Consider the following 57,671-nt stretch of genomic DNA (forward strand, 5'->3'; position numbering starts at 1 on the left):
ATTATTTTTTAAAATATTATAGAGAGTCGTTATCAAATGATTTATACATAATATATTCTTGCTAGAAAACCAGTTGTTTCATGATAAATATCTTATGGGAAAGGATTTTTTAAATCATTATATTGAAAATAAGAATTGTTTTCATTAGTATTGTTTTTTATATTTTAAGTTTTTCTTAATATTTGTCTGTTTTTTGTTTGGAATTTTTATGACATCTCGATATGTTACGCTCTCTCACAAGCCTATTTTTAGATTTAGTGCATTAAGCTTAATGCTCTTACAAGCGCAGTACCTATTTGCCAACGAGAACAATACTCAGACTGCGGTTATGCCAACGATTAAAATTGAAGCAATGAGCGAGCTTGATCCAATTAAAAGCTATATTGATTATGAACAAGCTAGTGTGACTCGGAATGGGCTAAAGAAAAAAGATATTCCTCAAACGATTGATACGATTGATGTTCAGAAATATAAAATCTATGGTGCAAATGATTTAAGTGTGATGTTGCAGGGAACACCTGGGGTATCAACGAGCTATGACATGCGTGGTGATGGCATCAACTTGCGGGGATTTAATGCGGATACAGGTGATATTTATCGTGATGGTGTGCGTGAAAGTGGTCAAGTTCGCCGTAGCACTGCCAATATTGAGCGTATTGAAATATTGAAGGGTCCAGCATCTGTTCTTTACGGACGTAGTTCAGGCGGTGGGGTGATCAATATGGTGAGTAAATTTGCCAACTTTGATTCCAAAAGTTCAGTTGGTCTTTATACAGGCTCTTATGACAATTACGGTACGACAGCTGATTTAAACCAAGTGCTTACAGATAATCTAGCTGTACGTTTGATTGGTGAATATGGAGAGTCAAATAGTTTTCGTTCTGGGATCGAAAATAAAATTGAAATGCTCTCGCCAAGCTTTACTTATAAAAATGATGATGGTCTAACGTGGACGATGCAATATACCTACGACAAACTACATCGTGTGCCTGATCGTGGTCCATCATTTTCTGCACTTCCACAGGGAACTTCAATCAAAACAGGTTTTGCGCAAGAAGGTGACTACGTAAATGATGTTTTACAAGTTGCTCGTTCTGATTTGAATTATGAATTTGCGCCAAAATGGAATTTTCACTGGGCTGTGAGCTACCGAGAGGCTCAACAAAACTTTGATCATTTCTATTTAGGAGGGCTTTGCACTACTGAAAATACAGTGATTTCAAATGCGGGTTCATGTAAAGGACATGTCGGTGAAATTTCGCAGATTTATTATTGGCAGCAAACCAATAACAAAACCACCAGTAACACTTTTGATATACGTGGAGAATTTGATACAGGACGGTTAAAACATAATGTATTGATTGGTGCTGATTGGACATATGAGCAGCGAGAACCACTTTTAGCGAATCAGAATAAAAATGGCTCAGCTATATATGGCTATGTTAATCCAATTACAGGAGAACGTAGTAGTTCTCGAGGTACAGGTGATTTAACAATTAGAACTCACAACTATAACCAAAATGAAGCTTATGGTTTATTTGTTCAAGACCTCATTAGTTTTAATGATTATTTTAAAGTGATGTTAGGTGGTCGCTATGATTATTTTCAATCTGAAACAACCAATCGTCTGAAGGCTAGTGATGCTTTAGACTATCATCGTAGTATCGATGGCGAAAGCTTCAGTCCGAATGTTGGTTTTATTTGGCAACCGATAGAGAGCCAAAGTTTTTATGCTTCCTATAGCAAAAGCTTCGCACCTTTTGGTGGGCGTGTCAGTGTTAATGTGGTCTCAGGAGATAGCAAGTTAAATGCTTTTGATGCGAAACCACAATATAACGAACAATACGAAATTGGGGTAAAAAGTGATTGGCTTGATGATCGTTTAAATACTCAGCTTTCTATTTATGATATCCGTAAAAATAATATTCGTTACCAGCCTGATTCAGTAAATAAACCAGAAGAATGGGTTGTGGGAGGACAGCATCAGTCTAAAGGGGTAGAGTTTAGCTTTATTGGACGTGCTTTAGATAACTTGTTTGTACGGGGAGGCTATAGCTATATGGATACAGAGATTTCTAAAGACAATAAAGCGGCCAATGTTGGTAAAGTACTCAATAATACTCCACGCCATACTGGAAACTTATTTATACGCTATTTACCAGTCGAGAAGATCTATGGTGAAATTGGCGCAACTTACGTTGGTGATGCGAAGATATATTCAAATGGCAATTTAGATAATACGCCTATCGATTTTCAAGGATTCACGCGTTTAGATGCTGCAATTGGCTATAGTGCTCATCCATGGAATGTCACGATTGCTGTAAATAACCTAACCAATAAAGACTATTGGCGCTCAGAGTCAATGCCTGGAACGCCACGTAATGTTCTAGTTCGATTGAATTATCAGTTTTAAACTTGTTTAGATCGCATATGAGTAAAAGCATCTTTAGTTAAACTAAAGATGCTTTTTTATTTGATTTTTTGATAATAATCCATCTTTAATTTTACCAAATGTTATAAAAAATGCTTAAATTTCAAGCTATCTTATTGAATTATATAAAATGCAATTGCATTAAGAATATAAATAATTTAAGATTTATTTGGATGAAAAATGTACAAAATTAATTCATAAATAATCATATAATTGTGACTTATTTTTAATTTGTGATTATTTAATGTTAACTAGTTCTCGTTTTTGTCTATTTTTGTTAATATTCAAGAAAAGCATACAATAGAGATAATAATAATGAAGATATTCCTTCCATTGCTTGTTGTTTGTTCGATTGTCGTTTTGGGTTACGCTGCATATGTAGATGCCCAAGATAAAAGACGCCAAGAGCTCATGAAAATTGTAAATGATGCGGAACATAGTTTGCATGTGATCCAGAATAATCCTAATTATACCAAGCATACACATTTGTCATCGTATAAGAGCAATCAATAGTCATTGATATTAATCAATAATTATTGCAATTCAGTGTATGTGTCTTTGTTGGATATATGATCACTAGGCTTTTTTTGATTTGAAGCCATCAAGTTTTGCTTAGAATCTGTTAAAATATTTACCATTAAATAAAAAGCTGCATCTCGTTATGCAGCTTTTTACATTTTGATAGCGGGTCACATTTATACATCTTGTTGGTGTCACAAGCATTCGGCTGGCATATAGATTGCTTTGTCGTTGTGTATGCCATTTCGCAAATTCAAAAAAGATTGAAATGCAAGAGTATAAATTTCAAGTCCTAAGATCTCAGATTTTAACAGGTGCTATGTTATGACAACGCCTAATGCTTCGGTTGGTGTTTTAGAACGCTTATTTAAATTAAGTGAGAACAAAACCAACTTCAGAACAGAAGTTCTAGCGGGTGTAACTACATTTTTGACAATGTGTTACATCATTATTGTAAACCCACTTATTCTTTCCGAAACTGGAATGGATCATGGTGCCGTGTTTGTTGCAACCTGTTTAGCTGCTGCTATTGGTTGCTTGGTAATGGGGATTGTTGCCAATTATCCAATCGCACTTGCACCGGGGATGGGCTTAAATGCGTATTTTACCTATTCGGTCTGTTTAGGCATGGGTGTACCTTGGCAGACGGCACTTGCGGCTGTTTTTGTTTCAGGTTTAATCTTTTTGGCAATCAGCTTTTTTAAAATTCGTGAAGCGATTGTCAATGCCATTCCTATGTCGCTTAAATTTGCGATTGGCGGAGGTATCGGTTTATTTCTTGCCCTCATTGCGCTTAAAAATGCAGGCATCATTGTAGATAACCCAGCCACTTTAGTGGGTTTGGGAAATATCAAACAACCAACAGTTTTATTGGCTTTATTTGGCTTTTTAATGATTGTCGTTTTACACCAGTTTAAAATTCGTGGTGCGATCATCATTAGTATTCTTGCTGTGACTGGAATAGCGACAGCTTTAGGCTTAAATGAATTTAAAGGAGTTGTTGGACAAATTCCATCGATTGCACCCACCTTTATGCAAATGGATTTTGAAGGTCTATTTACTGCAAGTATGGTTGGGGTGATTTTTGTCTTCTTTATTGTCGATTTATTTGATAGTACAGGGACTTTAGTTGGTGTATCGCACCGTGCAGGTTTACTACAAGATGGTAAGTTACCTCGTTTGAAGAAAGCGTTGTTCGCTGATTCAACAGCAATTGTTGCAGGCGCAGCATTAGGTACATCTTCAACCACGCCTTATATCGAATCTGCATCGGGTGTTGCTGCGGGTGGTCGTACTGGTTTAACAGCAGTTGTAGTCGCATTCTTATTCATTGGCTGCTTGTTCTTGGCACCATTAGCTCAATCTGTTCCAAGTTTTGCAACAGCTCCTGCATTATTATTTATCGGTGTGTTGATGATTCAAGGAATCACACATATTGATTGGGATGATATTACAGAAGCAGTACCTGCATTTTTAACGATTGTATTCATGCCATTTACGTATTCGATTGCAGATGGTATTGCAATGGGCTTTATTAGTTATGCATTAGTAAAATTATTTACAGGCAAAGCAAAAACAGTTCCTTATATGGTTTGGATCATTGCTGCACTGTGGGTATTTAAATTTATTGCATTTGGTGGTTAAGCCATTTAAAAGTTATTGATAAAACCTTTAAAGGGTGTACCGAACAGGCAACACCCTTTTTTATTTAGACGTGGAGTTAATATGAATCAAGTCGAGCTGATTCGTGCTTTACCCAAAGCCGAATTGCATGTGCATATTGAAGGGACTTTTGAACCAGAACTGATGTTTGCAATTGCACAGCGTAATCAGATTCAGATTCCTTATCAATCAGTTGAGGAAGTAAAGCAAGCCTATAACTTCCATAATCTTCAATCATTTCTTGATATCTATTATGCTGGTGCGAACGTGCTGGTGCATGAACAAGATTTTTATGATCTGGCTTGGGCATATTTCGAGAAATGTGCTGAAGATCGTGTAGTGCATACAGAGATGTTCTTCGACCCACAAACACATACTGAGCGTGGGGTTGAATTTGCAACGGTACTGGCAGGTTTAAAGCGGGCTTGTAAAGATGCTCAAGAGAAATTAGGGATTAGTTCTCAATTGATCATGTGCTTCTTGCGTCATTTGAGCGAAGAAAAAGCATTTGAAACGCTTGAGCAAGCTTTGCCATTTAAAGATGACATTATTGCAATTGGTTTAGATTCAAGCGAAGTCGGGCATCCTCCTTCGAAATTTGAACGTGTTTTTGCCAAAGCACGTGAAGCAGGTTTCTTGATTGTGGCACATGCCGGTGAAGAAGGACCACCAGAATATATCTGGGAAGCTTTGGATTTACTCAAAGTAAACCGTATTGATCATGGTGTTCGCTCAGAAGAAGATGAGCAGCTAATGGTGCGTTTAATCGCAGAAAAAATGCCATTAACAGTTTGCCCTTTAAGTAATTTAAAGCTTTGTGTTGTCAATGATATGGGCGAGCATAACATCCGCCGTTTATTACAAAAGGGTGTGCATGTTACTGTAAACTCGGATGATCCTTCATATTTCGGTGGTTATATGAATGATAACTTTGTAGCAATTCAGCAGGCTTTAGATTTATCGAATGATGAGCTTAAGCAACTTGCAATTAATTCTTTTGAGGCGTCCTTTATTTCTGATGATGAGAAACAGAAATGGATTGCAGAAGTGAAAAAGATTTAAATGTAAAAAAACCGCGTTAAGCGGTTTTTTTATGTGTCAGGGTTTATTTAGGTTGGCGTAACATACTCAATAAAACATTATCTTTATCAATGATGTGATGTTTTATTGCTGCTAAAGCATGACCAACAATAAGTAAACCTGCAAACCAAGAAAGATAAATGTGTAATGGTTTCACTATTTCAAGCAGGTCAGGATTGTCTTGAACTAGGCGAGGAATTTCAAATAAATATAAAACAGGAGCTGGATGTCCAGCACTCCAACTAAATAAACAACCAGTAATTGGTAGTGCAAGTAGCATGAGATACAGTAAGAAATGGCCGATATGAGCCAAAGTCTTCATCATAGGTGACATGGTGTTTGGTAGTTTAGGGACTGGGTGGGTATAACGCCAAAAAATTCGAATCACAACCAGAAAGATAATGGTGGTGGCTATATTTTTATGTAGTGTAATAATATTGCCTTTGAAGCTTCCATCAACGTCATAGCTGAGAAAATTCCCACTGTAAAAGCCGATCAGCCAAGCGGTGATAAAAATAGCCGCCATCAGCCAGTGTAAAATTTGCGCTGTGCGAGTGTAATATTGTGCTGAGGTTGACATCGCAACATCCTAGCGGTGAGTATGAGTTTTACGATTTTAAATAGCTCATTTTTCTTCATATACAGCGTATATGTAACAGAGCGTTTTACGTGTAGAACAGTAAGTAAAATACAACTTGATTGTTATATTATGTAAAGAATCTACACAGTCATTTCTTTCAAGTGATCCTTTAGGCACAATACGCGTGCTAAAATTTTGGATACAGGTTTGAGTTCGTGAAAAAATTATTCTTTATTGTGCCTATGTTATTTGCTTTAAATGGGTGTGTTGCGCCAAATACTAATAATTCCACTGCAACAACATCTCAGCAGCTAGGTATGGCTGCATTAAAAATTGCTGTGAATGCAAAATGTATTAATGAGATCAATACATTACCAGCATGGAAAACAGCGACACGTTTAATGACATCTGAGCAACGTGAAAACATTCAAACGAATGTATGTGGATGTGTTAGTGAAAAAGCACCAAATAGTGTAACCACTGTTGAATTAGCCACAGCTGCGATTGATCCTACAGCGCGTGCAACGATTGTGAATCAAGTTGTTTCTGAAACAGTGAATGCATGTGTTGCAGAAGTGTTGAAGAAATAATTGTGATGAAATACGCTGAGCAGAGCTAAGTTTGACTTGGTTCTGCTTTTTTACATGAAATTGATATAGTCTTGTAATTGGAGCTCGTGTTAATAAATTTATATGATTAAATTATAAAAATACTAACATTTAGAATAAGTTTTGTATGAATAAGAACAAATTTATTATTCTTTTCTCTTTCTTTATTTTATTGGCATGTGTTGACGCACAAGGTGCTGAACCAACTAAAATGAAAATGGGTACGTCAGCAATACAATTTGCAGCACAAACCAAATGTACTTATGATATCGATGATTTCGCGGCTTGGAAAGTTGCAAGTAAATTAATGACCAAGAACCAAAAACAACAGAAGAAAAAGCAAATTTGTAAATGTGTTGGTAAAAATGCACCTACTGTATTATCTCCATCAGAGCTTGCTTTAGCGGCAGTTGATTCAAAAGCTAGAACAGCATTAACAGGTGTTGCTGTAGCAAAAACGATGAACGCTTGCGTATCAGAAGTGATAAAATAGAACAGTTTAAATAAGTTGTAATTAGCTGCTTTGAAGCAGCTAATCTTTGTGAGTAATATCATGTTTGTTGCTGGTGTAGATGAGGCAGGGCGTGGGCCTTTGGTCGGTTCAGTTGTTGCTGCTGCGGTAATTTTAGATCCCAATAATCCGATTGAGGGTTTAAATGATTCTAAAAAATTAACTGAAAAGAAACGTGAAAAACTTTTCTTAGAAATTCAAGAGAAGGCCTTAGCTTGGTCAATTGCAGAAGCTTCTCACGCAGAAATTGACGAAATTAATATTTTACAGGCAACTTTTTTAGCTATGCGTCGTGCTGTAGATGCTTTAAATATGCAGCCTGAAAAAGTGATTGTTGATGGCAACCAAATTCCGAAAGGAATTGAAATATCGTGTGAAGCGATTGTTGGTGGGGATGCAAGTCATGCTGAGATTAGTGCAGCAAGTATCTTGGCTAAAGTAACACGTGACCGTCAAATGCATGAACTAGATCAGCAGTATCCTAATTACGGTTTTGCAAAACATAAAGGCTATCCAACCAAAGCGCATTTTGAAGCAATTGCAGCGTATGGGGTGATTGATCAGCATCGTCGTAGTTATGCGCCAGTAAAAAAAGCACTGGGTTTATAAATATATAATTGAGTCTCCATAAACAATTAAAGCGACTAATGATTAGTCGCTTTAATTGTTAGAGAAGAATTCTGTACATTAACGATTGAAGTTATTATGTCGAGTGAAATCGTTATTATCTTCTTCAAAAGAAAGTTGATAATCTTGATCAAGATGTTGTAAATGCTCATGCATAGCACGTTCATGTTGGATACGTTGGTAAATTTCCTCACGATGCACGGAAACTTCTTTTGGAGCATTTACACCAATACGCACCTGATTACCTTTTACGCCAAGCACAGTAACACTGACTTGATCCCCAATCATTAATGTTTCTCCGACACGACGGGTCAGAATCAGCATGTTTATCTCCTTGCTAAACGCTTAAACTTGCGACAGGGAATTCATTGTTTGAAAGCACAGCCTTAATATACAGAAAATTCTAACAGAAATATGTAAAAAACAGCTTTTTTTCGTAAGTTCTGTCGAGTTTTTCTGAAAAACCTCATAACTTAATATAACAGAGCCACTGTAATAAAAACTATAGTGGCTCTGTATTTTTTACTATTTACTTGAAAGTAAATATGTTTATTCTGCTATTAATTAAGCACGTGCACTGCTTTCGCCATGTTCACGGTCTAAACCAAAAGCAGTATGTAGGCAACGTACAGCAAGCTCTAAGTAGTTTTCTTCAATGATCACAGAAATCTTAATTTCTGAAGTAGAAATCATGAGAATATTAATGCTTTCATCTGCAAGAGCTGTAAACATTTTGCTTGCTACACCAGCATGTGAGCGCATACCTACACCAACAATAGACACTTTTACGATGTCATCGCGAGTGACAACTTCACAGCCTTCAATGCTGCTTGCTGTTTGATCCAAGATTGCTTTAGCTTTAGCAAGATCATTGCGATTTACAGTAAAGGTAAAATCAGTAGTACCATCTTCTTCAACATTTTGGATAATCATATCCACTTCAATGTTAGCATCACTAATCGGTGATAAGATTTTAGAGGCAATGCCCGGTTCATCTGGAACACCCAAAATTGTTAATTTTGCTTCGTCACGGTTAAATGCAATGCCTGCAATAATTGGTTGTTCCATGTCGTCTTCTGCCTCAGTCGTGATTAGTGTGCCTACGTTTTGTTTGAAATCTTCATCAAATGCGCCATCATTGTCATTATCAAAGCTTGATAATACACGTAATGGAACCTGATATTTGCCTGCGAATTCAACCGAACGAATTTGTAAAACTTTTGAACCTAAAGATGCCATTTCAAGCATTTCTTCAAAAGAGATACGGTCAACTTTTTTCGCTTTAGGTGCAACACGAGGATCAGTGGTATAAACACCATCTACATCTGTGTAAATTTGGCATTCATCTGCTTTTAATGCAGCTGCAAGTGCTACACCAGAGGTATCTGAACCGCCACGACCTAATGTTGTAATATTTCCTTCAGCATCAAAGCCTTGGAAACCTGCGACAACAATCACACGACCAGCGTCTAAATCAGCTGTCATGACATCGGTATCAATAGATTCGATACGCGCTTTGGTAAACGCGCTGTCAGTTTTAATACCAACTTGACGTCCAGTGTATGATTTAGCTTCTACACCAATTGAATTCAGTGCCATAGCTAACATGGAAATCGTTACTTGTTCACCCGTAGACACCATTTGATCAAGTTCACGTGGGTTAGGGGTGCTAGTAATGGCTTTAGCAAGCGCAAGTAAGCGGTTGGTTTCACCACTCATTGCCGATACAACCACGACCACTTTGTGACCATGATCATGCCAACGCTTGACACGATGAGCAACATTTAAAATGCGCTCAGGAGTACCCATAGAGGTACCGCCATATTTTTGAACGATTAATGCCATAGTTGTTCCATATAAGCCATGACCCTGAGAGGCATCAGGGTCAGTTACACAAAAGTGAAGTTGTTATTATTGCTCAAGCCAAGCAGGTAATGCTGCGATCACTTGATCAAACTTCTCGTTAAGTGGCGCGCCACCTTGTGCTAAGTCAGGTTTACCACCACCTTTGCCACCAAGCTCTTGAGCTAAATGTTTGATGATGTCACCTGCTTTTAGAGTTGCAGCGTATTGTTTAGCGACGGAGGCGATTAAACTCACTTTATCACCATCAACACCAGCTAAAATAATGACTGCATCTTCCAATTTTGATTTTACGCTGTCATGAAGATTGCGTAATGATTTGGCATCTAAACCCTTTACTGATGTGATAAGCGTTTGACGACCAGCAATTTCTTTGACTTGATCTAATAAATCAGCTGCTTGGAAGCTGGCTAATTTTTGATTCAATTGTTCAATTTGCTTTTGCAGACTTGATGCTGTTTCAACAATTGATTCAACTTTTTCTACAGTTTGATCTTTTTGCGCTTTCAATAAAGCATTGATCGTCTGAATATCAGCTTCAGCTTTTTGAACAACTTCAAGTGCTTTTGTACCTGTTACAGCTTCAATACGGCGAACACCAGCTGCTACACCACCTTCAGAAGTGATTTTGAATAAACCAATATCACCAGTGCGCTTAACATGAATACCACCACAAAGCTCGATAGAGAAGTTTTTCTCTTCAATAATAGAACCCATAGAAAGTACGCGAACTTCTTCACCATACTTTTCACCGAACAGCATCATTGCGCCTTTGGCTTTCGCTGATTCAATATCAAGTAATTCAGTGCTTACTGCTGTATTGGCAATCACTTCAGCATTAACTAAACGCTCAATCTGTTGCAATTGTTCAAATGAAACGGGTTGGTCATTGGCAAAGTCGAAACGCAAAATATCACTCGCAACCAAAGAACCTTTCTGTTGAACATGCTCACCCAAAATTTGACGTAAAGCTGCGTGTAGAAGGTGAGTCGCAGAGTGGTTGCGTGCTGTTGCTGCACGAATATCTGCTTTAACCGTCGCTTCAACATTTTGAGTTGCTTTCAGGCTACCCATGGTCACGATACCTTGGTGTACAAAAGCACCACCAGATTTTTTAGTATCTTGTACTTCAAAGATACCCGTATCGTTCTTGAAGATACCGGTGTCACCAATCTGACCACCACTTTCTGCATAGAAAGGGGTTTGGTTCAATACGATCAGTGCTTCGTCACCTTCGTTGATTTCATCAACTTGAACGCCATCTTTATAGATCGCAACAATTTGACCTTGACCTTGAGTTGCATCATAACCATCAAATTGAGTTTCGCCTTCAACTTTAACAATGCTGTTATAGTCAACTGCGAATTTACCTGCATCACGCGCACGTTGGCGTTGTGCAGCCATTTCAACTTCAAAACCAGCTTCGTCAATCGTAAGGTCACGCTCACGTGCAATATCAGCGGTTAAATCTGTCGGGAAGCCGTAAGTATCATAAAGTTTAAATACAGTTTCACCAGCAATTACATTGCCTTTTAGCTGAGCCAATTCACCTTCAAGTAATTTCAAGCCTTGTTCAAGTGTTTTAGCAAATTGCTCTTCTTCTTTAAGCAGTTGCGCTTCAATGCGTGCCTGCTGTGCTGCAAGTTCAGGATATGCTTCACCCATGACTTCAATCAGAGGTTGCAACATCTTGTAGAAGAATGAACCAGTCGCACCCAGTTTGTTGCCGTGACGCACTGCACGACGAATGATACGACGCAACACATAACCACGACCTTCATTTGAAGGATTAACACCGTCAGCAATCAAGAATGAGCATGAACGTGCATGATCTGCAATGACTTTTAAAGAAGCTGGGTATTCAACTGGTTTATTTTGAGCTTTCGCTTCAGCTTCAATTGCAGTGGTATCTAGACCAATGATGTCAGCGGCTGCTTTTAATAAGTGTTGGAACAAATCAATTTCATAGTTTGAATTTACATGTTGCAGAACCGCAGAAATACGCTCCAAGCCCATACCTGTATCTACAGAAGGTGCTGGAAGAGGGTGCATTATACCATCCGCAGTACGGTTGAACTGCATGAATACATTGTTCCAGATTTCGATGAAACGGTCGCCATCTTCCTCAGGTGAGCCTGGTAAACCACCCCAGATATGATCGCCATGATCATAGAAGATTTCAGAACATGGACCACAAGGACCTGTATCGCCCATTGCCCAGAAGTTATCAGACGCGTATTTGCCACCTTTGTTATCGCCAATACGAATGATACGTTCAGCATCGATTCCGATTTCTTTGTTCCAGATATCAAATGCTTCATCATCGGTATGATAAACCGTGACATATAAACGATCTTTCGGTAAGCCTAACCACTGTTCGCTGGTTAAAAATTCCCAAGCAAATTTCAGTGCATTTTCTTTAAAATAATCACCGAAAGAAAAGTTACCTAACATTTCAAAGAAAGTGTGATGACGTGCGGTATAACCTACATTGTCGAGGTCATTGTGTTTGCCGCCTGCACGTACACATTTTTGAGATGAAACAGCACGAACATAATCACGCTTTTCTAAACCTAAGAAACAATCTTTAAACTGGTTCATACCAGCATTGGTAAACAGTAAAGTTGGGTCGTTGGCAGGAACGAGAGAACTCGAAGCAACACGTGTATGCCCTTGCGATTCGAAGTAACGCAAAAATGCTTCACGGATTTCAGCGGATGTCATAAAACGAGTACTCACAACCAAGACACTCCATAATTTTGAATTTGGCTATATGCAATAGAACACGTTGTTTTAAGTTCTACAATCGAACCTATTGCATGGCATAGATTTTAAAAGTGCTAAATTATAACGGAAAATATGATCCCAACCAACGATTTTACAAGCAATATCATATAAAACTGTGTTTAAGCTAAAAATCTATATTCAATAGCGCTGTTCATGTTTTACCATATAGCATAGAAAAGATGATGTTTTGATGAAAGGGCTCTGCATGCAACGTATCGCTATCAATGGATTTGGTCGAATTGGTCGAAATGTATTACGTGCATGGTTTGAGAGTCCAAAACAATTTCAATTTGATATCGTTGCTATCAACGACATTGCCGATGTGCAGACTTTGGTACATTTGTTTAAATACGATACCACGCATGGACGTTTTGCAGGTCAAGTTGAAATTCAGATTGAAAATGAACAGATATTTTTAAATATTCAGTCCCATCAACGACAATTAAAATTACAGGTATTTAAACAGGCTCAACCTGAATTACTCCTTTGGGCAGATTTAAAAATAGATGTGGTATTGGAATGTACAGGTCTATTCCGTTCACGTGCTGATGCAACTCGGCATGTCGAAGCAGGGGCAAAGCGCGTGATTATTGGGGCTGCACCTTTTGATTCGGTCGATGCCGCAATTGTCTATGGTGTTAATCACAATGATGTAAAAGTAACTGATCAAATTATTTCGAGTGTGTCTTGTACTACTCAGGCCTTGGTTCCGTTGGTCAAAATCATTGATGATGCTTTCGGGATTGATACCGCTTTAATGACAGAAATCCATGCAGTCACAGCAGATCAATCGGTATTAGACCATGCACATCGAGATTTACGTCGTGCGCGAGCTTCAGGACAAAATATTATTCCAACCACATCGAGTGCCTTGGGTGCATTGAAACAGGTCATGCCAAAAATGGAAGATCGGATTGCTGGTTATTCGATTCGTGTACCGACCATTAATGTCGCAGCAATTGATTTAACTTTTGTTTCGCATTCACCAATTACAGTACACAAAGTCAATGAGGTTTTGAGTAAAGCAGCTCAATATGATTATGCGCAAATCATGCAAGTGACAGATGAAGATTTGGTTTCAAGTGATTTTAATCATTCACCCTATTCTTTAATTGTCGATTTAACTCAAACCATGGTGGTGGGTCATCAAGCTAAAGTGTTTGCATGGTATGATAATGAGTGGGGATATGCGAATCGACTACTTGATTTGTGTGAATCTTTTTGTAATTAAACAGATCATATATTAAAAAGAAAATTTGGGGATGAAATTATGACATTGATGTTGATTTGGGGTTTCTTGATTGTTTTATTGGTGGCTGTTGCTTTTTTATTTTGGTTTCAGTTTAAAACGTCAACTGTACAAAGCCAAGATATTTATGTTGCGCAATTAGAAGAAAAAGTAGTGCATTTAGAGTTGCATCTAAAAAAGAGTTTGGAAATTATGCAGGATCTCGCTAAGAAAATGCATGTACAACAAGAAGTTTTAGATAGGACTGTTGCCAATATTGCTGCATTAGAAAAACAAAATGTTGAGTTGGTGAATGTTTTGGAAATTGTGGTTAAAGGAAGTAATAAAAACTTTTAAATATTTATTTGTATTCATATTTCTACTTTATATAATATAAGTTCCATAATAAATAATATTTACTTTATAGTGGTTGTATGAAAATTAATTTAAATCAATGTGTTTTTTTTATTGTATCGAGTTCTTTGCTTTTGACGGCATGCGGAAGTGGTCAAAGTAATCAGTCTCAAGTTGAAGAAAAACCAATTCAGGATAATGTACTTTATCAAGTTTATTATCAGGCACCCAATATCTCTAATGATATTACCAACGATTTTTTTGAAATAACAAAATATTCTATTCAAAATAATGAAATTAACTTCACAAAGTCTCATAATCAACCTTTAGATCAGGTGATATTGACTGAGACTAAAATTTTAGAAAAGGGTACACTACAACCGAATATCATTAAAAGAATATCCTCTACGCAATGGACTTATGAGCGTACACCAGAACTCAAGCAAAATTTAAGTTTTGAATTGGTGAAATTAGATGGAGAAAAAGTATTTGATCGGCTATTACCCGGCTATCGAGAAAATATTGATTTAACTTCTCATTTAGATACTCGGCTTGATCAAGATTTAATTAAGTTTTATCAAAATTATAAAGATTCAGTATTTCCCAAAGATAGTTATTGTTATCGTTTAAAAGAAACTCAATGGAATCAGTCTTTTTTAGAGTCTGAATTGGTGTTTTCTACTTTCTCATTTTTTGATGAACAGAAGCAGCAAATGCTTTCTAGGTATAATAATTTAGGTGAAGACAAAAGGTATTTTAAGTTTTTAGATACTCAATGGCATGGTTATAACTTAATTTCCTTAGATAATTTAGAAACAGGTGAAACACAAAGCTTATTGGGAAATCGAGACAATCTAGCAGCAGATACTCAATTTAGTTCTAATTTATTATGGAGTGTGAATAAAAATTTGGCCTATGAGAAAAGTCATCTCTATTCAGGTGGAGACACTCCAATAGATTTATGGATGATGCAAAATCAACGTTTAAAAATCGCCAAACTAGAAAAAGGCTGTTTTGCATTCAATACACAGGCAATTAATGCAGTAAAAAAATTAAACTTGATTAACTGGAAGCAGGGTGATAGTTCAGATGTTGGGCAGTTCTTAGGGACGAGAACATGGGTTTCTCATATTAGTGAATAGTTTCAATCTATTGAATTAACTCGTTAATTGTAGTTTAAATATTCAAGATAAAGAGAATTGAATCAATCACATTTCTTCAAATTCTCAGGTGCATCATATAAATCTTCGTGCTACACTACGCTGAATCGGGCATTCACCCGATTTTTTTATGTGGTTGCTTTTTGTGTGGATGCCTCCACATTGAACAGATTTTAGGTTTGGAACATGACCATTTCAGAGACATGGTTGCTCCCTGATGGGGTAGCAGATGTATTGCCCGAGCAAGCGCAAGTCGTTGAAACTTTGCGACGGGAAGCTTTAGATTTCCTCGCCGTTCGAGGTTATCAATTGGTATATACACCATTTATTGAATACATTGAATCGTTATCTTCACTTTCAGAATCGAATCAAGATTTGGACTTAGTCACTTTTAAAGTGATTGATCAACTTTCAGGTCGTTTGCTTGGTGTTCGAGCGGATATGACACCGCAAGTTGCACGTATTGATGCGCATGTTCGACCAATTGAAGGTGTAGCTCGTTATTGCTATGCAGGTACAGTCCTTCATACAAAACCGCAAAACTTTAATGCAACACGCGCTCCACTCCAGTTGGGTGCGGAGCTATATGGTCATGACAGCATCGAAGCTGATGTCGAAATGATTGATGTTATGCTCGGTTTGTTGGAAAAAACAGATAGTTTACAAGGTGTTCACTTAGACTTAGGTCATGTTGGTTTATTCCGTAGTTTGGTTAAGCGCGCTGGTTTAAATAAAAATACTGAAAATCAGCTGTCTGATTTATATCAGCGTAAGGCTTTACCAGAATTAGAAGAATTTACTCAAGACTTGCCAATGGGTACTGATTTTTATGCTCTAGGTCGTTATGCGAGCGATCTAGAAGCTTTGCAAGCACATTTAAGTCCAGATGTTTTAAATGATATTGATTTTAAAAATGCGTTTGATGCATTGAGAACAACTTTTTCAGAAATAAGATCGCGCTGGTCTAGCCTTGATATTGGTATAGATGTCATTGAACTGCGTAGTTACCACTATCATACGGGTTTGATGTATGCCATTTATGCGCCTAATCGTGCTGCGCCACTTGCTCAGGGTGGGCGTTATGATGGTATTGGTGAGCACTTTGGTCGTGCTCGTCCAGCAACAGGTTTTAGTTGTGATTTATATGCTTTAGGCGCTACACAATTTGCTGAAATTGAAACAGTGGTCGCTCCTAAAGGCAGTCAACAAGATTTATTGAATGCAATTGCTGATGCACGTACTCAAGGTTTAAGTGTAGTGCAATTGTTAGGTAATGATGATTTAAGCTCTGTACCTTATGCGACGCATCAAATGGTGTCGCAAAATGGGCAATGGGTAATTGAAAAAATTTAATTGCTAAGTTGAAAAAGCTTAGCTTCCAATTTTAACAGCATGATGTAATGAGGCTATTATGGGCAAAAATGTTGTGGTACTGGGTACCCAATGGGGCGACGAGGGTAAAGGTAAGATCGTCGACCTGCTCACAGATCAGGCGGCTGCGGTCGTACGCTATCAAGGTGGACACAATGCAGGTCACACACTTGTCGTCGGTGGTAAGAAGACTGTATTACACCTCATTCCATCAGGTATTTTACGTGAAAACGTATTGTGCTTAATCGGGAATGGTGTTGTTCTTTCTCCTGAAGCATTAATCAAAGAAATGGCAATTTTGGAAGCGGAAGGCGTGCCTGTTAAAGAGCGTTTACGTATTTCACCAAACTGTCCTTTGATTTTGCCCAACCATATTGCACTAGACCAAGCACGTGAGAAAAAACGTGGTAATGCTAAAATTGGTACAACAGGTCGTGGCATTGGTCCAGCTTATGAAGATAAAGTTGCGCGTCGTGCTGTACGTGTAGCTGATTTAATTCGTGGTGGCGCATTACTTGAAGAAAAACTTAAGGAAATGCTAGAGCTTCATAACTTCCAACTTTCTCAATTCTATGGCGTTGATGAAGTTAAATTTGAAGATGTACTCGAGCTTTGTAATCAATGGCGTGAAGTGCTTGCACCATTAGTGATTGACGTGACCAAAGTGTTACATGATTACCGCAAAGAAGGTAAGTCAATTATGTTTGAAGGTGCTCAAGGTTCGTTACTTGACATCGATCATGGTACTTATCCGTTTGTAACAAGTTCTAATACAACCGCTGGTGGCGTAAGTTCTGGTTCTGGTATGGGCCCATTACATTTAGATTATGTATTAGGTATTACTAAAGCATATACAACACGTGTTGGTGCTGGTCCATTCCCAACTGAGTTGCATTACGATGCTGCTACTGATACAGGTGATGCGATTGGTCGTCATTTAGGTACTGTGGGTCACGAATTTGGTGCATCTACTGGTCGTCAACGTCGTTGTGGCTGGTTCGATGCTGAAATCCTACGTCGTTCAGTTGAAGTAAACTCATTATCTGGCATTTGCTTGACTAAGCTTGATGTATTAGATGGTTTAGAAGAAATCAAAATCTGTGTAGGTTATGAAGATGTTGATTCAGGCTGTGCAGGTTCTTCTGATGCAATTTCATTTGAAAGCTTAAAACCAATCTATGAAACAATGCCAGGTTGGAGTGAGTCTACAGTAGGCTTAACTCAAATTGATCAACTTCCTGCAAATGCGTTAGCTTATGTAAAACGTCTTGAGCAGTTAATTGAATGCCCAATTGATATTGTTTCTACAGGTCCAGACCGTGCGGAAACAATTGTATTACGTCATCCATTTTCGGCATAAGCTGATGTGACGATTGAAAAGCTCCCGTATGGGAGCTTTTTTATTTTATAGATTTAGTTATTCAAACGACCTAGCAAAAAATCAGCTTTTGATTTCAATCTTTATTATTTCACAACTTAAAAAATCCTCATTATATTAACTATACATTCAAACAAAGAGGGTTTTAATGATGACGAAAAAGAGAATCCGTTACAATGGATATGAATTAGCATGCCAATGTTAATTCACGTCAAAAAGAGCAAAAAGGTACAGACCAATTTTGATCGGGCGGGGAGAGAAATTGGTTTGACTGTGTTTAATATAATAAGAACAAACCTTAAGCTTAAATATAAGACTGATAAAAGATTTAAGAGAACTGAAAGGTTCTCTTTTTTTATTCAGTATTTTCCTCAACCTCTTTCACTGCATTATAAGCAGCAGTAGGTTCAATATTTAGTAGTTTCTTGCCAAAGCTTCTGAGCCACCAAACAAGCTGAGAGGTAAAAGGAACTGTTGCACTAACCTCAACAATATTTTCTTCTAATGGCGTAATCTTTTGGTCTTTACTTAACTGACTTTCATAAAAGCTTTTTGCTGTACTTTCAGTCATCGTTAGTTTGAGCTGAATTTGTTCAGTCGGTTTGCTGTAATCTACACGGAAGCCCAACGCGCCTGATTCGATATAATTATCAATATCAAAATTTACGGGATGTAAAGCACGGCTATCAAGTACAGTTGCTGCTTTAAAGCGGTGCAAGGCAAAAGTTTGTACTTCAGTTTTATCATTTCTGGTACAGATTAAATAAATTACTGCACCTTTTTGAACCAAAGCTAAAGGATTTAAAATATAGGATTTATCTTCGCCTGAATTGGTTCGTGCTCGATATACACATTCGATTTGTTTATCTTGTAGCAAGCCTTCATAAATTGCTTGTTGAGCTTGTTTATCAACCATCGGAGGGATCAATGGTTGCGAAGCAGGAACAATGCGAACTCGATTGATCCATTGTCTGACATTATTTTGTGTAGACAAACTACGTTTTGCAAGATCAAACCAAGGTGTCATTTCTTCAAGTAAACTTGGCGGAAGTAAGTGTCTTAAATGCTCTTCCACCATCATAAAAGTGACAGCTTGAGAGCTGGTCATATGTGGCAAGCTTTGGATTGGTGCATCTGAACGCCAACGCCATCCTTGCGGTACAGTCTTATTGCTTTCAATGGGAAAGCGTTGAGCAATCTGATTTAAATCCCGCTGAATGGTTCGAAGGCTAATTTCGATTCCTTCACGTTGTAATGTTTCTTGTAATTCACGTGTCCCCATCCATTTCCCTGTAGAAAGACGAGACAATATCTGCCATTGGCGATAAAGGCTATTGGAAGTTTCTTTTTCTTGTACGGATGACATAAGCGTAATACGTAATTTAATGGTCTAAAGCAGACACAATAAAAAAACTAGCACTATTTAGCAAGCCCATGATCTTGAGATTACGTATTTACGACTGAAACAACTGTCGATTTATTGAATGATCTTAACCCTGATGAAAAAATAATCGCTTTATATAAGTGGCATTGAAATTGCTTATTTAAGATATAAATAAATGATGAGACGAGGTTTCTATGTCAGAACAAGAACACAACCTACATGTCAGTGCGGATTATTATACTCAAGAGCAAACGACAGCGGTATCAGTCCATTCGTCTACATTTATCCCACAACTTAGTGTCAGCACAAACTTGTTTGAACAGCTTAAATCTGAGTTTTTTAACGAGATGCTTGATGACAAAAGTTTTAATGCGGAAGCTTCGAAAAAAATTGAACAGTGGTTGAGTATTCGCAGCCTTGATGAGTTACGAACACTTGGTAGCCAAGCGAAACAACATTTCCTTTATCAGGGAATCACATTCAATGTTTACGGCGATCAAGAGGGTGCTGAGCGAACTATTCCTTATGATTTGATTCCAAGAGTGATTGAAAAGAAACAATGGGAAAAAATTTCCTCAGGTTGCGCACAACGTGTGAAAGCACTCAATTCATTTTTAGATGATATTTATCATGGACAAAATATTTTAAAAGAGGGGCTTATTCCTGCTGATCAAGTGATTGCGCATGAAGCATTTCAGCCACATATGTTAAATCATCATCTTAAAGGGAAGATTTATTCACAAATTAGCGGTATTGATATTATTCGTGATGGTCAGGGTGATTTCTTCGTACTTGAAGATAACTTAAGAACACCGTCTGGCGTATCTTATATGATTGAGAGTCGTAAGATTAGTCAAAAACTAATGCCTGATTTGTGCATCAGTAATAATTTGCAAGGCATAGAACAATATCCAACTTTATTAAGAACAATTTTAGAAGAGAATGCTTATGTGGATAAGCCACTTATTGTGGTATTAACACCGGGTCGTTTTAACAGTGCTTATTATGAGCATTCATTTTTAGCACGAGAAATGGATGTGCCATTAGTCACGAGTCGAGATTTATTTGTAGAGAACGATCGAGTATTTGTTAAAACAATCCGTGGTCGTCAGCAAGTTGATGTGATCTATCGCCGTGTTGATGATGATTTCCTTGATCCGTTAACCTTTAAACCTGATAGCACATTAGGAGTCGCAGGACTCATGTCAGCATATTTACAGAAGAATGTTGTGATTGCAAATGCACCGGGGACAGGTGTTGCTGACGATAAATCAATTTATCCTTATGTTGATAAAATGATTAAGTTTTATTTGGGTGAAACAGCAATTTTAAATAATGTTCCGACATATCAATGTCGTGATCAAGAACACTTGGATTATGTACTTAATAATTTAGAAAAATTGGTTGTGAAAGAGGCACAAGGTTCGGGTGGATACGGGATGTTGATTGGACCACAAGCAGATCAACAACAAATTGAACTATTTAGACAAAAAATTATTGAAACACCACATTTGTATATTGCACAACCAACTCTGGCACTTTCTGTAGCACCAACATTAACGTCCGAAGGGGTTGCTGAACGACATATCGATTTACGCCCATTCGTTTTGAGTTCGCCTTATCGTACTGAGATTGTGCCAGGAGGTCTGACTCGAGTTGCGATGCAAGCGGGTTCTTTAGTGGTTAATTCTTCTCAAGGCGGTGGTATCAAAGATACATGGGTTGTAGAAACATTACATTCTTGAACGTTTTCCTTAAGAGTTTTAGTCCAAAGTATCTGGCCTAGTGCCGTACTTTGGGGGATTTGATCATATATAAGGGAGGACATTTATGATTTTACTTAATTCAAGCGCTCATCATATTTATTGGTTAGGTCGTTATTTATTTAGAATTGGTCATGTTGCTAGCCATTTGCCATTTTGTGATGACGAACAAGCAGCAGATTTTGCTCAAGCGCTTTGTTTACATATTGATGATGCTGAGAATCTGAATAATTTTATGCTAGATCATCAACAACCCTATTCTTTATTGAGCCAGCTTGAGATTGCCCGAGATAATATTCAAGAATTACGTGGTTTACTGACAGCTCATACTTATGCTGAGCTGAATCATATAATTAAAAATGCAGTATCTAATGGTGAGGAGATTCAAGCCGTCGTAGGGAAGTGTTGTGCTCTCTTAAAAACAGAACAAAACGATGTTTTCTTATTCTTTCATGTTGGACAATGTATTGAAAAAATTGATACGCATTTCCGTTTTCAACATAATATTCAGGATGTTATAGCTTCAATTGATCCGATTATTAAACAGTTATTCGAACTAGGTTGGGATGACTTGCAGCCAAATTGGCAGATTCTAAAAGAGCAACCTTATTTAAATCAGTTTTATGCTTTCACCTATAAGCTAGAAAATCAATTTGAGGCATTCTCATGAAACTCATGGTGAATCATCAAACGCACTATCGTTATACGCAAGTTGCTCGAAATAGTGTGCAATCGATTAAAATGATGCCGCAGAGTTCTATGCACCAAAGCATCGAAAACTGGCATATTAGTGTGCCGGGACAATATTCATGTCAAAGAGACGCATTTAATAATTTATGGATCACTGCAACTCAGAGACATGAATATCGCTACTTGACCATTATGGCGCAAGGTATCGTTGATTTATATGCAACAGAACTAGGCTATGTAGAAACGGATGTTTCTCCAATGCTTTTTTTGCAGCGTACCATGATGACGTGTTGCGATCTAAGTATGCTTGATTTTGCTCAGGCAGTGGTCAAAGTAAAAGATCGTAAGCACTTAATATTGCTATCTGAGAAAATTTTACAACAAGTTCAGTACCAGCCTGAGACCACCTCAGTGACGACTTCTGCAATTGATGCATTTCATGCAAGACAAGGTGTATGTCAAGATCATGCACATATTTTAATTGCGATGTGCCGTGGATTACATTTACCAGCTCGTTATGTATCTGGCTATATATATGATGAAAATCAACCACACCTAGCCAGTCATGCATGGGCTGAGGTTTTTGTAGAAAATGAGTGGTATTGTTTTGATGTAAGTAACCAGATATTTACCCCCAAAAATCATATTTATGTCGCAGTTGGTCGTGATTATCTAGATGTTGCACCAATTCGAGGTATCCGTGAGCAAGGTGGGGTGGAAAGTATGATATCTACGGTTCAAGTTTTGGCTTGTTGAAGGTAAAGAGAAAAAGAGATGACCTATTGTTGTGCATTAAGATTAGAGCAAGGTTTGGTATTGATTAGTGATACTCGAACTAATGCAGGGGTCGATCATATTTCTGTATTTCGTAAATTACATACTTTTGGTGTTGAAGGTGAGCGTTTTATTGCATTACAAACAGCAGGTAATTTAGCAACAACTCAAGCTGTCATTGGTCATTTACAAAATGCTTTAGCATTGCATCAAGAGCCAAATTTATATAGCGCAAATACCATGTTTGAAGTTGCTGAATTAATTGGGAAGACTTTGCGTAAGGTGCTTGAGGATGTTACGACTGATACTCAGGAACAGATGAATTATTCCTGTAGTATTTTGGTAGGTGGACAGATACAGGGTGAGGAGATGCAACTATATAATGTCTATCCTCAAGGCAATTTTATTTGTGCCACAACTGATACGCCATATTTTCAGATTGGTGAGAGTAAATATGGAAAGCCAATTTTAGATCGTGCACTGCACTATACGATGCCATTAGATGATGCGTTACGTTGCAGTTTGATCTCTTTTGATTCAACATTAAGGTCTAATGTTTCTGTCGGATTGCCTTTAGACGCGTTGGTTTATCATAAAGATAGTTTTAAAATTCCTGAAGGGAAACGCATCCGAGAAGATGATCCTTATTTTACTCAAATTAGTAAGCAATGGTCTGAAACCTTACGCCGTGGACTTCAAGAGTTGCCAAAGCCTACGACTGATTATGGTTTGTAATCATCTAAGAAAAAATCCAAGCAAAGGCTTGGATTTTTTATCTCTTTTAAATCACTTTTCGAATTGGTCTATTACTTAATCGACATAATAATTCGTAACCAATCGTTCCATTTGCCGCAGCGACATCATCGACGAGTCGATGTTTGCCCCATAGTTCTACTGTAGTACCTAATTCAGCTTTAATCTGGGTAATGTCAATCGCAATCATATCCATACTGACACGACCAATAACAGGAACAAGTTGTTGATCAATTGCAACGAAATTTGGTTTTAAATAAGTACGTGGGTAACCATCACCATATCCAATTGAAACAATGGCAATATTTAATGGGCATGAAGCCGTAAAGCTAGAACCATACCCTACAAATTCACCTTGTTGAATTTGATTGAGCGCAATGATTTCTGCACTAAAGGTCATTACAGGCTTTAAATCGAGTTCATATACATTTTTGTCAGCAAATGGACTTGCGCCATAAAGCATGATACCTGGGCGAACGAAATCGAAATGCAATTCAGGGTATTTATAGATCGCAGCGGAGTTACAACATGATGCTAAGATAGGGGCGCATGCTTCTTTGATATGGAGAAATTGCTGCTTTTGTTGTTCATTTAAAGGGTGATCGGCATCTGCATTGGCAAAATGCATGGTGAGGACACAGCTAAAGCCTTCTGACTTTAGACGTTGAATGACATCGATAATTTCAGTCACTTTAAAGCCTAAACGGTTCATTCCGCTATTTAGCTTGACCCAAACTTTTAAGCCCAAAGCATTATAAGCTTGCTTATGCTGAATCAACCATTCAACTTGTTGACTTTGATGAATAAGGCATTCGAGTTTGTGCTCAATTACTTGTTGCATTTCATCTTCTGAAAATATGCCCTCAATCAAAGTGATGGGTTGAGAATATCCCAGTTGCCTGATCTCTAAAGCTTCTTCTAAACAGGCGACACCAAAGGCATCTGTGGCATCCAAGGCGGCTAAACAGTCTTTAACTCCATGTCCATAAGCATTTGCTTTGACCATACTAACAATTTGTGAATGTGGAGCAAGTTGTTTAACGCGGTTTAAATTATATTGTAGTGCATCACTATCAATATAAACTGTTGCTTGGCGCACCCTGATTTCTCCTTTGGGTCGACATGGAAAGTATTTAAGGCAGATCGATAACCGAGGGATTATTCCTCATCATCGTATTGAGCATAGAACTCAGGTGAAAGGTTACTAAAGCGAGTGTATTGACCTTCAAAGGCAAGACGAACTGAACCGATTGGACCATTACGTTGTTTACCGATAATAATTTCGGCTGTACCAGCTTCTTTAGACTCTTTGTTATAGACTTCATCACGATAAATAAACATGATCAAGTCGGCATCTTGCTCGATTGCGCCTGATTCACGTAAGTCTGACATGACAGGGCGTTTATTTGGTCTATTCTCCAAACTACGGTTAAGCTGAGACAGTGCAATGACAGGGCATTGCATTTCTTTGGCCAGTGCTTTTAAGCTTCGAGAAATCTCCGAAATCTCACCCACACGGTTATCGCCCATACCCGGCACTTTCATTAACTGTAAGTAGTCGACCATAATACAGCCGATTTTTCCATCATGCATTTTGGCAATACGCCGAGCACGTGCACGAAGTTCGGTTGGTGGTAGAGCAGAGGAATCATCAATATAGAGGTGCATTTCTTGTAATTGAAGAATAGTTCCTGTGACTTTGGTCCATTCATCTGCATCGAGATTACCTGAACGCAAATGTCCTTGGTGAACTTTACCCATTGCTGAGATCAAACGCATGGCAATCGAGTCAGCTGGCATCTCCATTGAGAATACGAGAGCAGGTAGGCGGTTGTATTGCAGTACACTTTCAACTAAGTTCATGGCAAAGGTGGTTTTACCCATCGAAGGGCGGGCTGCAACAATAATCAAATCCCCAGCTTGCATACCTGAGGTTTTATTATCTAACTCTAAGAAACCTGTGGTTAAACCTGTAATGTTGCCATCTAATTTAGAAAGTTCATCGAGTTTAGAAATCACATCAGCAGTGACAGAGCTAATCGATTTTGGCCCTGAATCTTTCTTGTTATTGTTATGCTGTTCGGCCAAAGAGAAAATACTGGTTTCTGCTAAATCTAGGATTTCACTGACAGGGCGACCTTTGGTGTCATAAGCATTTTGTAAAATATCACTACTGACTTTAATCATTGCGCGTAGTGTTGAAAATTCTTTAATTTTATTGGCATAGATTTCAAGATTGTAAAAGCTTGAAGGTGAATCTGCCATCAATTGCATTAAATATTCTTCACCACCAATTGCATCAAGCAGGTTTTGTTTGAGTAACCAATCATTGACCAATACAGCATCATAAGGCGAGTTTTCTTGCGCTAGTTTTTCGATTGCACGATAAATATATTTATGACGTGTCGCATAAAAATCATTTTCTTTAAGTAAATCGCTGACTTGTTCAAATGATTCGGCGACCGTCATTAATGCCGCGAGCACAGCTTGCTCAATTGCGAGATTGTGCGGTGGTGTACGAAATTCTTTTAATTGACCTGAGTCACTCACTTTACTCTCTGTGTTTGGAGAATTTTTCGTAAAATTGGCATTCGCCTGTGACATAACAAGACCTAATAAAAAGATGAAACTGTAACGACTGACTATCTTAATCCAAATGGACGTAGACAGGAGAATTTAATTGGAAGAAAATTGTTTAATTGGTGGAAAAGTAGAGTGTACTAAAAATATAAAATTTTAGGCATAAAAAAAGAGCATGTAAAAACATGCTCTTTTCTTTGCAGAAATTACTCAGATACGATAGTAACGAGAACTTCAGCAACAACATCATGATGCAATTGGATTGCGATGTTGAATTCACCAGTGTGACGAAGCGCACCGTTTGGTAAACGAACTTCTGCACGGTCAACAACAAGACCAGCATTAGTTAAAGCATCAGCGATGTCACGAGTACCGATAGAACCGAAAAGTTTACCTTCGTCACCAGCTTTCGCAGTGATTACAATGTTAACTTCGTTCAATTGTTCAGCACGTGCATTCGCAGCAGCTAATACTTCAGCTTCTTGTCTTTCAAGTTCAGCACGACGTGCTTCAAAAGCAGAAGTGTTTGCTTCAGTAGCAGCAACTGCTTTACCTTGAGGAATCAAGAAGTTACGACCGTAACCAGCTTTAACTGATACTTTGTCGCCTAATTTACCAAGATTCTTAATGCGTTGTAATAAGATAACGTCCACAGCTCACCTCACTTACTTATGGTTGTCAGTGTACGGAATCAAAGACAAATAGCGAGCTTGTTTAATAGCTAACGCTAATTGACGTTGATAACGAGCTTTAGTACCTGTAATACGGCTAGGAACAATCTTGCCGTTTTCAGTGATGTACTGTTTTAAAGTGTCGATATCTTTGTAGTCGATGTACGCAACATTCTCAGCTGTAAAGCGGCAGAACTTGCGACGACGGTAAAAACGTGCCATTGAGGTTCTCCTTATTCAGCTTCTTGAATTGCTTGTTGTGCTTCTTCACGTTGAGCTTTACGCGCACGTTTCTCTTCAGCACTCTTAGCAAGTAAAGATTCTTCAGTAATTGCGTGTTCACGACGGATGATGATGTTACGAATGATTGCATCGTTATAACGGAACAATTCTTCTAATTCATCAAGAGTCGTTTGACCACATTCAACATTCATAAGAATGTAGTGTGCTTTGTGAATCTTGTTGATTGGGTAAGCCAATTGGCGACGGCCCCAATCTTCTAAACGGTGAATTTGACCTTCAGCTTCTTTGATCTGAGAGATATAGCGTTCAACCATACCTACAACTTGATCGCTTTGGTCTGGGTGTACCAATAGTACGATTTCGTAGTGACGCATTGTCAGCTCCTTACGGTTTAAGCAGCCCCTAACTAAAAAGTCAGAAGCAAGGAGTCATAACTAAAAAGTTATGTCGCAAATTGCGAAGCTGGGATTTTAGACACATTTCATTTAAATCGCAAGTAAATTCATGTTTTAGATCGAAGTAAAAAGATGACATAGCCTTTAAAATGAGGGTCATTAAAATCGTTTGAGTTATTTTGACGTAACCCATTTTGTACAAAACCGATTTTATAAGGTAGTTGCATTGCGGAGATACGTTTTAAATATTGTGGGTAATTGGGAATGGTGGTTGTACCTTGATAGGTTTGGATCACAAGTTCACTGATATTATTTCTCAAAATAGTTAAAGTTTTCTGATCCTTAAAATTTGTCCAGTCAAGTAATCCTGTAATGCTAAGTTGATAAGAGGAAGGGAGTCTTTTTCTGAAACTTTCTAGAAAAAGGGCATATTCTTTTAAATCATGGGTTCGACTGTCGAAATCAATTTGAATTCCCTGAACTTGATTCCCTTGATTTCTCCAATGTTCTAAACGTTGGAAAACAGTTTGATAGTTTTGTTCGTTCCAAGCCAGATGATGTGTTCGAAAAACTAACCAAATTTTCTGACGGGGTAATTTTAGGATAGAAACACCCTGTGGCATCAATATAGAGCTATGCTTTTGTTTTGAATATCGAATTTCTCCTTGCAAAATATATAGTTCTTTCGCCTTACTTAAGTAAGGCGCAGATTGAATGTTTCCCCAAATCCAAAATGAATCGAAATGATTTGCATCAATTGTTGGCGTTGTAGATTGTGCAGGTTGGCAAGCAAATAAGTTAAAAATAAAAAAAGTGAAAATGATTGCTTTCAGCCACTTCAACATCGTCAATTACCAATAATATTTCAGTGATTTTGCCCAACTGGTATTCGGATAATCTGTTTTGATTTGATCAAACCATTGTTTGCGGACAGATTTGTTTATTTCATTACCACCACAATCATTAATACCACTTGGTGCATAACATTGTATTGCACGATAAAGGGCGTAAGCTTGTAAATCGCTTTTGCTTGATGATTTGATGAGATCTTGATAAATCTGACCACGAGCAAAAATTTTGCCTGAAAAATTTGATGTTTGTTTTTCATTATAAGAAAGCTGCTGCAACGAATATCCTTGTTCACTACGGAAATATTCTCCTAAGCAAACATTTAATAATGGATCTTTAGGTGTCTGAGCCAATTGATTAACTAAAGTCTCTAAATTTGAGCATTTTAGTTGTGGTGTAATGTTTGCTCCATTCCAAATGAAATTAGAAAAATCTGGTTTATTCTTCAATTGTTCATTGTCACTGTTATAACCTTTATATTGCATGGCATTTTTAGGCATAAAAGCATAGCTTTGTTTAAACAATTCGAATTGTTGATGTACTAAGCTTTTACTCAGAAGGGTGTAGATCGCAGCTTGTTTTTGATCTATATTGCTTTGATCAGATTGAATCAATTTTTGCAAACTGTTTGTATCTGCGATTTGGGTAATAAAATTTCTCTGTAGGTTCGGCTGAGTAATTTGAGCTTTTTTTCCTATAAATGCTGAATAGTCCTGTTTTATTGCCAAATGATTGGATAATGCTGTTTCAAATAAACCGCGTTGATAACTATCTTTGGCCTGTGCAAGTTGCTGACGCCAATATTCTTCAGCATTTTGAGGCTGTCCAATTTTTTCTAAAATTTGTCCTCTCAAAAAAGTTTGGCTTAACTGCAAATAACTACTATTTTTAGCATTTGCTTTAGCTAAGTAATTTTGAGCTTCTTGAGCTTTATTTTGAACAAAAAATAAGTGAGCAGCTTGTAAATATTGAAATAATTCAGGTTGAGTTTTAAATAGTTCTTTTTGTGTATTCAGTTGTGTCCAAGAAATTGGACGATAATTCTCTGAACTCGATTCACGCATATGCATCAAATCATATACTGCCAAAAAGAAAGGGTCTTTTAGATTGTTAACATTAAAAGCTGAGCTATCGAACACTCGGCGATCAATTTCAGCGGGAAGTTCACTCATCTCCAAATTATAAAATTTTGATGTCGGATTTTTGAGTTGCCAGACAATTTCATTGACTAATAAATCTTGGCGTTTTGAAAGCCAAAAACCACGACGCATAAAACCACGAGCGCTCGCGACATATTGTCCATTTGGATAGGCTTTTAAATAGGCATTAATATTATCCAAGAATTGTTTAAGTAAATTTTGGTTAATATTGTCTAAATAAACATCACCATATTTATCTACGCCAGTCGCATAGGCGGAATTGAGTGATGTTCGAATTAACATATATTGTGATGTTTCTTTTAACCACGTATCTTCAACGGTGGTTAAGACGGTATAAATTTTATTCGCTGCTGAATAATTGCTATTATAAAACAGAATGCTCGCATTTAAATAAGAAGCATATTGACGTGTTGTGATTGACCAATTTGGATTAATCGCAATCAATTCAATTTTGTCACCACACTGATTCATTTTTTTGCGTTCAGAAATCAAAATTTGCTTTTCTAGATTTGGGATCGCTTTATTATTTTGTACTTGTGTATTAAAAGCTTGATTACCTGAATCAAAGCTCGTGCAACGTTCGTCAAAAACGGTGTCATTTCTTTCTAATAGTTTTCTTTGATTTGGCATCTTATTCTGAGTCAGAGATGACAGATTCGCTGCATCAAAAGGTACCATTCCATATAACGCATCCCATAAATTGGCGTCAGCTGTCATTGGCTTAATTGTTGCAAGTCCTAAGTCGCTGAGTAGTAATGTCATATTGGTTTGACTATCATTTGCTGGATATAACACAGGAAGAGTGCTACAACCGTTTAAATTTTTGTCATTTATGGCAAGGTTTGGCTCGCAAAATTGCTCTACACCAGCATAGGTGATTGGGCTATAGTAAATTGCCAGTGAAAGCGAAGAATAGATAATTGATTTGAATATAAATTTGTTTTGTAGTTTCATTTAGGCAATAAAGGGTGAAATGTTTTTATTGCACGAAATGATAACAAGTGAAGCGGGGAATAAAAAGACAGAGAAGTCTCTATCTTTTTAAAAAATAGGGAGGAAGGGTGCAGGGCTTTTAAATGTAAAGCTAAAGCTCAAACTAATCACAGTAATTAAGATTACTGAAAAAAGGAAAAAGCGTTTTGCCCAAAGCTGATCATCTTCAGCTTTAAATCCTAAAATACCAATGTAAAACCAGTAAATACAAAGTGCATTACAGATGACCAAGAAAATAATATTGGTATATCCATATATATACAAAGCATTCATCGCAACAGTGAATAAAATCACATAGATCAGCGATTCGATTTTAGTTCTATGAATAGAACGTGCAACAGGTAAAATAGGCACGCCTGCGTTTTTGTAATCTTCAAAACGATAAATCGCAATTGCCCATGAATGCGGCATTTGCCATAAGGCATATGCAATAAAAATGAGAAGAGCAGCCAAATCGAAATGATGACTTACAGCCGTATAACCAATAACAGGTGGACTCGCTCCAGAAATACTACCAATCACGGTTTGATGGATCGTGGTACGTTTCGTCCACAAACTATAAAAACCGACATAGACGACAAAACCAATCACAGCGAATAAAAATGCATAGGCATTCACATAGAACCAGAGCATGCTAAAACCAATCAAACCTAATACAAGAGCATAAAACATTGCAATAGTAGGAGATATGGTTTTCTTAACAAGAGCACGATTCATTGTGCGTTGCATTTTTTGATCGATGTCTTGATCAATAACATTATTGACTACACAACCAGAAGCAACCACAAAAGTTGTTCCAAGTAATGTAATTAATAATAAGAGGAAGTCTATAGAGCCTTGGGCGGCTAAAAAGAAGCCGCCCAAGGTGGTAATAAAATTACCGAAGAGAATTCCTGGTTTAGTCAGGAATAAATACTTTTTCCACATGACAATCAGTTTAGATCATCATGTTGTAGTGTAGGTAATTCATAATCCACACAGAGCCGACTAAAAGTACAGCAATACATAAGATTGTGTAGATAAATGCAATAAGGTTCCAGCGCTGTTCAGATGATGTATTCATGTGTAAGAAATACACAAGTTGTACGATTACCTGAGCAACAGCTGCGATTGCAATAACAGTAACTAAGATGCCACGGCTAAAACCACCCGCCATCACCATCCCGAATGGGATGATGGTGAGGATAACAGATAGGATAAACCCAACAGTGTACTGCTTAAAGTTACCGTGCGACGCACCTGCAGCATTATGGTCATGACCACTCATTAGAGAACTCCCAGTAAATAAACGACGCTGAATACACAGATCCAAACGATGTCAAGGAAGTGCCAGAACAAGCTTAAGCAAGCAAGACGACGTGTATTCGGTAAGGTCAAACCATTCTTTTTGATCTGATACATCAATACTAACATCCACACTAAACCAGAAGTTACGTGGATACCGTGTGTACCAACCAAAGTAAAGAACGATGATAAGAATGCACTATGAGTTGGACCGTGACCTTCATGAACAAGGTGATGGAATTCATTGATTTCCATACCGATGAAGGTTGCACCGAAAAGGAATGTAATGAATAACCAAGTGATGACTTGATTTACATTCTTTTTATAAGATGCAAGTACTGCAAAACCAAAAGTTACAGAAGAGATCAAAAGGGCAAATGTTTCACCTAATACATAACCCAATGATTCACTGAATAAGTCTTTTGCACTTGGAGTACCAGGTGGGACATGACTGCTCAATACAGCGAACGCGATGAAGAGTGATCCGAAAAGAATCAAGTCACTCATCAAGTATGTCCAGAAACCAAAGACGGTTAAGTCAGTATCATCATGTTCATGATGACCATCGTGACCGTGGTTGTCGTGATGAAGTACTTCAGCCATTTCCTTAGTCCTTCTTCAAGTGTTTTTCAAGTAATGCATAGCGTTCGTTTTCAATACGCTCTACTTCAGCAGCAGGAACATAATAATCAACATTCTTAGTGAATGAGCTTACGATCAAGCTAACAACTGCAGCAACGAATGAAACAACGACTAGCCACCAAATATGCCAAATGAGAGCAAAGCCAAGTACAGTAATGAACATTGCAATCACGAAACCAGCAGCACGATCAGTCGGCATGTGGATGTCTTCATATTTAGTGTTACGTGCATATGCTACGCCATTTTCTTTGTCAGTCCAGAAACGGTCAACACCGCTAGCTTCTGGTACATGTGCAAAGTTATAGAACGGAGCAGGAGATGACGTAGACCATTCGAGTGTACGACTATCCCAAGGGTCGCCTGTGTAGTCCATGTTGTCTTTACGTTGTAAGAAACCAACGATGATTTGCATTAAGAAACATGCAATACCAATAGCAACAAGAACGGCACCAAATAATGCGATCGCTAAGTATGGATCCCATTCTGGGTTGTCATATGTATTCAAACGACGAGTCATACCCATGAAACCAAGGATATAAAGTGGCATGAATGCAAAATAGAAACCGAAGAACCAGAACCAGAACGCAGCTTTACCCCATGCTTCGTTGAGCTTCCAACCAAACATTTTCGGCCAGTAGAAGATGATGCCGGCAAACATACCAAACACCACACCACCGATAATTACGTTATGGAAGTGAGCGATCAAGAACAGTGAGTTGTGTACAAGGAAGTCCGCAGGCGGAACAGCCATAAGTACACCAGTTAAACCACCAATACCAAATGTTACTAGGAAGCCAAGCGTCCATAACATTGGAGTAGTAAAGGTGATGCGACCTTTATACATCGTGAATAACCAAGAGAAGATTTTCACACCTGTAGGAATCGCAATAACCATAGTCATGATACCGAAGAACGCGTTAACGTTCGCACCAGCACCCATGGTGAAGAAGTGGTGAAGCCATACAACGAACGCAAGTACAGTAATTGCGATAGTTGCATACACCATAGACTTGTAACCGAACAACGCTTTACGAGAGAAGGTTGCAACGATTTCTGAGTATAAACCAAATGCTGGTAATACCAAGATATATACTTCAGGGTGACCCCATGTCCAGATCAAATTCACGTAAAGCATTGGGCTACCGCCAAGCTCATTAGTGAAGAAATGGAAACCGAAGTAACGGTCTAAAGTAAGCATTGCAAGCGTACCTGTTAATACAGGGAATGATGCAATGATTAATACAGCCGTACACAGTGAAGTCCATGTGAAAATAGGCATGTCCATTAATTTCATGCCAGGTGCACGCATTTTAATGATGGTAACAAAGAAGTTAACACCAGATAAAAGCGTACCTAAACCAGAAACTTGGAGTGCCCAGATATAGTAGTCAACACCGACACCAGGAGAATATTGAATGCCAGATAGAGGAGGGTAAGCCATCCAACCAGTCGCAGCAAATTCACCCAATACAAGTGAAACCATCATCAAACCAGCAGCGCCTGCGAATAACCAGAAACTTAAAGAGTTTAATAATGGGAATGCAACGTCACGAGCACCGATTTGTAATGGTACTGAGATGTTCATCATACCGACAACGAGACCCATCGCTACGAAGAAGATCATGATTACACCATGAGCGGTGAAAATCTGGTCGTAGTGGTCAGGATGTAAGTAACCTTCACCACCGCCTTTCGCGAGGAAAAGTTGTAAACGCATCATGATCGCATCGGCGAAACCACGCAAAAGCATGACTACTGATACGATGATATACATGATACCAATTTTCTTATGGTCTACTGATGTAAACCACTCGTTCCATAAGTATCCCCATTTTTTGAAATAGGTAATACCGCCAACAACTGCAATTCCACCAAGTGCCATAAGGACCATGGTGACAAGTACAATTGGCTCTGTCGGGATAGAGTCCCAACCCAGTTTACCAAAAATCATATCCATGTCTTATTCCCCTTGAGCAGCGTGTTCAGCTGCAGCATGAGTTTCTGCTGTTGCATGTCCAGCAGAGTGGTCAGCACCGTGATAGTTACTCATATAGCGGTTGATGATTGTTTCAAACAACTTAGGCTCAACAGAAGAGTAATAAGTCACAGGGTGTGGCTTAGTCGGGAACGGTTTCATTGCTTCAGCTTTAGCAAGTGCTTCTTCATCACCAGCAGCTTTAGCACGATTCACTAAATGCTCGATCTGATGCTTAGAACGATCACCATCTTTAAGCGTTGCTAACTCAGCTTGGTCAAGTGTACCTTTTTGAATTGCTTCAGCATTGATACTTGTACCATTACCAGCTTTAACAGCTTCTACCCATTTTGCAAATTCAGCTTCAGTTACGCTGTGTGCTTTAAAGCGCATTTGAGAGAAACCGTAACCTGAATAGTTTGCTGAGAAACCACGGAAAACACCTGGTTCATCTGCTAACAAGTGAAGGTGAGTTTGCATACCCGCCATTGCATAGATCTGACCACCTAACTGTGGGATGAAGAACGAGTTCATCGTAAAGTTAGAAGTAATCTTAAAGCTTACAGGCGTTTTTTCTGGGAAGCGTACTTCGTTTACCGTTGCAATGTTTTGCTCAGGATAGATAAAAATCCATTTAAACTGTTCAGCGACAGCTTGAATAGTTAATGGTGCTTTATCTGATTCTAACGGACGGTAAGGGTCGTACTTGTGGGAACCCCACCAAGTTAACCAAGCTAAAATACCAATAATAATGACAGGAACACCCCAAACAACGATCTCAATTGTCGTAGAGTGTGCCCAAGTAGGTTTATAGTCTGCATCTTTATTCGATGCGCGATATTGCCAACCAAACCATAATGCCATAACGATTGATGGAATCACCACCAATAGCATTAGATAGATCGCAGTCATCATCAGGCTACTTTGACCTTGACCAACTGGACCTTTATTGTTTAGAAGTACCATATCACCACCACACCCAGTTAAGAGTGCAGCCATCGTTGATAAAGACAATACAGCTAAAATCGTTTGTCTCATTTTACAACCTCGGTGAAGAGTCCCATTCCCTAATTTAAATTATGGGATAGCGATTAAAGTGTCGCATGATTGATAAGAATTTTTTGTGAAATGCTTAGCAATCATGCGACACCGCTACGTTGTCGGGCATTATGCCTCATATTGAAAAACTAAGCTACATCTAACACAGTCAGAAATACTTGTTTTAAAACCTGATTTATTTTGTAGGAATTGTTGTTGAAATGTATATTTTTTCTATAAATATCAATTTTATAGAGCAAAAAAGAGGAGTAAATCCTCTTTTGCTTAGTTAATTAAAAATTATTGCTTTACGACCTTAGTTTTTGCCAATTTATCATGCAAAGTTTGGCGATTTTTATTAAATGCAAAGAAAGCATAGTCGATAATGGTAATAAATGGCATAAACAATAAATTCAGAATGATAAATAAAGCACTTCTCAACCAAAAAGCTCTAATCGTATTGACTGCCGTATGTGTTTCAGCATCTACGATTTTAATTTTGGTTATTTTTTTACCAATGCTTTGTCCTGACTTCGCAATTAAAAAAGCTTGTAGCATCAGCATTAGGATCAAATAAACAAAAATACTCATCCATGCTTCATTTGGAATAAGCTGCATAAGTTGATGCTGCAACTCAACTGCTTCACTTGAAGCGACTTGGCTTGCTTGTAATTGCTTTTGAATTTTAAATAATTCTGTGTACTGGCTTTCGTTAAAGAAAAAAGATGGTATAGCGGCCATTGGAAGCCAAAGTGTTAAGTCAATCACCTTAGCGAGTGCACGAGAATGAAATGAGGCGAGTTCAGATATTTTTTGTTCAACTTTAATTTTAAAAGTTGACTGCTCAGTTTGATTGTTAATTTGATGATTGAATGATGAATAACCTACAGGTTCGTAGACAAGTTTTCCTTGAGTGAGTTCGCCAAGAGTTTTCCATTCACTCATACCTTCGTGCCAAACCAAGTCTGTAAGTAATACTTGTTGGCTAGAAAGCATTTGGTTCAGTTGGTCTAAACTATAAGGTCCAGCTTGTTGGTTATTACGAGCCAAGTAAATTTGCATAATTAAAAATTCTCAATGACTAAAGATGAAAAAAGACCCTACGAAAGGGTCTTTTTTAAAAAAGACTAGGCTTTCTTGATTTGTTCTTCAGCAAGGAAGAACCAAGTATCAAGCACTGAGTCAGGGTTAAGTGACACAGATTCAATACCTTGTTCCATGAGCCATTTAGCAAGGTCAGGGTGGTCTGAAGGACCTTGACCACAAATACCAACGTATTTCCCTGCTTTACGGCATGCATGAATTGCCATAGAAAGAAGGGCTTTAACCGCTGGATCACGCTCATCAAATAAGTGAGATACGATACCAGAATCACGGTCAAGACCAAGTGTTAATTGTGTTAAGTCATTTGAACCAATTGAAAAACCATCGAAATGTTCAAGGAACTGCTCAGCCAATAAAGCATTGGTTGGAAGCTCACACATCATGATGATTTTTAGACCATTTTCACCACGTTTTAAACCATTTTGAGCAAGCAACTCAATCACACGTTTTGCTTCAGACACTGTACGCACGAATGGGATCATGATTTGAATATTGGTTAAACCCATTTCATCACGGGCTTTCTTCAAAGCACGGCACTCAAGCTCAAAACAGTCACGGAAGTTGTCAGATACGTAACGACTCGCACCTCGGAAGCCCAACATTGGGTTTTCTTCTTCTGGCTCGTATAATTTACCGCCAATTAAGTTCGCATATTCATTTGATTTAAAGTCAGACATACGAACGATGACTGGTTTTTCAGCAAATGCAGCTGCAAGTGTTGAAATACCTTCAACTAACTTTTCTACATAGAATTCGATTGGCGAAGAATAACCAGATGTACGTGTCATTACAGCAGCACGTGTTTCACGTGGTAGGCTGTCAATATTGAGAAGCGCTTTAGGATGTACACCGATCATACGGTTAATGATGAATTCAAGACGTGCAAGACCAATCCCTTCATTTGGAATTTGAGCAAAGTCAAATGCACGGTCTGGATTACCAACATTCATCATGATCTTAAATGGAAGTTTTGGCATTGAGTGAATTGAGTTGCGTTGAACCTCAAAATCTAATGCGCCTTCATAGATAAAGCCTGTATCACCTTCAGCACAAGAAACAGTGACTTCTTGACCATCAGTTAATACTTCTGTTGCATTACCACAACCCACGATTGCTGGTACACCTAACTCACGTGCAATGATTGCAGCGTGACAAGTACGACCACCACGATTGGTCACAATCGCTGCAGCACGTTTCATTACTGGCTCCCAATCTGGGTCAGTCATATCTGATACAAGTACATCACCGTCTTGTACTTTATCCATTTCTTTAATCGAAGTTACGACACGAACTTTGCCCGAACCGATACGTTGACCAATTGAGCGACCTTCACAGATGACTGTGCCACGTTGTTTTAATAGGTAACGTTCCATTGTGCCGACATTTTGACGGCTTTTAACAGTTTCAGGACGTGCTTGAACGATGTAAATTTGACCATCATCACCATCTTTCGCCCATTCGATGTCCATTGGCGAACCGTAATGTTGTTCAATAATCAATGCTTGTTTAGCAAGTTCATGTAATTCATGATCATTTAATGCAAACTGTTGACGCTCTGGTTTTTCAACATCAACCACAACCACGGATTTACCTGCTGCGCCTTCTTCACCATAAATCATTTTCTGGTGTTTAGAACCAAGGTTACGACGTAAAACTGAATGTTTACCAGCATTTAAAAGTGGTTTAGATAGGTAGAATTCGTCAGGGTTTACAGCACCTTGCACAACCATTTCACCCAAACCGTATGATGCAGTAATAAATACCACATCACGGAAACCAGATTCTGTGTCGAGTGTAAACATTACACCTGCAGCTCCAGTCTCTGAACGAACCATTCGTTGTACACCCGCAGATAGGGCAACAACACTGTGTTCAAAACCTTGGTGTACACGGTAAGCGATGGCACGATCATTATAAAGCGAAGCAAAAACTTCTTTAATCGCGATCAGAACGTTATCAATTCCGCGAATATTTAAGAAAGTTTCTTGTTGTCCTGCAAAAGAAGCATCAGGTAAATCTTCTGCAGTCGCAGAAGAACGTACAGCAACAGCGATGTCTGGATTACCGTTTGAAAGTGCTGTAAACGCGTCACGAATTTCTTGTTCTAAATTAGCAGTAAGTGGAGTATCAACGATCCATTTACGGATTTTAGCGCCTGTCTCTATAAGTGCGTTTACATCATCAACATTTAGCTGCTCAAGTTCAGCCTGAATTCGAGCATTTAAGCCGCTTTGATCCAAGAACTCACGATAGGCAGCAGCAGTTGTTGCAAAGCCACCAGGTACCGATACACCAGCATTGGATAAATGGCTGATCATTTCACCCAAAGATGAGTTTTTCCCACCTACGAGTTCGACATCGTGTTTCCCTAATTTTTCCAGACCGATTACGCGCGCTTCCAAAGTATTTACTCCACTTTTTTTGCAGTATGAATGACCATCATTGGTATGAAATTATACGAATGTGCTTAGATTTAGTATTTTACTAAGCGACAGTCATGTTAGATGAGTTTACTATAAAGATTATAGAGCACTAAGACAAATGTTTAAGGAGAATTTTGATGCCCGAAAGTAAACAAATTAAACGGAGTGTATTTTTTATTTCGGATGGTACTGCAATTACCGCAGAAACCCTTGGACATTCACTACTTGCGCAATTTCCGAATGTCGATTTTGATATTCATATTATGCCTTATATTACCACTGAAGAAGCTGCAATGAATGTGGTTGTTGACATCAATGGATGCCAATCAAGAGATGGATGTTTACCACTTGTTTTTGACACATTGGTAGACCCACATGTCCGTGAAATTATTAATACAGCTAAAGCCGTAAATTTGGATGTTTTCGAGGGATTGATTAGTAAACTTGAGCAAGAGTTGGGGACACCACCGACAACTTTAGTTGGACAGACCCATGCTGTAACAGATTCTGAATCTTATAAGGCTCGTATTGATGCAGTACATTTTGCATTAGACAATGATGATGGTGCTCGAACTCGTCATTATGATAAAGCTGACTTGATTTTAGTTGGCGTTTCTCGGTCTGGAAAAACACCGACCTCAATTTATTTATCATTACAGTTTGGAATTCGTGTTGCGAACTATCCTTTAACTGAGGAAGATTTAGACGATAATCGTCTACCTGCTGTGCTACGAGCACATAAAAATAAGCTCTTTGGTTTAATGATTGATGCTGAGCGGTTGGTCGCTATTCGTAGCGAACGAAAGGCGAATAGTCGTTATGCAAGTTTTAGTCAGTGCCAAATGGAATTACGTGCCATTGAGGGTATTTATATTTCTGAAGGTATTAAGTATTTGAACGTCACTGAAATGTCGATTGAAGAAATTTCAACGCGTATTTTACAGTTGACTGGTTTAAAACGTCGTATTGGATAATTGTGCCATTCAAAAAGCGTAGAATTTTCTACGTTTTTTGAAGAATCCAATCCACAGGAAATAATAATGAAAAAAATTCTATTTTTATTGCCGTTAATTTTAATTTCAGAAACACACGCAGAAACGTTAGCTCAATTTGAGAAAAAATTAATTCAACACTATACGCAAAAAGACTTCTACGAAGTGAATCAAACGATTGAGTCAGAAATAGTTGCAAAAATAGAAAGTGATTCTAGAAGTTTTAATTATACTTTTCCTACATTTCAAGACCAATATAATCTACGTATTCATTATTCACCTGATAAACGTTTAAAGTTTTATACTTTCGATGTGGGAAGTGGAGGTACTATGGGGGAATATTCTTCTTATGTGCAAACTCAAAATGAACGGAGATTTACTTTAACGCCTATAGATACGGGCTTTATCTTAGATGTAAAACAATCTGATTTCGTTAAACAACCTATTTATTTGGTTGAGAATTATTATAAAGGGAGTAGTTGTATTGGAGCTTATGCAATTCATGCGTTTCAACCTATTAAGACAGGGAGAATTCAGCCGATAAGAATTTTTCAGACAAAGACAGCAAAATTTGATCACATCAAAGTCGATTTTGACTGTAAAAATCACGAAGGACCGAGTGATATACCTGATTATATTCGAATGGATAAGAATTTGAATAATATTGATATTATGTTGTTAGATAAAAATTATAAACCACAAGAGAAATATTTACGCTATATGAAAACTAATACTTCTTATAAATATATTGGTCCAGTACTTTAAATTTATTAGATTTTATCAAGTACCCATATGATTTGTACTATCTAAATTTTATAAGGTAGTTCAAACCGCAATAAGATAAATTATCTCAATTAGTGAATTTCTCCGACTATGGAATAGTTGTTTTAAATTTACTAAAGATGTGTATAATGCTCTCCACTTGTTGGCTTTGCTCTGATCTAAGGGTCTCGGTGAGTCAAAAGAAATGGTCTGTTGTGGTATTGATCTGCGAGTGTTATCACTCTGCTTTCCTCATATTGAGAGTGATCAATTGCGATAACAGCTTAAGCCTTTCTTACTAAATAGGAGCATCGACCATGCGCGCCGATATTCACCCTAAATACGAAAAATTAGTTGCTACTTGCTCATGCGGTAACGTAATCGAAACTCGTTCTGCACTTGGTAAAGAAACTCTTTATCTTGACGTATGTTCAGCTTGCCACCCATTCTATACTGGTAAACAAAAGAATGTGGATACTGGTGGTCGTATCGACAAATTCAAACAACGTTTCTCTGGTATGTCACGTTCTATCAAACGTTAATATCGAGAAAACAAAAAACGGGCGATATGCCCGTTTTTTTTTGCTTCAGTTTTATTAAGGTATTTTGAAATCGATTGTGTACAAGACCTTATTGGTCTTGTACGTCAGTTAAGCGATCAAGTTTCTTTTGGAAGTAGTTACCTTGCAAGAAGCGGGCTTCGACATTCCATGCATTCGCAAACAAACTCATGTCATTGAGTTCGGTGAGTACAATCTCAACTTGCTTTTGAGCAATAAAATGAAGAATTTTCTCTTGTAGAATTGCCATTTCTTTTTCAGATCCTAGCATTTTCGCCAATTTGCGATGGAAGCTTAAATACTGCGTGTCGATCTGTTGAAGAATTGAGTCACTATAAAGAGAATCACCAAACTTACGAATAGAGATCTCAGCACCGTGTTGACGAAGTGATGCAATCAGAGGTTGAGCCTGTGATAAATTTTGCTGAAGAGCTTGCTCTGAGAATTGCAGAATTAAAGGATGAGCTTGTTTGCTTCCAATAATTGTTAATAATTTAGCAACCAATTCAGATAATTTTCTGTCATTCAATAAAATATGATGATTCAGATTAATAATTAATTTAGCTTTTGGATATTGGGTAATGAAGTTATGTAATTGTTTACAAGCTTCTACTAATACCCAACGGTCTAACTGGGCTGATAATTCATGATCATCTTTTAGATCACTAAGATCCATCAAGTCTAACCATTGATTATTATGAATAATACCGCCAGATACTTCATAGGTATGAGTGAATTGATCTTGTTTATCATAAAGCTGCTGATATTTTAGATGTATATCACCCTTATCTAATTTGTTTCTGAGCTCTTGTAAAAGATTGACTTCCATCGACATTGAAATTTTATCAGTTGTAAGACTAATATCACTGTCAATGGATGGATTTTTCAATAGTGGTAGTGCATGCGTAAATGCTTGGGAAATAATTTTCTCAAAATTAGCATCATCTAATATTTGTTGGTCCAGTTCTTGATAACCCAGTTTTAAATGTAATGGGAAAGTGTGGTTTTCAGTGACCAATAACTGAGGTTTTTGTAAACCATTCAAACCAATAAGCAAAGAGTTTAAAACTGTTTTTGATTCAGCCTGAATCAGCCCAACATACAAAGCCGTTTCTATTTGATAAATTGGAACATTGACTTGTTCTTTAATGAAATTTGCAATATTTGAAAAATAAGCTTTAGTTCCACGCCAGTCCGTTTGAAAAACTTCGTTTGGACAATTATTCAGGCTAAATAAGATTAGCGCATTTGCATTGGCTGGGTGATTTGCTAAATTGCGATTAATTTGTTGCAGTGCTGAAGTGATACCAGAGGCTTTTTCAGTTTGTACTGAAGTAGTCGTGGCAGTTGCTGCTGAAACAACAGTTGATGATGATTCACATTCAATATTCAGTTGTATTTCATCATCATTACCAGAGGGTAAGAACTCAACATGTAAAGGATTATTCTTAACCATTGGATTTTGGGTGCGAATTTCAAAGCGTGCTTGTTCGAATAAGCCTTGGGAAATTCTTTTAAAGCGTAATTTAAACTGGCCTAAATCTTCAGGTTGTAAAATATCAAGTATTGGTAAGCCAATGACGTCGTCTTCGCTGTCGAAACCAAATAGGTGAGCATATTCAGCATTCGCTTTGATATGAATACCTTCTTGTAGAATTGCAACTGCTTTATGTGTTTCAGCAACAAGTGATTGGGCTTGTGTTTGAGCTGCCTCTAATTCGGTAAGTAAACGGTGCTCTGCTTGTACTAAACGACTGAATGAAAGTGATCTAATAATACTTATATAAAATTCTTCTGGCGCCTTTAAGTTCACAACATCATAAATACCTTTATGAATGTAATTTTGATATAGCGCTGAATTATAGTCATCTGGCTCAAGCAGTAGAATGGGTAAACTTGGTTGTGCTGATGCATGAATAAGAGAAAGCGTTTGTTCGATTTTTAGATCGTAAGCACGTCCAAAAATTACAATATCCCAAGGCAAATTCAGTTGTTTTTCAAAAGTTTTTAAATCATCAAGTAAAATAGCCTGTACTTGATGTTCTTGCTGCGCAAAAAGCTCTAAAACTTGATTATACCTTAATTGGTTATCATCAATAATGAGTAAGCGCGTTTCAGTTCGTTTCAACTTTTTAGAGAGTAAAGAATTTCTCACTTCAATGCTTCCCATAAATCTTGGTCATTTGTATCCATATTTTTTTGCGCAATAAATTTATTAAGAACAGGTTGTTCTTCTTCATTAAGTAGTTCAAAGTCGAATTGAACAAAACTTTGGGTAATTAGTTGTGCAGTCAACAGATACACTTTTACTTCCTCTTTCCCTAATCTCAAATGAACAGCTTGCTGTTCGCGAAAAATTTGCGAGCCTGGCAAAATTATTGTTGTTTTAGTTTCATCTAAATTTTGATTTTTTAAAATAAGCGCAGGGTGATAATTACTAATATGACGATCTGCTTGTACACGAACTGCACAAGGGAAAATTTCTTGCGCTAAAACCTCTAAGCCTAATTCTAAACTTTTTTCACTTGATTGCTTTAACCAACGAATTACACCGCCGCGCCAATGCCCGTGAGAGGTTTCTTTTACAAGAATATATTCACCTGTTCTTAGATTTTTTGGCGCTTCTGCTGACCATTTAATTCGATAACCATTGACACTAATATCTAAAATATCTGCTTGATAAATTGCTTTATTTTCTCGGCTTAAACGCTGGATTGAGGATTCTTGATTGCCAGAAGAATCTTTTTTATCCCAAGTTGATAAAAATTTTGATTCGCTTTGTAGTCCATACCCGTGTTCTAAGAGTAATGTTTCACCAAAGTTTTTTGCTTTGGATAAATAGAAGTGAGCCGTTAAGAGTCCAAAACAAATATGTAGCTGAGCTGAATATTCATAGCGTTCATGGCGACGTTCTGCCGTAGATCCTAAAATCGTCTGAACGTGGAATTTTAGAGCGGGTGTGAGATAAATCTTTTCATTCTTAGAAATATATTCAGCATTTTTATGTAATGTTGCTGTCACATGATCAAGTAAACCATTTGTACTAATAAAGATATTAGGATTAAATCCTGAACTTTGTTTTTTGTTATATATTGGTGGATGATCTTTAGTTGTATCAACAACGTATTTAGTTAAATCAGTCTCTTTAGATAAGAGCTGTAGCATTTTGGCCCAGTCAAAACTGCATTGAAACAGGGCTTGAATTTCTGTTTGACGAATTTGATTAGTATTAAAAATATCCATTAAAATTAATTGAGCATAAGCCTGAGCAATGTTATTCAGGCTATTTGGCTTAGTTTGCGCCTGTTCGATAGTCACATGATGATACTTATGTGTCACTGCTGCATCGTACAATTGATGTGCAATGAGCCACTGTCCTGCAACAGGTTCACTATATAACATGTGTTGTTGATAGAGAAGCTGCGTAAGTTGTTGTAATGCTTGGAAGGTTGCAAGTGTTCTAGCAGTATGTAAATTTTTCTTTTGGTTCAGTGCAAAAATAGAAAATTTTTGATTTTCCAATTGTTCGCTACTGCGACGAACAATATTGATATAAATAGCCGCAAAATAGCAGCGTAACAGCATTGCCAGTTCAATAATGTGCTCATTACGATCTGAACTGATTACACCCTGATTAAAAAAGTTTTTTTCTAAGCTGCCTAAGATATTTTCAATCGTTGGGTGTAAAGTCTGAATGAGATCAAAACGTAATGTTTCTGAACAATCTAATTCACAAAGCTCTAATAAGGCTGCAAACAATGCTTTTGAAGTATCACCCAACTGCATGATTGAGAGGGTTGAAATCCATTCTGTTAAACTTTTTGCGTTTGCATCACAAAAACTGAGTTTATCCCGTCTTAAAACAGTGGGAATTTGAAAAATATCCGAAAATGCATTATTCATCATTGTAATCAATCTCAGAACGTTTGAACCCCAAAAAGCGGTGTTTTATTTTTTTCGCCCGCAATTTCCCTGACGAGTTTTGGAACTAAATATCCAGGTAAACTCGCTAATACATCACTGTATATATGATCTATCTCTGAAGATCTTAAGTCAAAATGTTGAGCACCTTTTACTTTATCCAATACATGTAAGTAATAGGGCATAACCCTCGCTTCAAATAGTCGATAACTTAGATCAGTCAAAGCTGCTGCAGAGTCATTCACACCTTTAAGTAAAACTGCCTGATTTAACACAGTAATATGATGTAATGATAACTGTAATAGCTTTGAACACGTGAAATCATCAAGTTCTGAAGCATGATTTGAGTGTATCACTACTACAATGCGTAGCCTACTGTTTTTTAAAATAGAAATAAGCTCTTCATCGATACGATTGGGAATAACAACAGGAACTCGTGAATGGATTCTCAATATTTTGAGTTGGGGTAAAGATTCTAATCGCTCTATCCAAAGTGCTATTTTTCGATTAGATAAAGTTAAAGGATCACCCCCACTGAGAATGATTTCATTGATGGCAGGGTTGTCCTCAATATATTGCTTTATATTTAGCCAATCATCATTTTTAGGTAAATTTTCTTGATATGGAAAATGGCGGCGGAAACAATAACGGCAGTGAATTGCGCATGCACCTGTTAAGGTCAGTAAAAAGCGAGACTGGTATTTGTGTAAGACACCAGCCATTTGATTGGCTGCTTCCTCACCTAATGGGTCAGTAACAAATTCAGGATGTTCTTCAAGTTCAAGATGGTGTGGTAAAACCTGTAATAGCAAAGGATCAAATGGATCCCCAATGTGCATTTTTCCGACGAATGCACGTGGAACACGTAATTTAAACTGTTCAGAGGCAAGTATTGCCCCTGATAATAATTGCTTGGTCGATAATTCAAGCAGATTTAACAGCTCTAAAGGATCAGTAATTAGATCACTGAGTTGTGATTGCCAGTTTTGCTCTTGATGTAAATAGTTTATCATGCCATACGTTAAAATAGTGATAGCCTAAGCTGTGCGCGTAGTCTAGCACTAATAGATTTGAGTTTTAAGTTTGGAGTGAGCCTTTCATGGCCTATTATTCTACAAATGATTTTAAAGCAGGCCTTAAGGTTATGCTTGATGGCAACCCATGTTCAATCATGGAAAATGAATATGTAAAACCAGGTAAAGGTCAAGCATTTAACCGTGTGAAATTACGTAACCTTCGCTCAGGTAAAGTATTAGAAAAAACTTTCAAATCAGGTGACTCTTTAGAAGCGGCTGATATTGTTGAAGTTGAAATGGATTATCTTTACAACGATGGTGAAATGTGGAATTTCATGGATCCAGTATCTTTCGAGCAAATCGCTGCTGACAAAACTGCAATGGGCGATGCTGCGAAATGGTTAAAAGATGATTCTAATGAAAAATGTACGATTATGTTGTTCAATGGTGTGCCTTTAAACGTTAATCCACCAAACTTTGTGGTGTTGAAAATCGTTGAAACTGATCCAGGTGTACGTGGTGATACTTCTGGCGGTGGCGGTAAGCCAGCGAAACTTGAAACAGGTGCAGTAGTACGTGTTCCATTATTCGTTCAGCAAGAAGAAAGTGTTCGTGTTGATACGCGTACAGGTGATTACCTAGAGCGCGCATAATCGTAAATGAGTAGCAATGCTACGTAAGCTATACGATTATCGAAGGGATGATTAAACAATCATCCCTTTTTTTATGCCAAAGTATTAGATAAATCATTTTTAATAACAGATAGACTTACAAAGATATTTCTTCTAAAGAATATAGACAGGGAAATCCAAAACTACAGCTTATGTATTTGAGAGGTTCTGAATGGAGACAGTACAAGCAAAGTCGACGCTATCCTCAAAAATTCTGTGGAGTTTAGTTGCCATCATTGGTGCAATTTCATTTGGAATTTTGGCGGTAAGTCGTGGAGAGCATGTCAATGCGGTTTGGCTCGTTCTTGCCGCAGTTTGTGTTTATAGCATTGCATATCGGTTCTACAGTTTATTTATTGCAACAAAAGTCTTTGAATTAAATCCTAAACGCTTAACACCAGCACATCGTTTGAATGATGGTCTGGATTATGTGCCCACCAATAAATACGTTTTATTTGGACATCATTTTGCTGCTATCGCAGGTGCAGGGCCTTTGGTTGGGCCAATTCTTGCAGCGCAAATGGGTTACTTACCAGGCACCATCTGGCTTTTGGTCGGTGTGGTGATTGCAGGTGCGGTACAAGATTTTCTGGTGCTATTTATTTCAACTCGGCGTGATGGTCGCTCTTTGGGTGAAATGGCAAAGCAGGAGTTAGGTACTTTCGCAGGCGTGATTGTGATGTTGGGTACGCTCGGTGTCATGATTATTATCCTTGCGGTACTTGCATTGGTTGTCGTAAAAGCTTTGGCGCATAGTCCGTGGGGGGTGTTCAGTATCGCAGCAACCATCCCAATTGCATTATTCATGGGCATATACATGCGTTATCTACGCCCAGGGAAAATTGCTGAGGTTTCGATTATTGGTTTTGTGCTAATGATGGCGGCGATTGTCTTTGGTGGTGATGTAGCAAAAGACCCTTACTGGGGGCAATTGTTCACCTTAACTGGAACTCAACTGACTTGGGCACTTATCATTTATGGCTTTATTGCGTCAGTATTGCCTGTGTGGTTATTGCTAGCACCTCGTGACTATCTGTCAACCTTCCTTAAAATTGGTGTAATTGCAGGTCTGGCGATTGGAATTATCTTTGCGATGCCCGAACTCAAAATGCCTGCGGTGACTCATTTTGTTGATGGTACAGGTCCAGTATTTGCGGGTAGCTTATTTCCATTTCTATTTATTACTATTGCTTGTGGGGCAATTTCTGGTTTCCATGCCTTGGTATCTTCAGGGACAACACCAAAGCTGGTTGATAATGAAGTCAATATTCGTATGATCGGTTATGGCGGCATGTTGATGGAATCATTTGTCGGTATCATGGCAATGATCTGCGCAACCGTACTTGATCCGGGAATTTATTTTGCGATTAATGCGCCTGCTGCCGTCTTAGGTACAAATGTTGATACTGCGGCGGAAGCGGTAAGAAATCTTGGTTTTGTGGTCAGTCCTGAAATGCTTACCGTATTAGCACAAGAAGTAGGTGAAAGTTCAATCCTTTCTCGTACTGGTGGAGCGCCAACTTTTGCGATTGGTATGGCTCATATCATTTCAGAGATTTTCAATAGTCGTGCAATGATGGCATTTTGGTATCACTTTGCCATTTTATTTGAAGCATTATTTATTTTGACTGCAGTGGATGCGGGAACACGTGCTTGTCGCTTCATGGTACAGGATACCGTCGGGATTGTTGTGCCTGCTGTAAAACAATCTGGATCATTTTTTGGAAATCTAGTCGGAACTTTTGTTGCGGTTGCAGGATGGGGTTTCTTCGTTTATCAAGGCGTAGTCGACCCTCTTGGTGGTATTAATTCTTTATGGCCATTATTTGGAATTGGAAATCAAATTCTCGCTTCAATGGCATTGATCTTGGGCACGGTTATTTTATTCAAGATGAAGAAAGAGAAGTATGTTTGGGTAACGATTGTTCCAACGATTTTTCTATTTATTACTTCCATGACAGCGGGCTGGCAAAAGATTTTTCATGAAAATCCGAAGATTGGCTTCCTTGCTCAAGCGAATCGTTTCTCTGATGCAATTGCACGTGGAGATGTTCTTGCACCTGCGAAGTCAGTTGCTGAAATGCAGACGATTGTATTGTCGAATCAGATTAATGCAGTACTTTGTGGATTCTTTATGATTGTTGCAATTGTTATGATTATTGCTTCAATCGGAATTATTCGTCGTGCTTTACAAAGCCCTGTTCCAACAGTACATGAAGCACCTGCCGTATTTACTGAAACTGCAATGACAGCAGAAACAGTGAGGGGAGAGTCGTGATGGATTTTAAAATCGCTCGGCAAGGACGTGCTGTGATTGTGAAGATTATTAAATTCACTATCATGTCGCAAAAACACTTACTTTTATCTCCGAAGAATTGGTCTCGTATTGCAACTTTATGGCAAAACTTGCAAAAAAGTTTTCGTTTGATGGTGGGTGTGCCTGATTATGAAAACTATATAAAGCATATGCAGGCACATCATCCAGATTTAACGCCAATGGATGCTAAGACTTTTTATCGTCATTGTATCGATGCGCGTTATCCATCATCAGGTGGGAATTTGAAAAAATGTCCTTGCTAGAAGTCATTTGATTTCTTTGAAAAAAAACTAAAACAGTGTATGTTGAATCATGCACTGTTTTAGTTTGGGGATTGCGTTATGTGGGGCATGGAAAAAGCTTCTATTCAAGAAAAACAACAAAAAAATCAAGAAGTAGAGCAAAATATTAAAAATTTTACTCAGAAAATCGAACGTTTTTTGGTTGAAGTGAATCAACTTATTTTAGATAAACCACAACAAACTAAATTAGCGCTGACCTGTTTGTTGGCAGGTGGGCATGTACTGTTTGAAGATTTACCAGGATTAGGTAAAACGACTCTAGCCAGTGCTTTGGCTCGTCTAGCAGGACTACATTTTCAGCGGATTCAATTTACCAATGACATGTTGGCTAGTGATGTCATTGGAATCAATATTTTTAATCAAAAAGAACATTTATTTGAGTTCAAGAAAGGGCCTATTTTTACTCAGATTTTATTGGCAGATGAGATCAATCGTTGTAGTCCAAAAACACAGAGTGCATTACTTGAAGCTATGGAAGAAGGAGCAGTCACTGTTGATGGAACACATTATGACTTACCGCAACCATTTTGGGTATTAGCAACGCAGAATCCACTATTTCAAAGTGGAACTTATGCTTTGCCTGAGTCACAACTTGACCGTTTCTTGATGCGTTTATCGCTTGGTTATCCATCTCGCCAAGCAGAAAAACTACTGTTACAGCAAAGCTCACGTCAGGTTTTAATTCATCAATTAGAAGCGGTATTTACGCAAGTTGATATTTTGCAATTACGTGAATTGGCAAAACAGGTTTTTTTAAGTGATGCTGTACTCAATTATATTTTAGATTTGGCTGCTGAAACACGTAAACAACGGCATGGCTTATCAACGCGTGGAGTATTGGCATTAAAAGCTGCTGCACAAGCTTATGCACTGGTTGAAGGTCGTAGTTTTGTGACTACTGATGATGTGCAAACTGTTTTTGTTGCCGTGGTTGCTCATCGTTTAAGTTTAGGCGAAATAGAGGTAAAACAAATTTTGCAATCGGTTGATGTCTTATAGTTGAGATTGGCTTATGCAAAGGATTCAGCAGTGGATTGCTAAACGCTTTCAGGTTAATGGGACTAAAACCCTGTTACAGAAAGATGTTTTGGTTTTTATTTATAAGCAAGGTTTTCTATATCTCGTTCTGATTCTAATTACTTTTATTGCAGGGATTAACTATGCAAATAATTTGATTTTAGGTTTTTGTTTTCTAATCAGTGCAATTTTATGTATCAGTTTTTACCTCACATTCAAGCAATTGCATGTTTTACAAATTGATCTGATTGCAGCTGAAGTTGGGCAAGTCGATAAGCCTTTAATTCTAAAACTTCGCTTTAATCAGCCATTGGTAATGACCCGATATTTACGTATTCATTGGCTGCAACAAGAACAATTAGTTTATTTAGATCAGCAACAACAGACCTTAGAGCTGGCTTTTTTTCCGAAGCAGCGTGGTTTATTTGAATTTGGTGCGATAAAAATTTATTCTACCTATCCTTTAGGTTTGGTGCGAGCGTGGACTTATTTATATCCAAAACAAAAAGTGTGGATTGCACCTAAAGCGCATGATTGGCAAAAAGAACATAAAAATCAGCCAACCAATGCCAATGATAGCCTGGATGAATTTAAGGAACTTAGAGCCTTTCAGCAAGGTGATTCTTATCAAAATGTAGCATGGAAGCAAGTTGCTCGAGGACAGGGCTTTTTTATAAAAATGTTTGAGGCTCAAGCCAATCATCAACATTTAGAAATTGATTATCAAAAAATTCCTGCGCAAAGTCATGAAGAAAAATTAAGCTATATGATGGGATTAATTGAGCAATGTGAACAACTTGGTGATGATTATGCATTGATACTGCCGCATGCAAGATTAGAAACTGGTCAGGGGCAGATACAGCTTCTTCAAGCAAAACTTCTACTTGCACAGGCTTAAGATTATGACCAAACAAATCTATTTTTGCATTTTAGCTGTATTGGCATTTGTATTAATTGGGCAAGTGGCTTTTATTCCTGTGACATTGAGTGGGTTGTGGGGCGTTATTTGGCTTATATTAGTATGGCGATATAGAAAACAAAAAATTTCACCATTTCCACGCTTATTTTTAGTTTTTTTCTCTTTATTATCTTTAGGTCTTATTTATTTAAATTATCAAACTTTACTCGGGGTAGAAGCTGGAGTCGCATTTTTAAGTACGTGCTTATTTGCGAAAAGTTTGGAAGCCAAGAATACCCGCGATTTATTGATCGTATTTAACTTTGCCTTATTCGTCAGTGCCAGTCTATTGTTACATAGTCAGGCATTTTGGATGGCTGTTATTGTTTTTTCGGCATTTGTGATGTGTTTGATGGGGTTATATCGGATTCAAACTGGTCTATTTAACCATCATCAATTATCATCAAATCAGTTAAAAAATGATGTTAAACAAATTCTAAAATTTGTCGGAATTGCTACTCCATTCTTTATTATATTATTTATTTTCTTTCCTCGCTTGCCACCACTTTGGGCAATTCCAATTCATAAGAATCAAGCCACTACTGGGATTAGCGATCGTATGTCTCCAGGAGATATTGCACAATTATCACAATCTTCTGCTTTAGCTTTTCGTGTTGTTGCGGATATGAGGCAATTGCCAAATAGACAAGAGTTGTATTGGCGTGCTTTAGTCTTGGATGAATATGATGGTACAACATGGACCAGTAGTTTTTATAATCAGCAAATTAAAAATGTAAATTCAAACTCTAGCAGAGTAGCTTATCAATATTTAGCTGCTGATGAGCAAGCAAATTGGATCATGGGGTTGGAATATTCCATTCCACAAGAACGTTATTTACAATTGTATCAAGATGATAGTATACGTCCATTAAAGCTGATTAAACGTAATCAACCCATACAAATGTTTTGGTTAGGACAAGCATCAACATCCTCTATTTTGTTATCGCCACGTCAAATTGAATTTAGTACTCGATTTGATGAAGATCGCGATGAGAAAGCACAAAAATTAGCCCATCAACTGTTTGAACAAAGTCAGCGGCTGCCTGAAAAATATATTAAAACTGTGATGAATTGGTATAGAAAGAATAACTTCGTTTATACGCTGACCCCAGGAACATTAAGTGGGGATCGTATAGATCAATTTTTATTTTCTAGTCGAAAGGGTTTCTGTGAACATTATGCATCTAGTTTCGTGATGCTGATGCGCTATGCAGGGATTCCTGCCAGAGTTGTGACAGGTTATCAAGGTGGACAGTTTGCATTAGATGGAGAAAGTTGGGAGGTTCGTCAACTTGATGCACATGCGTGGAGTGAGGTTTATCTGCATGGTCAATGGAAAAGAATCGATCCTACAGCAATGATTGCACCACAACGTATAGATGCTGGAATGCAGAATTATATGGCGGAGGATCAGCAAGTTTGGGGAGATGCGCAGGCACAAGCATGGCGTTTACAACAATTTAAATTTCTGAAAAACATGCGTGTTTGGAGTGACTATTTAAGTTATCAATGGCAGTCCAAAGTTGTTGGTTATGATGCAGATAAACAAAAAAATTGGTTATCTAAACTAGGCTTTAATTCTAGTTATAGTTATGTGCTGATCTTAATTATTGGTATTGCAGGAATTTTAGCTGTGTATGTTGGTTTTTATTGGTGGAGACAAACTAAGCAGCAAGAATTATATGAGCGTGTTATCACCCAATTTCAAAAGCAATTACCTAAACATTTGCATAAAAGATCAGCGGAAACATTCCAAGTTTGGATGCAACGTTTATCAAGTGTAGATAGTGATCAAAAATCATTTCATCAAGTAGTTGTGTTATATCAAAAAATTGTGTTTTTAGAACAGAATACTCAGCAAAATATTCAAGAATTTAGTAAACTGCTTAAAGTCTGTGCGATCGCAATTAAACAATCTCAAAAAAACTTGTGAAGCTAATTAAAAATGAATATGATGCTCTCATTCTAGGTGTATAGCTCAGTTGGTTAGAGCGCTACGTTGACATCGTAGAGGTCTCCAGTTCGAGTCTGGATATACCTACCAATATATTAAATTTGTATGTCTGTGTATCATGATGTATAAGTTAAAAAGCCCTAAATATCACGTATTTAGGGCTTTTTTATTGCTTTATATATCGTTATATAAAGATACATACCACTGTCCGCCGTGTATCATATGGTGTATCATTGATTAAAACTTAACTCATGATACAAGAATCATATGAAACGAGATACCATTAAAAAAAGACCTTTATCCGACACGACTTTGGCAAATTTAGAACCTGAAAACAAAGATTATCGTGAACGAGATACAGGCGGATTGTATTTTGTAGTCCAAAAGACAGGGAAAAAGTCTTGGCAGTTACGTTATAAAAATGAAAAAGGTACATGGTCATGGAAAGGGATTGGTGGATACCCAAGTGTCAGTGGTGCAACGGCTAGACGTAAGGCAAGTGAGCTATTGGAAAAATTAGCCAATGGTGAAGTCTTAGAAACAAGAAAACATATTAAACAACAGCAACAAGAGATTGAGGGACAAAAGTTTAGTATCTTAATGGCGGAATGGTTGGATACTAGAAAATCGGCTTGGGGTGCAACAACTTTTGATAAAGCGCAAAAATCCATTAATCGACATATTATCCCTGAATTTGGTGAACGAAATTTTGCGGAAATTACCCCTAAAGAATGGTTTGACTTCTTTCGAGGTTTGCAACGTGAATTAAACATCCATACGCAAGTTGAAAAATTAACATCTTATTGCCGTAATGCTTATGACTGGGCGAAATTTCAAGCAAAGATTAATTCTAATCCGATTGATGGGATGACCAAGCATTTAGATAAAAATGATGGTGGCAATATGAAATTTGTTGAAATTGATGAATTGCCCCAGTTAGTTACTGATATACGAAACCATCACCAGCGAAAATTGGCAATTGGTTTGGAATTGATGGTTTTATTATTCCCACGCCCCGTAGAGTTACGGTTTGCGACGTGGGATCAGTTTAATTTTGAAAAGGCGGTTTGGATAAAGCCTGCTGAAATTATGAAAAAAGGTATTGTCCATGCAGTACCGTTACCAAGACAAGCTATTAAATTGTTAAAAGAGTTAGAGCAATATCGAACGGAATCGGATTTGTTGTTTGCAGGTCGAAATAGCCTAAGTGATCCTATATCGGACAATACCTTTAATATGGCTTTGAACCGTATGGGTTATAAGGGGCGACAAAACCCACATGGCTTTAGACATATTGCAAGTACCGCTTTGAATAATCAATTTAGTGATAAAGAGCAAGTGGTAGAAGCATGTTTAGCCCATATGAAAAAGGGGGTAAAAGGTACTTATGATAAAGCGACACATCTTGAAGAACGTGTGGAGATGATGCAATGGTGGGCAGACTATTTAGATAATTTAGTAGAATAATAGGGAGAAATATTGATGCAATTGTTATCAGCTTATGATTGTACTAAATCGACAACATTAGGCTTTAGATCATTACAAATACAAATGACGGATGATTATCAGCATCAAATCACAGCTTTTGACCCTGATGTTATTGTGGCTGAAATTGAATATGAAAATAGTTTGGTTTTATCCATCGCCGTGCAACATTGGTTAGGCTATGGCTTGGTTTATCCTAAATTAGATCAATTGGATATAAGTCAATTACAGCAAAGATACCCCAAAATCATTTTGTTGGATGAAAATAGCCCTGAGCATGATGCTTTTATCCAATATGGGCATTTGGTTTTTGATTGGGAAGAATATCAAGTCGAAACACAAAAGCTAGTTTATCATGCTTATCTTTAATAGCTTTTAAACGACAGTGCAAGTCGCAATATGAACATCTGAACATAATCTTTACTGCCTTTTTGCCTAAAATGTTGTTTAATACAAGCACAAGAAATTTAGGTGTTTTTGGGTAAAAAATGGATCATTCAGTACATAACAAACTTGTGTCTTTTATTTGGTCAATTGCCGATGACTGTTTGCGAGATGTCTATGTACGGGGTAAATATCGTGATGTCATTTTACCTATGGTTGTGTTGCGCCGTTTAGACACATTGCTTGAACCATCTAAGCAACTAGTTTTAGATGAAGTAAATGAACAAACCAATGAACAAGGCTTTATTGAGCTTGATCCTTTGTCATTACAACATGTGTCGGGTTATGTATTTTACAATACATCTAAGTGGACATTAAAAAGCCTTTTTGATACAGCAACCAATAATCAGCAAATTTTATTGGCTAATTTTGAAGATTATTTACGTGGTTTTAGTGACAACGTTAAAGAAATTATTACCCGTTTTAATTTACAAAATCAAATCCGTCATATGGCAAACAAAGACGTTTTGTTGGATGTTTTGGAAAAATTTGTATCACCTAAAATCAATTTAAGCCCGTTTGATACAACTGACCCTGATGGTTATAAGTTGGCAGGATTGTCCAACTTAGGCATGGGGTACGTTTTTGAAGAGCTAATCCGTAAATTTAACGAAGAAAATAATGAAGAAGCGGGCGAGCATTTTACACCACGTGAAGTCATTGAACTTATGACCCATTTGGTTTTTGATCCAATTAAAGACCAAATACCATATGCTTTATCTGTATATGATCCTGCTTGCGGTAGTGGTGGGATGTTGACCGAATCACAAAACTTTATTGAAGCACGCTACGGAGAAAATGTAGATCGTGACATTTTTCTTTATGGTAAAGAAATTAACGACGAAACTTACGCTATTTGTAAGTCAGATATGATGATCAAGGGGAATAACCCTGAAAACATCCGTGTCGGGTCTACTTTATCAACAGATGAGTTTGCGTCGACCCGATTTGATTTTATGTTGTCTAATCCGCCGTATGGAAAGAGTTGGGCATCTGAGCAAAAGTACATCAAAAATGGGAATGATGTCATTGACCCACGTTTTAAAGTAATTTTAAAAGACTATTGGGGGAATGAAGCAGAGGTTGATGCAACACCACGGTCTAGTGATGGTCAGTTGTTATTTTTGATGGAAATGGTAAGTAAGTTAAAACCGACGACCATTAGCCCAATTGGTAGTCGTATCGCATCCGTACATAATGGGTCAAGTTTATTTACAGGTGATGCAGGTGGTGGTGAAAGTAATATCCGCCGTTACATTATTGAAAATGATTTATTAAATGCGATTGTCCAATTGCCGAACAATCTTTTTTATAACACAGGCATTACAACTTATATTTGGTTATTGTCCAATAACAAACCTGAACATCGTAAAGGTAAAGTGCAGTTAATAGATGCAAGCTTACTTTATCGTAAATTACGTAAAAATTTTGGTAATAAGAACTGTGAATTTGCACCTGAGCATATTACTGAAATTGTGCAATGCTATTTAGATGGTCAAGTATTAAACCGTCAGATTGATAGCAATCATGATCCTATCGGGCTTGCAGCTAAAGTATTTGATAATCAGGATTTTGGTTACTATAAAGTCAATATTGAACGTCCTGACCGTCGTAAAGCCCAGTTTAGTTTAGATAAATTAGAAGTCTTAAAGTTTGATAAAGCATTGCTTGAGCCTATGCAATATATGCTTGAGAAATATGGGAATGATCTTTATCAAGCTGAATTTTTAAAGAAAATTGAAAAAGATGTAATGGCTTGGTGTGATGATCAAGAAATTAGTTTAAATACCAAAGCTAAAACGAAGTTGTTTGATATTAAGCATTGGCAGTCATTAAGTACCTTATTTGAATCAGCAAAAGCATTGATGCAACAAGTGGGGGAAGTGGAATATAGTGATTACAATGTATTTAAAAAAGATGTCGATAAAGCCATTGGTGTATTAAAGCTATCGTTATCTGCATCAGAAAAAAATAGTATTTTAAATGCCGTCAGTTGGTATGACGAAACGGCAGAAAAAGTCATTAAGAAAGCAGTGAAGCTAAACGCTGAAAAACGAGATGAGTTATTAAATTATCTAGGATGTCAGGAAAAAGACCTTGCCGACTTTGGTTATTATGCTACAGCTAAGTCAGGTGAGTATTTAACCTATGAAAGTAATACTGACATCCGTGATAGTGAATCTATCCCATTAAAACAACATATCCATACTTATTTTATAAACGAAGTTAAGCCACACGTAGATGAGGCTTGGATTAATTTAGATAGCGTTAAAATTGGCTATGAAATCAGTTTTAATAAGTATTTTTATCAACATAAACCATTACGATCATTGGATGAAGTCGCCAAAGATATTTTAGCGCTTGAACAACAAGCTGATGGTTTAATTGCACA

General features: G+C 37.6%; 50 protein-coding genes and 1 tRNA gene (1 of these 51 running past the window's edge). 29 read left to right on the top strand and 22 right to left on the bottom strand.

Annotation, left to right across the window (positions count from 1 at the left end):
- Positions 1-208: 208 nt before the first annotated feature.
- The 4 genes from AAV96_RS06890 (at position 209) to AAV96_RS06905 (ending at position 5,674) form a co-directional block, all read left to right on the top strand.
- Positions 209-2,413: a TonB-dependent receptor gene (locus AAV96_RS06890; protein ID WP_046738786.1), complete on the top strand. Its 2,205-nt coding sequence runs from the start codon at positions 209-211 to the stop codon at positions 2,411-2,413.
- A gap of 333 nt (positions 2,414-2,746) precedes the next feature.
- Positions 2,747-2,944: a hypothetical protein gene (locus tag AAV96_RS06895; protein ID WP_046738787.1), complete on the top strand. Its 198-nt coding sequence runs from the start codon at positions 2,747-2,749 to the stop codon at positions 2,942-2,944.
- Between the two features lie 330 nt (positions 2,945-3,274).
- The gene (locus tag AAV96_RS06900; protein WP_046738788.1) at positions 3,275-4,594 is read left to right on the top strand and encodes an NCS2 family permease; all 1,320 of its coding nucleotides are present in this window, start codon (positions 3,275-3,277) and stop codon (positions 4,592-4,594) included.
- Between the two features lie 81 nt (positions 4,595-4,675).
- Positions 4,676-5,674 carry an adenosine deaminase gene (locus AAV96_RS06905; protein WP_005215346.1) on the top strand — a complete coding sequence of 333 codons (999 nt, stop codon included), beginning with the start codon at positions 4,676-4,678 and terminating at the stop codon, positions 5,672-5,674.
- Positions 5,675-5,717: 43 nt separating this feature from the next.
- Here AAV96_RS06905 and AAV96_RS06910 read toward each other — a convergent pair whose 3' ends face one another.
- Positions 5,718-6,272: a cytochrome b gene (locus AAV96_RS06910; RefSeq protein WP_046738789.1), complete on the bottom strand. Its 555-nt coding sequence runs from the start codon at positions 6,270-6,272 to the stop codon at positions 5,718-5,720.
- 215 nt (positions 6,273-6,487) lie between these two features.
- Here AAV96_RS06910 and AAV96_RS06915 point away from each other — a divergent pair, with 215 nt between their 5' ends.
- The 3 genes from AAV96_RS06915 to rnhB all read left to right on the top strand — a co-directional run bounded on the left by AAV96_RS06915 (position 6,488) and on the right by rnhB (position 8,000).
- On the top strand, positions 6,488-6,862 hold the full coding sequence (locus AAV96_RS06915) for a hypothetical protein (RefSeq protein ID WP_004661331.1): 375 nt from the start codon (positions 6,488-6,490) through the stop codon (positions 6,860-6,862).
- Between the two features lie 145 nt (positions 6,863-7,007).
- On the top strand, positions 7,008-7,373 hold the full coding sequence (locus AAV96_RS06920) for a hypothetical protein (protein WP_046738790.1): 366 nt from the start codon (positions 7,008-7,010) through the stop codon (positions 7,371-7,373).
- Between the two features lie 60 nt (positions 7,374-7,433).
- Positions 7,434-8,000 carry a ribonuclease HII gene (rnhB, locus tag AAV96_RS06925; protein ID WP_004661335.1) on the top strand — a complete coding sequence of 189 codons (567 nt, stop codon included), beginning with the start codon at positions 7,434-7,436 and terminating at the stop codon, positions 7,998-8,000.
- A 78-nt stretch (positions 8,001-8,078) separates the two neighbouring features.
- On the opposite strand, the gene csrA is transcribed toward rnhB, so the two are convergent.
- From csrA to alaS, 3 genes are all read right to left on the bottom strand, one after another.
- Entirely contained in the window at positions 8,079-8,342 is a 264-nt protein-coding gene (gene csrA, locus AAV96_RS06930; RefSeq protein ID WP_004661337.1) for a carbon storage regulator CsrA, read from the bottom strand.
- Positions 8,343-8,582: 240 nt separating this feature from the next.
- Entirely contained in the window at positions 8,583-9,863 is a 1,281-nt protein-coding gene (locus AAV96_RS06935) for an aspartate kinase (RefSeq protein WP_004661340.1), read from the bottom strand.
- A gap of 66 nt (positions 9,864-9,929) precedes the next feature.
- A complete protein-coding gene (alaS, locus tag AAV96_RS06940) occupies positions 9,930-12,620 on the bottom strand; it encodes an alanine--tRNA ligase (RefSeq protein WP_171249133.1) in 2,691 nt (896 codons plus the stop codon).
- 253 nt (positions 12,621-12,873) lie between these two features.
- Between alaS and AAV96_RS06945 the strand changes: the two genes are divergently transcribed.
- The 5 genes from AAV96_RS06945 to AAV96_RS06965 all read left to right on the top strand — a co-directional run bounded on the left by AAV96_RS06945 (position 12,874) and on the right by AAV96_RS06965 (position 18,141).
- Positions 12,874-13,899: a type I glyceraldehyde-3-phosphate dehydrogenase gene (locus AAV96_RS06945; RefSeq protein ID WP_046738792.1), complete on the top strand. Its 1,026-nt coding sequence runs from the start codon at positions 12,874-12,876 to the stop codon at positions 13,897-13,899.
- A 39-nt stretch (positions 13,900-13,938) separates the two neighbouring features.
- Positions 13,939-14,253 carry a hypothetical protein gene (locus AAV96_RS06950; RefSeq protein ID WP_046738793.1) on the top strand — a complete coding sequence of 105 codons (315 nt, stop codon included), beginning with the start codon at positions 13,939-13,941 and terminating at the stop codon, positions 14,251-14,253.
- Between the two features lie 77 nt (positions 14,254-14,330).
- The gene (locus tag AAV96_RS06955) at positions 14,331-15,392 is read left to right on the top strand and encodes a hypothetical protein (RefSeq protein WP_046738794.1); all 1,062 of its coding nucleotides are present in this window, start codon (positions 14,331-14,333) and stop codon (positions 15,390-15,392) included.
- Between the two features lie 204 nt (positions 15,393-15,596).
- Positions 15,597-16,763, top strand: coding sequence for an ATP phosphoribosyltransferase regulatory subunit (locus tag AAV96_RS06960; RefSeq protein ID WP_046738795.1), 1,167 nt, complete (start codon positions 15,597-15,599; stop codon positions 16,761-16,763).
- Positions 16,764-16,821: 58 nt separating this feature from the next.
- Positions 16,822-18,141, top strand: a complete 1,320-nt coding sequence (locus tag AAV96_RS06965) for an adenylosuccinate synthase (RefSeq protein ID WP_004661353.1) — start codon at positions 16,822-16,824, stop codon at positions 18,139-18,141.
- Between the two features lie 373 nt (positions 18,142-18,514).
- Here the strand turns inward: AAV96_RS06965 and AAV96_RS18350 are convergent, their stop codons facing one another.
- Entirely contained in the window at positions 18,515-19,525 is a 1,011-nt protein-coding gene (locus AAV96_RS18350; RefSeq protein WP_005215362.1) for a helix-turn-helix transcriptional regulator, read from the bottom strand.
- Positions 19,526-19,737: 212 nt separating this feature from the next.
- On the opposite strand from AAV96_RS18350, the gene AAV96_RS06975 reads away from it, so the two are divergent.
- The 4 genes from AAV96_RS06975 (at position 19,738) to AAV96_RS06990 (ending at position 23,505) form a co-directional block, all read left to right on the top strand.
- Positions 19,738-21,288, top strand: a complete 1,551-nt coding sequence (locus AAV96_RS06975; RefSeq protein WP_046738796.1) for a circularly permuted type 2 ATP-grasp protein — start codon at positions 19,738-19,740, stop codon at positions 21,286-21,288.
- An 85-nt stretch (positions 21,289-21,373) separates the two neighbouring features.
- Entirely contained in the window at positions 21,374-21,976 is a 603-nt protein-coding gene (locus AAV96_RS06980; RefSeq protein WP_046738797.1) for an alpha-E domain-containing protein, read from the top strand.
- Positions 21,973-22,752 carry a transglutaminase family protein gene (locus AAV96_RS06985; protein WP_046738798.1) on the top strand — a complete coding sequence of 260 codons (780 nt, stop codon included), beginning with the start codon at positions 21,973-21,975 and terminating at the stop codon, positions 22,750-22,752. The genes AAV96_RS06980 and AAV96_RS06985 overlap by 4 nt, the downstream gene beginning before the upstream one ends.
- Before the next feature lie 18 nt (positions 22,753-22,770).
- Positions 22,771-23,505, top strand: coding sequence for a proteasome-type protease (locus AAV96_RS06990; protein ID WP_004661362.1), 735 nt, complete (start codon positions 22,771-22,773; stop codon positions 23,503-23,505).
- 46 nt (positions 23,506-23,551) lie between these two features.
- On the opposite strand, the gene alr is transcribed toward AAV96_RS06990, so the two are convergent.
- The 14 genes from alr to ppsA form a co-directional block, all read right to left on the bottom strand.
- A complete protein-coding gene (alr, locus tag AAV96_RS06995) occupies positions 23,552-24,622 on the bottom strand; it encodes an alanine racemase (RefSeq protein WP_046738799.1) in 1,071 nt (356 codons plus the stop codon).
- 59 nt (positions 24,623-24,681) lie between these two features.
- The gene (gene dnaB / locus AAV96_RS07000; protein WP_004661364.1) at positions 24,682-26,127 is read right to left on the bottom strand and encodes a replicative DNA helicase; all 1,446 of its coding nucleotides are present in this window, start codon (positions 26,125-26,127) and stop codon (positions 24,682-24,684) included.
- A gap of 182 nt (positions 26,128-26,309) precedes the next feature.
- A complete protein-coding gene (gene rplI / locus AAV96_RS07005) occupies positions 26,310-26,756 on the bottom strand; it encodes a 50S ribosomal protein L9 (RefSeq protein WP_004661365.1) in 447 nt (148 codons plus the stop codon).
- A gap of 12 nt (positions 26,757-26,768) precedes the next feature.
- A complete protein-coding gene (gene rpsR / locus AAV96_RS07010) occupies positions 26,769-26,996 on the bottom strand; it encodes a 30S ribosomal protein S18 (RefSeq protein WP_000090661.1) in 228 nt (75 codons plus the stop codon).
- A gap of 11 nt (positions 26,997-27,007) precedes the next feature.
- Complete coding sequence (rpsF, locus tag AAV96_RS07015; RefSeq protein WP_004654408.1) at positions 27,008-27,391, bottom strand: 30S ribosomal protein S6; 384 nt, start codon at positions 27,389-27,391, stop codon at positions 27,008-27,010.
- Between the two features lie 128 nt (positions 27,392-27,519).
- A complete protein-coding gene (locus AAV96_RS07020; protein ID WP_046738800.1) occupies positions 27,520-28,257 on the bottom strand; it encodes a DUF3142 domain-containing protein in 738 nt (245 codons plus the stop codon).
- A 6-nt stretch (positions 28,258-28,263) separates the two neighbouring features.
- A complete protein-coding gene (locus AAV96_RS07025; protein WP_046738801.1) occupies positions 28,264-30,375 on the bottom strand; it encodes a tetratricopeptide repeat protein in 2,112 nt (703 codons plus the stop codon).
- 87 nt (positions 30,376-30,462) lie between these two features.
- Positions 30,463-31,341, bottom strand: coding sequence for a heme o synthase (gene cyoE / locus AAV96_RS07030; RefSeq protein ID WP_046738802.1), 879 nt, complete (start codon positions 31,339-31,341; stop codon positions 30,463-30,465).
- A gap of 10 nt (positions 31,342-31,351) precedes the next feature.
- Positions 31,352-31,681, bottom strand: coding sequence for a cytochrome o ubiquinol oxidase subunit IV (locus AAV96_RS07035; protein WP_004661369.1), 330 nt, complete (start codon positions 31,679-31,681; stop codon positions 31,352-31,354).
- Positions 31,681-32,301, bottom strand: a complete 621-nt coding sequence (cyoC, locus tag AAV96_RS07040; RefSeq protein WP_004661370.1) for a cytochrome o ubiquinol oxidase subunit III — start codon at positions 32,299-32,301, stop codon at positions 31,681-31,683. The genes AAV96_RS07035 and cyoC overlap by 1 nt, the downstream gene beginning before the upstream one ends.
- 4 nt (positions 32,302-32,305) lie before the next feature.
- Entirely contained in the window at positions 32,306-34,297 is a 1,992-nt protein-coding gene (gene cyoB / locus AAV96_RS07045; protein ID WP_004661371.1) for a cytochrome o ubiquinol oxidase subunit I, read from the bottom strand.
- Positions 34,298-34,300: 3 nt separating this feature from the next.
- Positions 34,301-35,353 carry a ubiquinol oxidase subunit II gene (cyoA, locus tag AAV96_RS07050; protein ID WP_004661372.1) on the bottom strand — a complete coding sequence of 351 codons (1,053 nt, stop codon included), beginning with the start codon at positions 35,351-35,353 and terminating at the stop codon, positions 34,301-34,303.
- A gap of 300 nt (positions 35,354-35,653) precedes the next feature.
- Complete coding sequence (locus AAV96_RS07055) at positions 35,654-36,415, bottom strand: RDD family protein (RefSeq protein ID WP_046738803.1); 762 nt, start codon at positions 36,413-36,415, stop codon at positions 35,654-35,656.
- Between the two features lie 65 nt (positions 36,416-36,480).
- The gene (gene ppsA / locus AAV96_RS07060) at positions 36,481-38,859 is read right to left on the bottom strand and encodes a phosphoenolpyruvate synthase (RefSeq protein WP_004661374.1); all 2,379 of its coding nucleotides are present in this window, start codon (positions 38,857-38,859) and stop codon (positions 36,481-36,483) included.
- A 158-nt stretch (positions 38,860-39,017) separates the two neighbouring features.
- Between ppsA and AAV96_RS07065 the strand changes: the two genes are divergently transcribed.
- The 3 genes from AAV96_RS07065 to rpmE all read left to right on the top strand — a co-directional run bounded on the left by AAV96_RS07065 (position 39,018) and on the right by rpmE (position 41,176).
- Positions 39,018-39,854, top strand: coding sequence for a pyruvate, water dikinase regulatory protein (locus tag AAV96_RS07065; RefSeq protein WP_004661375.1), 837 nt, complete (start codon positions 39,018-39,020; stop codon positions 39,852-39,854).
- Positions 39,855-39,920: 66 nt separating this feature from the next.
- Positions 39,921-40,637 carry a hypothetical protein gene (locus tag AAV96_RS07070; RefSeq protein WP_046738804.1) on the top strand — a complete coding sequence of 239 codons (717 nt, stop codon included), beginning with the start codon at positions 39,921-39,923 and terminating at the stop codon, positions 40,635-40,637.
- Between the two features lie 314 nt (positions 40,638-40,951).
- The gene (gene rpmE, locus AAV96_RS07075; protein ID WP_004662919.1) at positions 40,952-41,176 is read left to right on the top strand and encodes a 50S ribosomal protein L31; all 225 of its coding nucleotides are present in this window, start codon (positions 40,952-40,954) and stop codon (positions 41,174-41,176) included.
- Positions 41,177-41,264: 88 nt separating this feature from the next.
- On the opposite strand, the gene AAV96_RS07080 is transcribed toward rpmE, so the two are convergent.
- Genes AAV96_RS07080 through epmB form a run of 3 tightly spaced genes read right to left on the bottom strand, consistent with a single transcriptional unit; the run spans position 41,265 to position 46,128 of the window.
- The gene (locus AAV96_RS07080; RefSeq protein ID WP_046738805.1) at positions 41,265-43,364 is read right to left on the bottom strand and encodes an EAL domain-containing protein; all 2,100 of its coding nucleotides are present in this window, start codon (positions 43,362-43,364) and stop codon (positions 41,265-41,267) included.
- Positions 43,346-45,100, bottom strand: a complete 1,755-nt coding sequence (locus tag AAV96_RS07085) for a hypothetical protein (protein ID WP_004662916.1) — start codon at positions 45,098-45,100, stop codon at positions 43,346-43,348. Before AAV96_RS07085 ends, AAV96_RS07080 begins: the two co-directional genes overlap by 19 nt.
- Before the next feature lie 11 nt (positions 45,101-45,111).
- Positions 45,112-46,128, bottom strand: coding sequence for an EF-P beta-lysylation protein EpmB (gene epmB, locus AAV96_RS07090; protein WP_046738806.1), 1,017 nt, complete (start codon positions 46,126-46,128; stop codon positions 45,112-45,114).
- 86 nt (positions 46,129-46,214) lie between these two features.
- Between epmB and efp the strand changes: the two genes are divergently transcribed.
- From efp to AAV96_RS07140, 10 genes are all read left to right on the top strand, one after another.
- Positions 46,215-46,784 carry an elongation factor P gene (gene efp / locus AAV96_RS07095; protein ID WP_004662912.1) on the top strand — a complete coding sequence of 190 codons (570 nt, stop codon included), beginning with the start codon at positions 46,215-46,217 and terminating at the stop codon, positions 46,782-46,784.
- 190 nt (positions 46,785-46,974) lie between these two features.
- Positions 46,975-49,080 carry a carbon starvation CstA family protein gene (locus AAV96_RS07100; protein WP_046738807.1) on the top strand — a complete coding sequence of 702 codons (2,106 nt, stop codon included), beginning with the start codon at positions 46,975-46,977 and terminating at the stop codon, positions 49,078-49,080.
- Positions 49,077-49,382 (top strand): YbdD/YjiX family protein, encoded by a 306-nt coding sequence (locus tag AAV96_RS07105; RefSeq protein ID WP_171249134.1) that lies wholly within the window; start codon positions 49,077-49,079, stop codon positions 49,380-49,382. The genes AAV96_RS07100 and AAV96_RS07105 overlap by 4 nt, the downstream gene beginning before the upstream one ends.
- A 78-nt stretch (positions 49,383-49,460) precedes the next feature.
- Positions 49,461-50,420 (top strand): AAA family ATPase, encoded by a 960-nt coding sequence (locus AAV96_RS07110; RefSeq protein ID WP_046738809.1) that lies wholly within the window; start codon positions 49,461-49,463, stop codon positions 50,418-50,420.
- Between the two features lie 13 nt (positions 50,421-50,433).
- Positions 50,434-51,336, top strand: coding sequence for a DUF58 domain-containing protein (locus AAV96_RS07115; RefSeq protein WP_046738810.1), 903 nt, complete (start codon positions 50,434-50,436; stop codon positions 51,334-51,336).
- 4 nt (positions 51,337-51,340) lie between these two features.
- The gene (locus AAV96_RS07120; RefSeq protein ID WP_046738811.1) at positions 51,341-53,329 is read left to right on the top strand and encodes a transglutaminaseTgpA domain-containing protein; all 1,989 of its coding nucleotides are present in this window, start codon (positions 51,341-51,343) and stop codon (positions 53,327-53,329) included.
- Positions 53,330-53,363: 34 nt separating this feature from the next.
- Positions 53,364-53,440: transfer RNA gene (locus tag AAV96_RS07125), tRNA-Val, on the top strand.
- Between the two features lie 177 nt (positions 53,441-53,617).
- Positions 53,618-54,817, top strand: a complete 1,200-nt coding sequence (locus tag AAV96_RS07130; RefSeq protein WP_046738812.1) for a tyrosine-type recombinase/integrase — start codon at positions 53,618-53,620, stop codon at positions 54,815-54,817.
- A 15-nt stretch (positions 54,818-54,832) separates the two neighbouring features.
- Positions 54,833-55,204 (top strand): hypothetical protein, encoded by a 372-nt coding sequence (locus AAV96_RS07135; protein WP_046738813.1) that lies wholly within the window; start codon positions 54,833-54,835, stop codon positions 55,202-55,204.
- 119 nt (positions 55,205-55,323) lie between these two features.
- Positions 55,324-57,671: the 5' portion of a type I restriction-modification system subunit M gene (locus AAV96_RS07140; protein ID WP_046738814.1), read on the top strand. 16 nt of this gene lie beyond the right edge of the window; the window shows 2,348 of its 2,364 coding nt (coding positions 1-2,348); the start codon lies at positions 55,324-55,326; its stop codon lies beyond the right edge, outside the window.

Origin of the sequence: Acinetobacter sp. AG1 (genome assembly GCF_001005525.1) — a bacterium.
Taxonomy (GTDB): Bacteria; Pseudomonadota; Gammaproteobacteria; order Pseudomonadales; family Moraxellaceae; genus Acinetobacter; species Acinetobacter modestus.

What these genes read in the sequence shown, in the direction of transcription:
- AAV96_RS06890 (WP_046738786.1), top strand. Translation starts at nt 209, where the DNA reads ATGACATCTCGATATGTTACGCTCTCTCACAAGCCTATTTTTAGATTT.
- AAV96_RS06895 (WP_046738787.1), top strand. Translation starts at nt 2,747, where the DNA reads ATGAAGATATTCCTTCCATTGCTTGTTGTTTGTTCGATTGTCGTTTTG.
- AAV96_RS06900 (WP_046738788.1), top strand. Translation starts at nt 3,275, where the DNA reads ATGACAACGCCTAATGCTTCGGTTGGTGTTTTAGAACGCTTATTTAAA.
- AAV96_RS06905 (WP_005215346.1), top strand. Translation starts at nt 4,676, where the DNA reads ATGAATCAAGTCGAGCTGATTCGTGCTTTACCCAAAGCCGAATTGCAT.
- AAV96_RS06910 (WP_046738789.1), bottom strand. Translation starts at nt 6,272, where the DNA reads ATGTCAACCTCAGCACAATATTACACTCGCACAGCGCAAATTTTACAC.
- AAV96_RS06920 (WP_046738790.1), top strand. Translation starts at nt 7,008, where the DNA reads ATGAATAAGAACAAATTTATTATTCTTTTCTCTTTCTTTATTTTATTG.
- rnhB (WP_004661335.1), top strand. Translation starts at nt 7,434, where the DNA reads ATGTTTGTTGCTGGTGTAGATGAGGCAGGGCGTGGGCCTTTGGTCGGT.
- csrA (WP_004661337.1), bottom strand. Translation starts at nt 8,342, where the DNA reads ATGCTGATTCTGACCCGTCGTGTCGGAGAAACATTAATGATTGGGGAT.
- AAV96_RS06935 (WP_004661340.1), bottom strand. Translation starts at nt 9,863, where the DNA reads ATGGCATTAATCGTTCAAAAATATGGCGGTACCTCTATGGGTACTCCT.
- AAV96_RS06945 (WP_046738792.1), top strand. Translation starts at nt 12,874, where the DNA reads ATGCAACGTATCGCTATCAATGGATTTGGTCGAATTGGTCGAAATGTA.
- AAV96_RS06950 (WP_046738793.1), top strand. Translation starts at nt 13,939, where the DNA reads ATGACATTGATGTTGATTTGGGGTTTCTTGATTGTTTTATTGGTGGCT.
- AAV96_RS06955 (WP_046738794.1), top strand. Translation starts at nt 14,331, where the DNA reads ATGAAAATTAATTTAAATCAATGTGTTTTTTTTATTGTATCGAGTTCT.
- AAV96_RS06960 (WP_046738795.1), top strand. Translation starts at nt 15,597, where the DNA reads ATGACCATTTCAGAGACATGGTTGCTCCCTGATGGGGTAGCAGATGTA.
- AAV96_RS06965 (WP_004661353.1), top strand. Translation starts at nt 16,822, where the DNA reads ATGGGCAAAAATGTTGTGGTACTGGGTACCCAATGGGGCGACGAGGGT.
- AAV96_RS18350 (WP_005215362.1), bottom strand. Translation starts at nt 19,525, where the DNA reads ATGTCATCCGTACAAGAAAAAGAAACTTCCAATAGCCTTTATCGCCAA.
- AAV96_RS06975 (WP_046738796.1), top strand. Translation starts at nt 19,738, where the DNA reads ATGTCAGAACAAGAACACAACCTACATGTCAGTGCGGATTATTATACT.
- AAV96_RS06980 (WP_046738797.1), top strand. Translation starts at nt 21,374, where the DNA reads ATGATTTTACTTAATTCAAGCGCTCATCATATTTATTGGTTAGGTCGT.
- AAV96_RS06985 (WP_046738798.1), top strand. Translation starts at nt 21,973, where the DNA reads ATGAAACTCATGGTGAATCATCAAACGCACTATCGTTATACGCAAGTT.
- AAV96_RS06990 (WP_004661362.1), top strand. Translation starts at nt 22,771, where the DNA reads ATGACCTATTGTTGTGCATTAAGATTAGAGCAAGGTTTGGTATTGATT.
- dnaB (WP_004661364.1), bottom strand. Translation starts at nt 26,127, where the DNA reads ATGTCACAGGCGAATGCCAATTTTACGAAAAATTCTCCAAACACAGAG.
- rpsR (WP_000090661.1), bottom strand. Translation starts at nt 26,996, where the DNA reads ATGGCACGTTTTTACCGTCGTCGCAAGTTCTGCCGCTTTACAGCTGAG.
- rpsF (WP_004654408.1), bottom strand. Translation starts at nt 27,391, where the DNA reads ATGCGTCACTACGAAATCGTACTATTGGTACACCCAGACCAAAGCGAT.
- AAV96_RS07020 (WP_046738800.1), bottom strand. Translation starts at nt 28,257, where the DNA reads ATGTTGAAGTGGCTGAAAGCAATCATTTTCACTTTTTTTATTTTTAAC.
- AAV96_RS07025 (WP_046738801.1), bottom strand. Translation starts at nt 30,375, where the DNA reads ATGAAACTACAAAACAAATTTATATTCAAATCAATTATCTATTCTTCG.
- cyoE (WP_046738802.1), bottom strand. Translation starts at nt 31,341, where the DNA reads ATGTGGAAAAAGTATTTATTCCTGACTAAACCAGGAATTCTCTTCGGT.
- AAV96_RS07035 (WP_004661369.1), bottom strand. Translation starts at nt 31,681, where the DNA reads ATGAGTGGTCATGACCATAATGCTGCAGGTGCGTCGCACGGTAACTTT.
- cyoC (WP_004661370.1), bottom strand. Translation starts at nt 32,301, where the DNA reads ATGGCTGAAGTACTTCATCACGACAACCACGGTCACGATGGTCATCAT.
- cyoB (WP_004661371.1), bottom strand. Translation starts at nt 34,297, where the DNA reads ATGGATATGATTTTTGGTAAACTGGGTTGGGACTCTATCCCGACAGAG.
- cyoA (WP_004661372.1), bottom strand. Translation starts at nt 35,353, where the DNA reads ATGAGACAAACGATTTTAGCTGTATTGTCTTTATCAACGATGGCTGCA.
- AAV96_RS07055 (WP_046738803.1), bottom strand. Translation starts at nt 36,415, where the DNA reads ATGCAAATTTACTTGGCTCGTAATAACCAACAAGCTGGACCTTATAGT.
- AAV96_RS07065 (WP_004661375.1), top strand. Translation starts at nt 39,018, where the DNA reads ATGCCCGAAAGTAAACAAATTAAACGGAGTGTATTTTTTATTTCGGAT.
- AAV96_RS07070 (WP_046738804.1), top strand. Translation starts at nt 39,921, where the DNA reads ATGAAAAAAATTCTATTTTTATTGCCGTTAATTTTAATTTCAGAAACA.
- rpmE (WP_004662919.1), top strand. Translation starts at nt 40,952, where the DNA reads ATGCGCGCCGATATTCACCCTAAATACGAAAAATTAGTTGCTACTTGC.
- AAV96_RS07080 (WP_046738805.1), bottom strand. Translation starts at nt 43,364, where the DNA reads ATGGGAAGCATTGAAGTGAGAAATTCTTTACTCTCTAAAAAGTTGAAA.
- AAV96_RS07085 (WP_004662916.1), bottom strand. Translation starts at nt 45,100, where the DNA reads ATGATGAATAATGCATTTTCGGATATTTTTCAAATTCCCACTGTTTTA.
- epmB (WP_046738806.1), bottom strand. Translation starts at nt 46,128, where the DNA reads ATGATAAACTATTTACATCAAGAGCAAAACTGGCAATCACAACTCAGT.
- efp (WP_004662912.1), top strand. Translation starts at nt 46,215, where the DNA reads ATGGCCTATTATTCTACAAATGATTTTAAAGCAGGCCTTAAGGTTATG.
- AAV96_RS07100 (WP_046738807.1), top strand. Translation starts at nt 46,975, where the DNA reads ATGGAGACAGTACAAGCAAAGTCGACGCTATCCTCAAAAATTCTGTGG.
- AAV96_RS07110 (WP_046738809.1), top strand. Translation starts at nt 49,461, where the DNA reads ATGTGGGGCATGGAAAAAGCTTCTATTCAAGAAAAACAACAAAAAAAT.
- AAV96_RS07115 (WP_046738810.1), top strand. Translation starts at nt 50,434, where the DNA reads ATGCAAAGGATTCAGCAGTGGATTGCTAAACGCTTTCAGGTTAATGGG.
- AAV96_RS07120 (WP_046738811.1), top strand. Translation starts at nt 51,341, where the DNA reads ATGACCAAACAAATCTATTTTTGCATTTTAGCTGTATTGGCATTTGTA.
- AAV96_RS07130 (WP_046738812.1), top strand. Translation starts at nt 53,618, where the DNA reads ATGAAACGAGATACCATTAAAAAAAGACCTTTATCCGACACGACTTTG.
- AAV96_RS07135 (WP_046738813.1), top strand. Translation starts at nt 54,833, where the DNA reads ATGCAATTGTTATCAGCTTATGATTGTACTAAATCGACAACATTAGGC.